Origin of the sequence: Microbacterium sp. ZW T5_45 (assembly GCF_044987415.1) — a bacterium.
Classification (GTDB): domain Bacteria; phylum Actinomycetota; class Actinomycetes; order Actinomycetales; family Microbacteriaceae; genus Microbacterium.
On record NZ_JBJDRJ010000035.1, the window covers coordinates 1 to 43,104 of the forward strand.

Genomic DNA, 43,104 nt, shown 5'->3' on the forward strand with positions numbered 1-43,104 from the left:
GGGCTCGCGGGCGGGCGTCTGGCGCAGACCCTGGGCGTCGCGGATGACGAAGGGCGTGTCGATGAGCTCGGCGGCCTCGACGTCGAGGGCAGCGGCACGGATGAAATGGAACACCGGCACCGCGCACGCCACCTGCACCGCCGTGATCGCAGCGGCAGGGATACCGGCGAGGAAGGCCGCGGCATTCACCACGGCCAGCACCGACCACATCACCGCGATCACGGCGGTCGTCGCGGCGGCGAGCTGCCCGCGCATGAGAGCCTGTGCGTGACGCACGCAGGCGAACGTCGCGCCGACCACGAATCCGGCGGCCATCATCGCCCCGGGCTCGCGGAACACCGAGAGGGCGACCGCCCCCGCGGCGCATCCCAGCACGGGAGCGATGAACGCGACGTAGGTGGTGGAATCGCGCACGGGCTGAGCGAGCAGCGTCAGCGCACCGGCGAGCAGCAGCACGGTCGCGACCGAGACGATCAACGGGGTCGGTGCGATCACCGCACAGGAGACGAGAACCGCGGTGATCGCGAGCAGCAGGGCCAGCAGCAGCGCGTTTCGCCGGGACTGCCCGGCGGAGGCCCCGCTCGCCGCAGACGCACGGGATTCGGGGCCGGATGCCGTCGCCGTGCGGTCGAACAGCCAGATCACACCACCGTCGCCGGGAGTCGCCGACACCTCGCTGTCGAGGTCGAGCGCGGCGCCCGAGGTTGTCGTGCCGACGTAGCGGCGCAGATCCACGCCGCCCACCGTGAGCAGCTCGGCGACCGTCGAATCGGCGGGGACGACGAGATCGTGTCGTCCGTTCGCATCGGCCACGGTGAGGCGAATCGTCTTCGCTGACATCTCCCGCCCCTCGATGCTCGCCGCGCGATACCGGTTCATCTCGGCACCCTGACACAATAGTAGGCGACTCGAGGAGGGCCAGTCGTGAGCATCACCAGCAATCGCCGTGCGCCGAAACCGCCGGCCGGAGGCCAACTCACCCTGCAGCAGGCTCCGGAGCTGCCCAAGCCCGAGGGGGCCTCGAACACCCTCATGATGGCACTGCCGATGGTCGGCAGCCTCGGCTCGGTGGCCGTGCTCTCGCTCACCCAGGGCGGCGACGCGACCCGCACCTACATCATGGGCGGGCTCTTCCTCTTCATGGCGCTCTCGATGGTCGGCGGGCAGATGTGGCGGCAGAAGTCGCAGCACTCGACGAACGTCGAGAACACCCGGCGCGAGTACCTCGCCTACCTCTCCGAGACGCGCGACGCGGTGCGCGAGGTCGCATCGCGACAGCGCCGCTACGAGGAGTGGATGCTGCCGGCACCCGACTCCCTCCCCTTCATCGCCGAGGAAGGATCCCGAGTGTGGGAGCGCCCCGTCGGCGACCCGCAGTTCCTCGTCACCCGGGTCGGCACCGCCACCCAGCCCCTGGCGATGACGCTCGACGAAGCTCCGATCCCGCCGCTCGCCCAGCTCGATCCGGTGAGCGCCTCGGCTGCGCACCGCTTCGTGCTCACGCACGACCAGGTGCCCGACCTCCCGCTCGGGCTCAACATCAGCACCTGCGCGCGCATCGAGGCCGTCGGCGACGTCGCGCGGGGTCGTGGCCTGGTGCGGGCGATGATCGCGCACCTCACCACCTTCACCGCGCCGGAGGACCTGCAGGTCGCCGTGGTCGCCGCAGCATCCGACCTTCCCTACTGGGAGTGGGCCAAGTGGCTGCCGCACGCCCAGTCCGACACGCGGAAGGATGCCGTCGGCGGCGCTCGCCGCATCGGCACGTCCTGGGCGGAGATCGAGCCCCTCATCGCCGACATCCGCTCGCGCGGCCCTGTGAGCGGCCGCGGCGGCGGTGCGGTGCCGCACATCATCGTCGTCCTCGATGGTGCGGAGCTGCCTCCGGGCAACCTGCTGAACGAGGAGGGCGGCGTCGACGGCGTGACCGTCATCGACATCGCGCGCGAGTGGGCCGAGCTCACCGACCCGCTCACGGTGCGCCTCATCCTCGAAGGCAAGGACGGTGAGAAGCTCACGGTCGCCCGCCGCAGCATAGGCATGGTGCCCGCGACGCCCGACTTCCTCGGCATCAGCTCCGCCGAAGCCGTCGCCCGACGGCTCACGGGCCTCGGCGAGACCGCCGAGGACGACGACGCGGGCGGCGGCACGCGCACGATCAGCGCCGAGCTCACCGACCTGCTGGGGCTGCCCGACGTGCGCGACTTCGACCCGGACGTGGCCTGGAAGCTGCGCTCCGCGCGCGATCGTCTGCGCGTGCCGATCGGTCTCACGAGCACCGGTCAGCCGATGATCCTCGACATCAAGGAGTCCGCCCAGCAGGGAATGGGCCCGCACGGAATGCTCATCGGCGCCACGGGTTCCGGAAAGTCCGAGGTGCTGCGCACCCTGGTGCTGTCGCTCGCGATGACGCACTCGTCCGAGGCGCTGAACTTCGTGCTGATCGACTTCAAGGGTGGCGCCACCTTCGCCGGCATGGCCGACATGCCGCACGTCTCGGCCGTCATCACGAACCTCGGCGACGACCTCACGCTCGTCGACCGCATGCAGGACGCGATCCAGGGTGAGATGACCCGCCGCCAGGAGCTGCTGCGCGACGCCGGGAACTTCGCCAACGTCACCGATTACGAGGCCGCGCGCAAGGGCGGTCGCACCGATCTCAAGCCGCTGCCTGCGCTGCTCATCGTGGCCGACGAGTTCTCGGAGCTGCTGGCCGCGAAGCCCGACTTCACCGAGCTGTTCGTCGCGATCGGTCGACTCGGTCGCTCGCTGCAGGTGCACCTGCTGCTCTCGACCCAGCGTCTGGAGGAGGGCAAGCTCCGCGGACTCGACTCGCACCTGTCGTACCGGATCGGTCTGAAGACGTTCTCCGGTGCCGACTCGCGTGCGGTCATCGGCGTGCCGGATGCCTTTACCCTGCCCGGCGGCGGCGGCCACGGCATCCTGAAGTCGGATGCCGAGACCCTCACGCAGTTCCGCGCCGCCTACGTCTCGGCCCCGCCGAAGACCCGTCGTCGCAAGCTCGGATCGGCGGCGGATGCCGACGGCGCCGGCCAGCCGGTGCGTGCGATCGAGGCCCGCTCGTTCACCGCTGCGCCGGTGCTCGTGCAGGAGACGCCGGACGAGGCGCCCGCGCTCGACGCGGTCCCCGGTGAGGCGCCCGAGAAGCGCGTCACCTTCGACATCGCGGTGTCGCAGATGAAGGGGCGCAGCATGCCCGCCCACCAGGTGTGGCTGCCCCCGCTCGACGTGCCTGCCACGTTCGACGAGATGCTCGGCGACCTCGTCGAGGACCCGCAGCTGGGGCTCATCTCGCCGCGCTGGCGGCAGGCCGGACCGCTCACGATCCCGCTCGGCATCGTCGACCGTCCGCTCGAGCAGCGCCGCGAGAGCCTGACCATGACGCTCACCGGCGCCGGCGGACACCTCGCGATCGTCGGCGGCGCGCGCAGCGGCAAGAGCACGCTCGCGCGCAGCGTGCTCACCGGTGTCGCCCTGACGCACACTCCGCTCGAGGCGCAGTTCTACGTCATGGACTTCGGCGGTGGAACGTTCGTGCCGTTCGCCAAGATGGCGCACGTCGCCGGTGTCGCCGGTCGCAACCAGCCCGACGTGCTGCGACGCATGTTCCAGGAGGTCGTGGGCATCGTCAACGCCCGCGAGCGCTACTTCACCGCGAACGGCATCGACTCGATCGAGACGTACCGCCGTCTGCGTGCGCAGGGCCGCGCCGACGACGGCTACGGAGACGTCTTCCTCATCATCGACGGCTGGCCGACGATCCGCGCCGAGTTCGACGAGATGGAGTTCGAGATCCAGGCGCTCGCCGGGCGGGCGCTCACCTTCGGCGTGCACATCATCGCCACGACCTCGCGGTGGATGGACTTCCGCACAGCGATCCGCGACACGTTCGGGTCGAAACTCGAGCTGCGTCTCGGCGACACGAGCGACTCGGAGATCGACCGCAAGGTCGCCGTCAACGTGCCGCTCAGCCGCCCCGGCCGCGGCCTCGCGCCCTCGAAGCATCACATGCTCACGGCGCTGCCGCGGATCGACGGCTCGGGTGATCCCGACACCCTCAGCGAGGGCGTCGAGCACCTGATCGAGCGCGTGAACGCGGCCTGGAAGGGGCCGCGCGGCCCGAAGCTGCGCCTGCTGCCCGAGATGCTCGAGCTGTCGTCGCTGCGGCAGCTCGCCGAGGGCACGCCGCTGCAGAACCGCGTGCTGCTCGGCGTCGACGAGGCGGCGCTCGCGCCGAGCGCCTTCGACGTGCGCCGCAACCCGCACCTGTACCTGTTCGGCGACAGCCAGTCGGGCAAATCGAGCTTCCTCCGCACGTTCGCGCACGAGGTCATGCGCACCTCGACGCCGAAGAACGCGCAGATCTTCGCGGTCGACTACCGCCGTGCGCTGCTGTCGGAGATCCCCGACGAGTACCTCGCCGGCTACTACACGACCGCGCAGCAGGCGACGGAGGAGCTCGGCGGGCTCGCGGAGTACCTGCGTGGACGGATGCCGGGCCCCGATGTGACCCCGCAGCAGCTGCGCGAGCGCTCCTGGTGGACCGGCGCCGACGTGTACGTGCTCGTCGACGACTACGACCTGGTCAACACGCAGTCCGGCAATCCCATCGCCGTGCTGCAGCCGCTGCTGGCGCAGGCATCCGATGTCGGTCTGCACCTGATCATCGCGCGACGTGCCGGTGGTGCGTCGCGGGCGACGTTCGAGCCGGTCATGCAGACGCTGCGCGACCTCGCCGCACCCGGCATCCTGCTCTCGGGCAGCCCCGACGAGGGGCCGCTGATCGGCAACGTCAAGGCGACGCCGGCGGTACCAGGCCGGGCCAAGGTGATCACGCGCGAGCGCGGTCTGCAGACCATGCAGCTGGCGTTCGCGCCGTCGTCGCACGCGTAGCGGGGTGTGGGGAGACCTACCCATGGGCATCCCCGCAGCATCGCCGTAAGGTGTTATCTGTCACCGAACATCGGTGGCACGGCCCTCGGGGGCTGAACAATCGGGGCGGACTCGCCCATACGACCAGGAGGTGACCGTGAGCGGAGAGATCTCTGCAGCGGACGGGGCCCTGCAGCGGGGCGCCGGAATCGTCAGCAGCTCGAAGCAGGACATCATCGGTGAGCTGAACTCGATTCAGTCCCAGCTGTCCAGCATCGGTGCGTCGTGGCAGGGCGCGGGGGCCGCCGCCTTCCAGCAGACGTTCCAGGCGTGGCAGGAGAAGTCGCGTCGCATCACGAACGCGCTCGACGAGTTCGAGCAGAACCTGCGCGACTCGCAGACCGCGTACACGCAGACCGACGACACGTCTGCGCAGTCGCAGAACAAGTTCATGGGCCGTCTCGGCTGAGACCGGAGGGATACTGATCATGAGTGGTAACGGCTACAAGATGCAGTTCGGCGCCGTCGACACGGCGGGTGCCGACCTCGTCCGCGGCGCGGGCAACATCGACAACAAGCTCTCCCAGATGGAGGACGCCCTCAAGCCCCTCCAGGCCGACTGGACCGGTTCGGCTTCCGAGGCGTACATCCAGGCGAAGGCCAAGTGGAACGCCGCACTGTCCGAGATGAAGGTGCTCCTGAGCGACATCGGTCGCCAGGTGTCGCAGGACTCGCAGGACGGTCAGGCCAACGAGAACCGGAACATGAACCGCTGGTGATCCAGCGCTGAGGTTTCGAGCCGGCTGTCACCCCTCGGGGTGGCAGCCGGCTCTCTTCGTGTTCGGGGCCCTTCGGCAGGCTCAGGGCCCGGTTCGTGTGGTCGCTGAGCTCGCCGAAGCGTCAGCGGGTGGCGTCGGCGAGGTGTCGCGCGTTGTGCCCGAGCACCTTCACCATGATGCCGTGTCGGCGAAGCTCGGCGACGGTGCGGGCGCCCTCCTCGCGATCGCGGCCGAGCGCCTCGATGGTCGCGACGACCACCACGTCACCGGTCTTCAGCGTCGAGATCAGGCGCGCGAGGCGGTCGCTCCAGCTCTCGAGGATGTCCGGAGCGGGATGCCGGAAGCCCTCGATCGGCACGCCGAACCGGGTGAGGTCGTCACGCTGCTCGACGACCGACGGCATCCCCTCGCGCGCGACGACGAGTCCCACCAGACGTGAGCCGTCGGGCCGGGCCGACCAGAAGCTGCGGTTCTCCTGCAGCTCGGTGAAGCACTTGGGGCACTCGGCCGCGGCATGCGGAAGGTGCAGAGGGCTCGTCAGGGCCTCATCGACATGTGCGGTCGCCTTCGTCGGTTCCGTCGTCTCGCTCATCGCGCACCTCCGCAGTCCATTCTGCCCTGTCGGTTCGATATTCGATGCGAAAGCTCGGTTTCCGATGCGAACAGGGGGCCGTCGGATGCGAACGGTTCAGATCAGGCCCAGTTCGCGCACGGCATCCCGTTCCTCCGCCAGTTCGGCGACCGATGCGTCGATGCGCGCCCTGGCCCAGTCGCTGATCTCGAGTCCGTCGACGATGCGCCACTCCCCGTCGACCGACTGCACGGGGAACGATGAGACGAGTCCCTCGGGTACGCCGTACTCGCCGCGCGAGACGACTCCCGCCGACGTCCACTCCTCGGTGCCGTGCACCCAGTCGCGCACATGATCGATCGCGGCGTTCGCGGCGGATGCCACCGACGACGATCCGCGCACCTCGATGATCTCGGCGCCGCGCTTCGCGACCCGCGGGATGAACGTCTGCTCGAGCCAGGTCTGCACATCGCCGACGATCCGCTCGAGCGCGGGGGCGACGGGAAGACCGGCGACCGTCGCGTGCGAGATGTCGGGGAACTGCGTCGCTGAGTGGTTGCCCCAGATCGGCACACGCCGCACGGTGTCGACGGGCACGCCGAGCGCCGCTGCCAGCTGGCCGCGGGCGCGGTTCTCATCGAGCCGGGTGAGCGCACTGAAGCGCGACGCCGGCACGCCGTCGGCGGATGCCGCGGCGATCAGCGCGTTGGTGTTCGCGGGGTTGCCGACGACCGTGACCCGCACTCCGGATGCCGCGTTCTCGGCGATCGCGCGGCCCTGGGGGCCGAAGATGCCGCCGTTCGCCGCGAGCAGGTCGCCGCGCTCCATGCCCGGACCACGCGGACGAGCGCCCACCAGCAGGGCGAGATCGCAGCCGTCGAAGCCGACCGCCGGATCATCGGTGACCTCGACGTGCTCGAGAAGTCCGAATGCGCCGTCCTGCAGTTCAAGGGCTGCGCCCTCGGCGGCACCGAGGCCCTGCGGGATCTCGAGCAGTCGCAGCCGCACCTTCTCGTCAGGGCCGAGCAGATCGCCGGCGGCGATGCGGAACAGCAGCGCGTATCCGATCTGTCCGCCGGCGCCGGTGATGGTGATCGTGGTCGTCATGACCCGAGCCTACGACCGATATCTATGGGTGGCCCGGAGTACCTTTGACGCATGACCTTCAATCCTGACGCCGACGTCTCGGGCGGCACCGCCCGCCGCCGTGGTCCCGGTCGCGGCACGGTGATCGCCGGTGCCGGTGGTGTGGGCATCCTCGGCATCCTCGCGCTGATCGCCGGCCCGCTGCTCGGCATCGATCTGTCCGGCCTGGTCGGCGGCACCGGCACGGAGTCCGGCGGGTCCGGATCGTCGGAGGGCAGCGTCATCGAGAACTGCTCCACCGGCGAAGACGCGAACGAGAACGTCGACTGCCGCGTCTCGGCCGCCCAGCTCTCGCTCGACCAGTACTGGGGCGAGCAGGTCGAGCGCTATCGGGCGCCGGGCTACATCATCGTCGATGGTTCCACGTCGACCGGCTGCGGCACGGCATCCAACGCAGTCGGCCCCTTCTACTGCCCGCCCGACGAGACGGTCTACATCGACCCGACGTTCTTCGATCTCATGCGGCAGCAGTTCGGAGCGTCCGCCGAGGAGCTCTCGCAGCTCTACATCGTCGGTCACGAGTGGGGCCACCACATCCAGAACATCACCGGCAAGATGACCGACTACCCGAACAACGGCACCGGTCCCGACAGCAACGGCGTGCGCATCGAGCTGCAGGCCGACTGCTACGCCGGAGCGTGGATCGGTGCGATGACCAAGACCGAGGACGAGAACGGTGTGCCGTATCTGCTGGCGCCGACGAACGACCAGCTGACGGATGCCGTGAACGCGGCCTACACGGTCGGCGATGACCACATCCAGGAGCAGTCGGGCTTCGTGAACCCCGAGAGCTTCACGCACGGGACGAGCGATCAGCGCAAGTACTGGTTCGCGAACGGGTACCAGAACGGTCTCGGCGAGTGCGAAGCTCCGCTCACCCTTCCCGGCGACCAGCTCTGATCACGGGTCCTCACGACCTCAGGCGCGGAGCGCCTTCAGCAGCGTCTTCACGAGACCGAGCGCACCACCGTTCGCGCGGAACCTGGTCAGGCCCTCGCTGACCTCGGCTCCGGTGCGCGCCGAGACGAACCACGGGGGCGTGGGAAGAATCGTCAGACGCCCGCCGCCGCCCCGCACAGGCAATGAGCGGGGGAACGGGCGGAACGGCCCGCGGATCACCGAGCGCTCCACATCGTCGAGCAGCAGCGCATTGTGGACGACGCCGATGCCGCTGCCCACATCCTCGAGCGTGTTGCCGGGGAACGCACCCCACGTGAGGGTCGGCGTGATGAAGCCGAAGGCCGTCCACGCGTTGATCGCGATCGAGCCGTAACGGAGGTCGGCGATCGCACGCTCGAACCCGGTGCCGAGCGACTTCTCGGTGCCCGGGTGGATCAGCAGGTTCGCGCCGAGGGTGCCCTGCAGCTCGTCGTTCGCATAGGCGACGGCCGCATCGAGGAACTGCTGCCCGGTGCCGGGCACCGCCACGACGCCCAGCACGGGCGCGAAGTACTCGGTGTGCTGCAGCGCCTCGGCATCCTGATCAGCGCCGATCTCGACCAGCATCCGATCGCCGAGGTGCAATGCGTCGGGGTAGGACTCGGTCGCCTGTTCCATGCGGTGCGACGAACCCGGATACCAGGTCGGGCGCTCGGGCGCCGACGCGTACGCGCGGCGCAGCTCGGCGCGGAACCTCTCGGCCTGCGGCCAGTCCGAGGAGAGGACGACGACCTGTCCCGCGATGCAGTTGTGTCCGCTGTTCTGCAGGCGCATGGTCGCGATGTGCTCGGCGTGATAGGTCAGGTCGGCATCGGACCACTCGCCGGGGACGACGATGATGGGGGAGACGCCGCCGAGTTCCGCGGTGATCGGCTTCGTCAGGAGCGGAGCGCCGTCGCGGGTGGTCGAAGAACCCCACACGATCGCGTTGAAGGTGGCGGCGGACCCGGTGATGTGCACGTGCACGAGATCCGGATGCGCGGTGAGATAAGCCCCGACATCCGGCCCGCCGCGGACGATCCGCACGAGACCGATCTCGATGAGCGGCGCGAAGGCGCGCTTGTAGACGGGGACGAGGGAGTCCTGCGTCGGGTTGACCTTCAACAGCGCGGTGCGGTTGTGCGCGAGCAGTTCGTAGAGCACGTCGAGCACGGGGATCGAGGTGATGTTGCCTGCGCCCAGGACGAGGCCGACGCCGCCGGATGCCGCGGGAGTGCGCTGCGCGAGGCCTGCCCCGGACCTGGCGCGGTTCGGCGTCGTGCCAGGCCGCAGCCAGACCTCGCCGGTGAATCCCGACAGCAGCGCTCGGTCGATGCCCGTCAGCGGGAAGGCGTGCACGCGCGTGCGGCCGCCGGGTGCGCGGGAGAGCCGCACGTCTTCGAGGGGGTTGCCGCCGCGGGCGAGGGTCGAGAGCGTGTCGATGTAGGCGTCGAGCGCCCCGAGAACGCTGTAGGGGCCGCTCAGCCATTCCTCTCCCCGCAGCGGATGCCGGGAGTCGAGACCCTTCGACGACGCGGCGGTGGTCGCCCAGTCCTCCGCGGTCGCGGCGACGCTCGTGCGCACGGCGCGCAGCAGCGTGGCGCGCTGGGCGAGCGTCAGCGCGCTCCAGACCGCGGCGCCCTGCTGCAGTTCGGTGATCGAGGTGTCGAGGCGCGCGCGCACGCCCTCGTCGAGACCGGATGCGGCAGGCGGGGTCGCCGAGGCGGGTCTCGCGGTCGCCTTCGTCGACGCGGATGCCTTCTTCGCGGTGGTGCTCTTCGTCGGGGTCTTCTTGGCGGAAGCCTTCTCGGTGGGGGCCTTCCTGGCGGGGGCCTTCACGGTGGAGGCGTTCTTCGCCGGCGTCGTGCGGGCAGCTCGCGAGGGGCCCTTCGCCGCGGGCGCCACCTGATCGGCGGACGGAGCGGGCGATTCGGGCTCTGCTGCAGCGGTCATCGGCGCCTCCTTCGGACGGGCTTCCAGCTTATGCCGATCGTGGCATGCAGGTCTTGGGGCATCAGGCGTCGATGTCCGTGCGACGCAGTCGGTACCGGCGGAGCGCGAGGAGGCTGAGCAGCATCACCACGGCGGGGACCGCGCTGAACGTCAGCACGATGCCGAGGATCGCGGCATCCGGTTGGGTCGTCGTCGTTCCGGCCGTCGTCGAGACGTACCCGGTCGCAGCGAGGGTGAGGGCGACGATCGTCGCACCGAGAGCGAATCCCACGGTCTCGCCGGCGGTCCACACGCCGGTGAACGTGCCGGCCTGACCCCGACCGGAGGTCCGTTCGTCGTGCGAGATGACATCGGGCAGCATCGCCATCGGGAGCGACTGCAGGCCCGCGTAGGCGATGCCCGCGACGGCGATCGAGACGTAGAGCCACGCGCCGGGCGCCCACGCGGCGACGACGATGGATGCCGCAGCGAGGGTGAAGACGGCGCTGGCGACGGCGAACGCGCGCTCCTTCCCGACGCGCCGTGCGAAAGCGGTCCACGCGGGGGTGGCCACGAGCGCCGGGCCGACGAGGGCGAGGAAGACGATGGTGACCGCGGCCTCGGAGCGCAGCACCCAGGTCGCGACGTACTGCGCGCCGGCGAGCATGGTGCCGGTCGCCAGGGCCTGCAGCACGAACGTGCCGAGCAGCGCGCGGAACGGTCCGCTGCGGCGCAGCGTGCGCACGCCCGCCGCATACTGCTCCCGGAGCGAGAGCACGGCAGGGATCGATGCGGCAGAGGACGATGCGGGAGAAGGCGATGCGACTGTTTTCGCCGTCCGAGCGGCGATCAGCATGCCGATGCCGATCACGAGTCCGGCGACGACGCCCATCAGCAGATATCCCGTGACCTGATCGGGGCCGGCACGGCGCAGCTCGGGACCGCCCGCGCCGAACAGCAGGATCGCCGCGGTGAGCACGACCACTCGCCAGCCGAGCAGCCTCGTGCGCTCGTCGTAGCGATCCGTGAGCTCGGCGGGCAGCGCCACATAGGGCACCTGGAACAGGCTGAAGGCCGTCGCTGTGCCGAGGAACGCGAGAAGCACGCAGAGGGCGCCGGCGAGGGGGCCCCACGCCGGCGGCACCGCGAAGGTCAGTGCGAAGAAGAGGGGAAGCGAGAGTGCACCGACGACCATGAAGCCGCGCCGTGATCCGGTGCGAGCGAGTTGGCGATCGGATGCCGAGCCGATGATCGGGTCGATGACAACGTCCCAGATCTTCGCCGCGGTCACGATGAGACCTGCCGCGAGGGCGGCGACGCCGAGGTTGTCGGTCAAGTAGTAGGTGAGGACCAGACCTGGCAGCGTGGCATAGCCGCCGGTGCCGACGGAACCGACCGCGTACAGCGCGACGGTGCGGGCGGACAGTCGTGTGGAGGTGCGAGCCTCGTTGCTCATCGCGCCAGTGTAGCCGCGCGCCGACCGTCGCGTTCGAGGAGCCCGTCGGCCGCTCTCAGAAGTGAGAGGTCGACCGGCGGACTACCCGCATGCGGAGGATCAGATGAGCGAGAGCTCGCGCAGCTTCGACTCGACGTCGGCGTTCGAGGGCTCGACGTGGTGCGAGGAGTCGGGGTACACGACGACCGGGATGTTCGTGCGGCCCGAGATCTCCTTCGCGACGTCCGCCGCAGCAGGGTCGGCGACGAGGTCGACGTACGTGTACTCGACGCCCAGGTCGTCGAGCTGCTTCTTCGTGCGGATGCAGTCGCGGCACCAGTCGGCGCCGAACATCGTGATCTCGGATGCGTTCGGAGTTGCCATGCTTCCAGGGTACGGGCTGGAGAGTGGGCTGGCGTCGTTGATTGCTAAGGGTAGCCTTACCTATACTGATCGCATGACCCATGCGTGCGAACACCTCGAGGATCCGGACTGGAACACCATTCACGGAGCGGTGCTCATCGCGGGCGATGCGGCCGATGCAGGCGCGATCGCGGGAATCTGCGCGCAACTGCCGTGGGATGCCGAGGGCCTGGTGCTCTTGGAGGCCGCCGCGCGCATCCAGATGCGTCACATCGACGTACCCGATGGGGTGTCGGTGCGCTGGCTGCTCCGAGGTGACGGCATCCGGCAGCACGCGAAAGGCGAGCGGCTCGCGTCCGCCGTGCACGCGTGGTGCGTCGAGTGGACGTGCACCGAGCCGCCGGAGCAATGGACCGTGTGGCTCGGTTCGCACACACCACCGCGTGTGGCGCGCATGGCGCGCAGCCTGCTCGGCGTCGGTGGCTGAGCGGACTCAGTGCCCGGCTGCGGCGACCGGCGTCGCACCTGCCGAGAGCGCATCGAGCGCTCGCCGCAGAGCGGTGCTCGAGGTGTGCGCGGTGTACGGGAAGTACACGACCTCGACCCCCACCTCGGCGAACTCGCGCTCCAGCGCGAGCCCCTTCTCCGTGCCGCGCCAGTCATCGCCCTTGAAGAAGTGCGTGAACCGGACGTCGTGCCACGAGTCCATCTTCGACGGCGTGGACTCGACGTAGACGTCGTCGACGAATGAGATGTGCCGCACGATCTCCGCACGCTCCGATGTCGGGATGACGGGCTCTATGCCCTTCACCTGACGCAGCATCTCGTCGCTGACGACGCCCGCGATCAAGACGTCGCAGTGCTGCTTGGCGTGACGAAGAAGGTTCAGGTGCCCGACGTGAAACAAGTCGAAGGCGCCGACGGCATAGCCGATGCGCGTAGCCATGATCTCCCCAGATCAGTGATTCCCCAGAGAGCGGATCCCCATCCGCCCGGCGGCTCCCACAGCCGCTGGCGTCAGCTTACCGGAAGACGCGCGCGAGCGGCAGGGCGTTCTGCGGATGATCCCGGTACGTGCCGCACAGCCGGGCGTGACACGATGGATGCGGCAGTTCTACAAGGGGGAGCAGTGGCACCACGCGTCACGGTCATCGTGCCGACGTTCAACGAGCGCGAGAACGTCGCCGAGCTCGTCGGACGCACGGCCGACGCCCTGTCGGGGATCGAAGTGGAGATCCTCTTCGTCGACGACAGCTCCGATGACACTCCGGCGGAGATCGCCAGGGTCGCCGCCGACGCGCCGATCCCCGTTCGCGTGCTGCACCGCGACGACAACGTCGGGGGTCTCGGCGGTGCCGTGGTCGAAGGACTGCGGGCTGCGGCATCCGATATCTGCATCGTCATGGACGGTGATCTGCAGCATCCGCCCGAGTTGTTGCCCGCGCTGATCGCACGCCACGACGAGGCGGATGCCGACGTCGTCGCGGCCTCGCGCTACATCGGCGGGGGCGACACCAGCGGGCTCGGCACGGCGCTGCGGTTCGGGGTGTCCCGGGTGGCGACCTGGCTGACGAGGGCGATGTTCCCGATCCGTCTCGCGCGCAGCACCGACCCCATGACCGGGTTCTTCCTCGTCGATCGCAGCCGGCTCGACCTCGAGACGCTCCGGCCGCAGGGCTTCAAGATCCTTCTCGAGATCCTCGCGCGCACCGATCTGCGCATCGCCGAGGTACCGATGGAGTTCGCCGAGCGGCGTCACGGCACGTCGAAGGCGAGCATCCGTCAGGGGACGACGTTCCTTGCGCATCTCGCCCGCCTGCGTTTCGGCAAGATGTCGCTGTTCGCCCTCATCGGGGCGCTCGGTGCGCTCGCGAACCTCGGCATCATGTGGGTGCTCACCGAGTTCGGGATGCCGTACGTCTGGGCCGCGATCATCGGCGCAGAGGTCACGATCATCGGCAACTTCCTGCTGCAGGAGAGGTTCGTCTTCGCCGACATGAAGACGGACGCCCGCGGGCTCGGCATCCGGTTCGCCGCGTCGTTCGGGTTCAACAACGTCGAGGCCGCCCTGCGCATCCCGCTGATGGCGCTGATGGTCGAGACCTGGCACATCTCCAGCGTGCTGGCGACCGGCCTGTCGCTGATCGTCGCCTTCTTCGCGCGCTTTCTGTTCCACTCGCTCGTCGTCTATGCACCGCAGCGTCGCCGCAAGCAGGACGCGGCGGCATCCGAGCCGAAGCCGGACACCGCCGCGATCCGTGTGATCAAAGCGATCGACGCCGAGGCGATGCGCCCTGGAGAGCTCTAGCGCACCTGCGCCGTGAGTCCCGACCAGTTCGCCTGAACCGGCGCGGGAGCCTTCTGCGACAGGTACCCGAGGATCCGGATGCCATCACCGGTCGGCGCCTCGCCACCGGGCTGCGCCGAGACCTGCCAGTCGGGTTCGGTCGTACCGACCTTCCAGGACTTCGCCGACACCGTGCCGTCGTGAGCGCTGAGCGACACCTTCACCGCATCGCCCGGCGCATAGCTGCCGCGCGGTGCGACAACGAGATCCTTCAGGACCTCGCTGCGGTTGCCGGTGACCTTAGCGAGAGTGAGACGGATGCTCCCCGACGACTTCAGAGTGACGGTGGCACGGTATCCGCTGCGGCCGTCTTCGCTCGAGGCGATCTGGAGCGACTGGTAGAGCACGCCGGTGCCGAGGTTCTTCGGAACCGTGAACGACACGGTTCCATCGCTGCTGCCGTTCGCGTCACCTTCGTAGGTGTGGCGGAGCTCCTGGCCGGGAGCGAGAGCGAAGGCGCCAGACTCGACGGCCGGCGCGGGAGGCACGACGACAGGCGGCTCGACGTCCGGGGTCTCGACCTCCGGTGTCTCGATGACGGGAGGGTCGACCACGGGATCCTGCTCGCCGTCCTTCGCCATGCGCCAGATCTTCAGGCTCTGCAGCGAGATCTCGCCGCCCTTCCAGCCTGCTGCCGGAAGACCGATACCGCAGTCGGGCTGTGCAGGCGCGCAGCCGATCTGCAGCGTGACTCTCGGATACCAGGTGGCTCCGGGGCGCTCGAAGATGGCATTCCAGTCGAAGCCCGGACGCACGTCCTCGGGGCCCGCATCGAGCATGACGTGGCCGTCGACGCTGATCACGATGCGGTTCGGCGTCTTCTCCATGACGTACGTGTGCACGCCGGTCGGGTCGGAGTCGGGAAGCTGCTCCCAGCGCACCGAGCCCTGCAGGCTGCGGTGCGTGGAGCCGTACTCGTTGTGGATCGTCGCCGCCGGGCGCGGGTCGGCGCCGAAGACCTCGACCAGATCGATCTCGCCGTTCGCGCTGTCGAGCGGTCGCAGCCACATCAGCGCGGGCCAGAGGCCCGAGCCGTACGGCATGGAGCCGGTGACCTCGACGCGCGAGTAATTCGGGATCACGATCCCGGTGCCCTTCGCGTCGCCGGAGGTGTACGCGGCGTTGCCGCGGTTCTCCTCAGACCCGCGCACTGTCAGCCCGGACGTGCCGAAGGACACATTGCTCGGGGTGTCGTAGGACGAGGTGTTCGCGGCCTGCCCGGTCTCGAGGGTCCACCTGCTCGAATCCGAGAGGTCGACGTCCTCCTGAAGGATCCACCCAGGGAGATCCTGTTCAGCCGCCGTGGCCGCGGGAGCCGCGCCGCCGAAGAGAGAAAGAGTGATGATCGCTGCGCCGAGCGCAGACATGGACGTCTTTCGGGTGATGCTCATGTGTGAGAGAACTCATTCCGTGGAACCCCCTCCGCGGAAAATAACGACTTCATCACAGCACGCCCCTGTCAGGAGGGTCAAATCACCAGCGTGTAAGAAGGGCGATTCCCAGGAACTGAGCAGGTTCGCCGGCCGGGCCGGACTTGGCAGATTCGCCGGTCGGGCCGGATTGGCAGATTCGCCGGTCACGACCTGACGACGCTCTCGGGAGACAACACGACCGCTCCGGCGGGAACGTCGCGATGCACGACGGCGTTCGGTCCGATCCGCGCCCCGGCGCCGACCGTCACCGCGCCGATCACGACGACGCCGACTCCGAGCTCGACTCCGTCCTCGATGACGGGGCAGTCGTCGGCGGCCCGACGGTTGCCGAGGGTGACACCGTGTCTGAGCATGACCCCCGCGCCGATCCGGCTCGCAGGATTCACGACCAGACCGACGCCGTGCCGCAGGCGCAGCCCCGGTCCGACCGTCGTGCTCACGGGAAGTTCGATGCCCATGAACCCCTCGGTCACGACCTTGTAGCTTCCGCCGACCGCAAGGAACATGAGGCGCCCGAGCGGCCCCGATGTCGCTCGCCAACGCTGCGCCGCGCGGAACCAGCGGAGCACCACGCGGCTCTTCGGATAGGCGGCGTTGGCTCTGCGATCGGCGGCCCACATCGCTCGGAACTCCTGTCGTGCGCTCGTCACCGTGCCACCACCTCCTGCTCGCCGAGCTGCCTGGTCAGCCACGCGCGTCGTTCCGAGAGCTTGCGCCGGAGCGCGCGACGAGCGGGTGGGGCGCACTTCAGCAGCGCCGCGTCGAATCGCGTCGAGAACTCCGCGACCTGTGCCGTCTTCTCGTCCGGTGCGAGCTGCGAATCGATCGACAGCGAGGTGATGCGTCGAGCGGGAGCGCCGAGGAGTCGCTCCGCCAACGCAGAGTACGCCGCCGCGATCTCGGGGTTCTCCCACGATGCTCGTCTCCACTCCGCAGAGGCGGTGACCTGCCCGGGGTGCACTCGATAGGCGAGACCAGGCAACGCCATCCGGTGCAGGCGTGCGCCGTGCATCGCCATGCGCAGCCACAGGTCGTAATCCTCGGTCGGCAGGGCACGGTAACCCCCGACCTCCGTCACGGCCGCGCGGCGGCCGAGGAACGTCGAGTGCGCGACAGGGTTCGTGAGCAGCAGATGCAGGCCGAACGCCTCCGCACCGATCGCCGAGGGCCGGGGGAGTCCCGGGCGTCCCGCACCCCACGTCACGACTGTGGTGAAGACAGCGTCCGCTCCCGCCTCGATGCGGCGCAGCTGTCGCGCGAATCGACCGGGAAGCACGATGTCGTCCGCATCCATGCGCGCGACCAGCTCGCTGTCGGTCGCATCCAGCAGGTCGTTCAGGGTCGCCGCGACGCCGCGGTTCGGGCGGGAGATGACGCGCAGGCGCGGGTCATCGACGTGGCGGGCGACCTCGGCGGTGCCGTCGGTGCTGCCGTCGTCGAGCACGACGATCTCGGCATCCTTCGGCAGCGCTCGCATCGTCGAGCGCAGGGCCGGAACGATGGTCTGCGCTGCCTGATACGCGGGAACGAGCACCGAGAGGCGAGGCATCTACATGCCTCGCCCGCGCTTGTTCAGGGCGGCGACGACCGTCTGACCCGAGACGAGTCCCATGCCGACGATCATCGCCAGATAGGCGCGCGGCTGTCGGGCGTCGTGGCCGATCGCCCTCCTCGCCCATGACCGTGCCCGGCGGCGATCTCCGAGCGCGCCGTGTGCGAAGGCGATCTGCCCCTCGATGCGCGCCTGACCGACGCCGCTGCGATCGAACTCCGGATGCTTCGCGAGCAGGTAACTGAGGCCGTCGGCGATTCCCTGCCACTTCTCGCTGAAGTATGACGTGCGGTCCCAATGGATCACGGTGTGCGGTTCGGGAACAGCCACGACCCTGCCGACCTTGGCGGCCCGCAGCAGCAGGTCGTAGTCCTCGCCGTAAGAGGCCGGCAGGTGCTCGTCGACGAGTCCGAGATCGCCGCGAAGCGCATCGGCGCGGACCACGAACGAGCTCGGATGCAGCTCCGTGATGCGCGAGCGGAGCAGGTCGTCGAGCACCACCGACGCCGGAGACGGTCTCGCGTGCGCGCCGCCGGACGAGTGGATCTCGATGCCGGTCGCGGCGAGCACGACCGAGGGGTCGTCGAAGAGGGGCAACTGGGCGGCCAGCTTGGACGGCTTCCACTCGTCGTCGTCATCGCAGAAGGCGATGAGCGGAGCGCTCGCCTCGAGGATGCCCGTGTTGCGCGCGCCCGCGAGCCCGGGCGTGCGTGCGTTGCGCAGAGCGCGCAGAGCGTGCGGGCCGCGTTCCAGGTCGATCAGCTCGTCGAGCTCGGCGATGTCGTGCTCGTCGCCGTCGTAGACGAGCACCACCTCGATCGGCTGCACGGTCTGCTGCGCGAACACGGACGCGACGGCTCTGCGCAGCAGCGTCGGACGGTTCCGTGTCGCCATGACGACACTCACGATCGGTTGCACCCTGGACTCCCCAAAGTCGTGGTAAACCCGCGCTCCCCACAAGCGCGATGCCTTGAGTCTAGCCGCTCGCTTCGGGCGGCGACAGGGGTCTGCGGGTCAGCTCGCGCATCGCGAGGGCCGCGGCCGGGAATGTGAGGATCAGTCCGTTCGGCAGCACGCCGTAGAAGAAGATCTCGACGATGATCACGAGCTGCACGGTGTGCAGGACGAGCATCGCCGTGCTCGCTCCGCGGACGGTGGCGAAGAACATCCAGACGAGTGCCCCGACGAAGCAGATCAGCGCGGGGAAGCCGTGCGAGAACATGACCATCCAGAGATGGCCCTGCGTGCCCGCAGACGGGGCGCCCTCGGTGAACGAGGGCCGTGGCGCGCCGTAGCCGAACAGCGGAGACTGCAGGGTGCGCACGAAGGTCTCCTCGTACAGATTCGCGCGATCCTCGGTGGAGGAACTCGTCTCCACCCGGTCGGTGAGCCTGCTGCCGACGTCGAGAACGATGGCTGCGATCGCCGCGACGACGCCGATCGCTCCGAGCAGGGCGACGGCCCGGAGGCGCCCCGCCAGCACGAAGCGCACGAACAGGTACGCGGCGGCGACGGCGAGGCCGATGAACATGCCCCGGTTGAGCGTGAGGAAGGCGGGGATGAGCGACAGCGGCACCGCGATCAACAGCATCCAGAACCGTCGACCGCGCGGGATCACGGTGAGATATGCGATCACCATCGGAAGGGTGAGGGAGTACACGTTCCCCCAGCCGTTCGTGTAGAGGAACGGGGCCGAAGGGCGCGGGTCGAGCGCCAGCCAGCTGTCGGGGTTGTACTGGGTGAGGCGGCGGACCACCATCTCGCCGATGAGTTCGTTCGACTGCAGTCCCTGCGGCAGCACGTAGCCGAGCGGCGTGCGGAACGAGAACTCCGGCGCGACGATCCCGGCGAAGCCGCCGAGCACCGCCCAGAGCCAGAACACCGTGAACACGCCCAGCATGTAGCGCAGGGTGAGGGTCTCTCTGGCGTTGTAGACGTAGACGAAGACGACCGTGATCGCCCCGTACAGCAGGGCCCGGTAGACGAACCCGATGAGCCTTCCCGAGGTGTCGATGCCGATCACCGACGCGCACATCAGGACGATGAACAGCAGCCAGATCGTGAACCCGCGGGGGACGCGGATGCCGCCGCGGCGGATCATCAGCACGGCCATGCACGCCGCGAGGGGGATCCACGCCATCTCCGCGAAGCCGAGGACCCACCACAGCGGGAACCACGCCAGCATCGCTGTGAAGGGCCAGCGGGGGAGCGACGCGCGCGCCGAGACCGATGCGGCCGTGCGCGGACCGCGAGTGCGTGCGGTGCTCCCGTCCACCCGTCCTCCCTCTTCCCCCAGGCTTCCGCCCTAGGATAGGCGCACAGGCCGCGAGCATGGCGGGAAGAACTGGGGACGACTCGCCAGCGGCCGTGTGCAAAGCGAGGGGAATCGCTCTTGGATACTGACGAGCAGTCGGGTGCCGCCACACTGGGTTTCGACCACTATGTGTTCGTTCTGCGACGGCAATGGCGGGTTGTGATCGCCGGAGCCGTGCTGGGTGCCATAGCCGCAGCGGGATATCTCGTGCTCGCGCCGCAGACCGTGACCGCGACGACGACGATCAACCTCAACGTGATCACGACCGAGCCGTTCAGCGCGCAGCGTGCGGCATCCGGTCTGCTCGACGACGCCACTGAGACCGCGATCGCCCGTTCGCACGTGGTCGCGTCCCGGGCATCCGATCTTCTCGACGGTGCGGTCTCGGCGAGCGAGATCCGCAGTGCATCGACCGTGACGACCTCGTCCGGAGCCGCCGTCGTCACCGTCGACTACGACGCCGCGACCGCTGCCGCTGCAGTGAAGGGGGCGGATGCCGTCGCCTCGGCGTACCTGACCTTCCGCAGTGAGCAGGCTCAGGAGCGCATCTCCGTGATGGTGACGAGCCTCACCGAGCGGATCGACGCGTTGAATTCGACACTCGGCGACGTGAATTCGCAGCTCGCATCGGCTGACCCCAACAGCGTCGCCTTCGCGCAGGCGACCACTCAGCAACAGCAGATCCTCACCGAGCTCGACGGTCTGCTCTCGCAGCGCAACGGATTGCAGAGCGTCGACACCACGGGTGGCATCGTGCTCTCGGCTGCCGAGGACAACGAGCTCGGTTACGCCCCGGGCCGGACGACCACGCTCTTGACGGGGCTCGCGGCAGGGCTCGTCCTCGGCATCATCGCCGCGTTCGTGCGCAATCCCTTCGACCGCCGACTGCGCAGCGCCGCGGAGACCTCGCGGGCTCTCGGAACCCCGGTGTTCGCGACCCTGGATGCGCGTCGCGAGGATGTGCCGGCTCGCGGAGCATCCGCCGACGCTCTGCGGGTGACCCGGGAGCGCCTGCTCGTGGATGTCTATCTCGGCACGGCCGTGCTGGTGATCGATGCGACCCACGAGGACGAGACATCGCCGACGGCCGTGAACCTCGCGGTCGTGACCGCGCAGGTCGGGCACGATGTGCAACTGATCGTTCCAGCCGGCAGCGGGGAGTTCCGCGAACATCTCACGACGGCACTGGCCCTCGATAAGCGCGAGGACGGTTACGCGGCGTCGGGCACGGTTCCGACACTGGGGGTGTTCACCGCGACCGACGCCGGTGACGAGCGGCAGGGCGACCTGTTGCTCACCGAGCAGACGCATGCGGCGATCGCCGGCGCCGACGGCGAGACGCTCACATTCATCGTGCTGCCGGTGACGGCTCACCCGGCGAGCATCCTCGCCGGTCTGCGGGTCGCGCAGTCGGTCGTGGTGGTCGCGAAGGAGCACCGCACCACCCTCACCGAGATCCGTTGGTTGAAGGATGAAGCCGAGGCGATCGACACCCCCGTGCTGGGTGCGGTCGTCGAGCGCGGGTCCCGTCGAGCCGGGCGCGGTGGCGAGTCGGGTATCGTGTGGCCGCTCGCCGGGCGTTCGGAGCGCGCCTCCGCGCGGGAAGCCGGGGGCAGCGGCCACGTGGCCGACAGCGACAGCGTCAGCGTCTAAGCGCGGCGACGCGCGCGGCGAGGTTGCGGTGCGGCGTGCCTGCGCGGTGCCTGCGCGGGCGGTGTCGGCGGGCGTGCCTGCGCGGGCGGTGCCGGCGCGTGTGCCAGCGCGGGCGGTGCGGGCACTCGAGGACCGGCCCGGCCACGCACCCACGCGCGGGCGCCCGGCCGCAGGCGCCCGCGCGGACCCCGGTCAGCGGGCGGTGAGCTTGCGGTACTTGCGACGCATCGATGCCGCAGTGTGCACGAGGTTGACGGCGAACAGCGCCGCGTAGACGACGGCGAACACCGGAGGGACGACCCACAACGCGAAGCTCCAGCAGAGCACTCCGGTGTCGGTCGGGAGCAGCATGAGCGACTTTCGGATGCCGGTCGCCTCGGTAGCCTCACCGCCACTGTTGCGGACCAGCTGCTCGGCCAGGATCTGGCTCATGAACTGACCGACGCTCATCACCGCGAAGATCAGCGCCACGACGGCGAGCCAACCGAGATCGGGTCGATGGATCACGACGGCCACCGCGACCACCAGGTGCATCGTCGGTGTGCGGATCGCGTCGATCACATGGTCGAGCCATTCTCCGGCCGCACTCGAGGTGCCCGTGAGACGCGCGACCTGCCCGTCGGCGGAGTCGAACACGTAGCCTGCGGCGAGCAGAGCGGCCGTGATCAGTGCAGACCACCAGGAGGGGCCGGCGACGACCATGATTGCGAGTCCGATCGCCGACAGCATCGCGCTGATCATCGACACCGCATTCGGGCTCAGCCCGAGGGCCGCGGCGCTCGCCGCGACCCCTCGGGCCAGCCGTCGGTTGATCCAGCGGGTGTACGCCGGCACCCCGGCTCCGCTCTTCTGCGCGCGGTTCAGGTCGGAGAGATACGCCCCGAATCCCGGACGGACCTGTGCGGCAGCATCCGTCACGATGTCACAGCCGACAGCTCGAAGCTGTGACTCGGCGTCGAACGGTAGTTGGAGTGGACCTCGACCGCGATGACGTTCGCTCCCACCTGGAACGCCGAGGCCGGGACGTCGAACACGAACGGGGTGCTCGCCGCCGTCGTCGCCGAGACCGCCGCGTTCGCATACGTGTTCTGTGTCACTGCACCGGGACTCATGTTCTGCCGGGCCACCTCGACACCGTTGACGTAGACGACGATGCCGTCGTCCGCCCGCGTCGTCACGGTCATCTTCGTGAAGTCCACGGCCGCGAGCGAGATCGGCTGCCGGTAGTAGCTCGTGATCGGGCGCGGAGACAGCGCGGTGTCGAGCGGGGTCGCGAGCGAAGCGTGGCCCCATCCGAATGCTCCGGCGCCGGTCGCCCACGATGACGAGTCGAAGCCGGTCGTCGCCCAGTCCGCCGGCGTCGCATCGCCGGTGAACCGGTACGCCCACGTCGACCCCGCGGCGATCACGGTGGTGGTCGCCGGCTGCGGGTCAGGTTGCGGCTGTGGGTCCGGCTGTGGCTGCGGGTCGGGTTGCGGCTGCGGCTGCGGGTCGGGTTGCGGCTGTGGGTCCGGCTGCGGCGCCGGCGGCGCGGGCTGAGTACCGATCGTCGCCACCGCCTGGAGCTCGAAGCTGTGGCTCGGCGTCGAGCGGTAGTTGGAGTGCACCGAGGCGGAGATCACGTTGGTGCCCGTGGTGAACAGGTTCCCGGGAACGGTGATCGTCACCGGATTCGCGAGCGCGGAGGCCGCGCTCACCGCGGCGTTCGCGTAGGTGCCGACACCCGCCGCTCCCGCATTCACGTTCTGCCTGACAACCTCCGTGCCGTTCACATAGAGCACGATGCCGTCGTCTGCGCGGGTGGTGATCTTCACCGACTCGAGCACCGATGCGTCGGCCACCTGGAAGGTCTGCCGATAGAACGAGGCCAGCGGCTTGGGCGTGACGGCGGTGCTCAGGGTCGTCCCGAGGGTCGCCTGCCCCCATCCCAGCGGAGCGGCGCCGGTCTGCCACGTCGTCGCGTCGTACCCCGGAGTCGTCCACGCACCGGTCGGACCGGTCGCGTCGTACACGTACGACCACGTCGAGCCGGCGGGGATGAGAGTCGCCGTCGCCGGTTGTGCGGGCGGTGCGACGGCCTTGACCCCTGCGGTGGACGCCGAGGCGTTGCCGCGCGCATCCACCGCGCGCACGAAGTAGAGGGTGTCGGCGGGTGCTGCGGGCAGAGTCGCGGTGGTACCCGTGACCGTCGCCACGACTCGATCGTGCCGCAGCACCTGATATCCGGTCACCGCGCGATCATCGGTCGAGCCCGCCCACGTCAGAGCGACTCCATCGGCGGTCGTGTTCACGACGAGGTTGCTCGGTGTCGTCGGAGCCGAGGTGTCGCGCTGCGCGTGCCGCACGAATCCGCCCGACCACTGCCGCACGTAACCCGCCTGCGTGGAGTAGCTCCAGTCGCCGCCCTGCCAGAGCGTGCCCTTCGAATCGACGAACAGCGCCCAGGATCCGGCGCCGGCGCGCGTGTCGAAGTCGCCGTTGAAGCTCGGGATTCGTGCACCGGTCGAGGCGCTCCACGCACCCGATCCGTACACGGCATCCGCTGCGGTCCAGGTAGTTCCCACCGGGTTCCACGTCGTCGCACCCTGGTACTGGGTCTGGAAGCAATGGCAGCCGCCGTACACCGCGCGACCATCCGTGGCGATCGCCTGGAAGTCGCCTCCGGCATTGCCGACGGACGAGCTCATCAGCGTGAGACCGTCACGGGAGTAGCTGAACAGCGAATGCTCGGCGCCGCCGAGCCAGACCCGGTCGCCGACTTCCAGCACCGCCTGCTGGTAGCCGGAGCGGCCGCTGTTGCGGTTCGAGAACACCACGGCCCAGGGGAAGAGATCCGTGCTGGTCGCCGACATCGCCGCCGCCTTATCGGCCGGACGGGACTTCGACTGCGTGAAGAATCCCGCGAAGTACACCCGATCACCGTGTGCCGAGGCGTCGACGCTCATCACGGTGCCGTTGAACTCGGGGTTCCAGGTGCCGTCGGGCGTTCCGTTGGTCAGCGAGAACCGAGCCGCTCCACGGGTGTAGTTCTGAGTCGACGACGTGCCTCCGGTCGAGTGCGTGAACACACCGGCGACGTACAGCCAGCCGTCCTGCACGTCGAGCGTGCGCACGACCGGAACGCCGCCGCTCAACGCGTTCGTGAGCTTGCCTGTGAAGCCGGGGTCGATCTCACCCGTCGTCGCGTTGAGGACGACGAGTCCCGCGACGTTCTGACCATTGACCTGGGTGAAGAAGCCGCCGACCGCGATGCGTCCTCCCGGCAGTGCGGCGATCGCCTTGATCTGATTGTTGAACGTCGGCCTGAACGTCGGGATGAACTCCGCCGTGTCGCGTTGGAACGCGGCGAGATACGACTGCGCCTGCGAACTTCCGCCCGAGGCGTTCTTCTGCACGGAGGTGAAGTTGCCGCCGACGAACACGGTGCCGTCGACCTCGGCGAAGGCCGAGACCTCGTTGCTGCCCTCGGTCGTCGACGGACCGGCGCCCAGGCCGGACACACCCCAGTTCTGCTTCTCCGCGAAACTGTCGACGACCGCCTCATTGGCGATCGCGGCGGTACCCGCCTGCGGGACCGCGGTGAAGGAGCTCGTCGAGATCTGCGGGCGGATGAACACCTGCGTGAACGGCCGCGCGTAGCCGGTACTCGTGTCTTTCGACCAGAGGTAGCTCGTCGCGCTGGGATTGCCTCGGATGTTGCTGCCGAAACCGAAGCCCATCGCCCATCCTTCGGTCGCACCGGTGATGGTGCGCACGCGGACGTAGTTGTTGTCGTTGCCGAAGTTCGACGTCTGCCCACCGCTGCGCGTCGTGCCGTTCACCTTGTACTGCGCGACGCGCTGCTCGTTGTTGAACATCCAGGTCCACTTGTCGCGTGGACTCGAAAAGGTGAACGTGAGGTCCTGCCAGGTGGTGCCCGTCTGGTTGGTCGCGCGCACCAGGCGGATGCCGTCGGTGAGGTTCTTGATCGGCTGATTGTCGTTGAGCTGATCGATCAGCTCGCCTGACAGCTGACGCGGCGTGAAGGCCGCGGTGCCGGTGATGTCGGTTCGCACCTGTGCGGGCGAACCGGAACCGTTGGTCGAAGTCGACCAGGCTTCGCGCCCGCGCCCGATGAGCAGCCAGCCGCCCCCGTTGGAGGTCTGATCGCAGTAGAACTGATCGGCAGCGACCATCGCGGAGGTCTTCAACCAGTACACACCGGATGCTGCCTGGGGGGCTCGCTGTTTGATCTCCCAGCACGACGCTGCCGCGGTGGCCTCCGAGAGGCCGTCCGCCGTCGGCAGCGGTGTCTCGGCTGCGCTCGCCGCGGTGACCGGGGTGAACAGGGCGGCGATCGTCAGCGCCGCGGTCGCCGCAGCGACCGCGAAGCGGCCCCTGCGGCGAGTGATGGTGGTGGTCATGTCCAGGCGCCTTTCATCAGCGGCGGGGTTCAGCATGTCGGGTCGTTCGGAAAACTGTGGGCGGCGATCCGCCAGATGTCGTCGGAGCCCTGCACCAGGGTGAACAGGTGCAGCGCGCGCGGCGTCTTGGCCGAGTCGTCGCCGATCGGTGCGCCCGCCGCATCGAGCATCTCCACCGCGGAGGAGTCGATGCAGGCGGTCACCTGAGCCGTCGGCGGATCGGTGTCGGCGGTCAGTGAGGTCACGCTGCTCGAGACGAGGACCGGGGTCCCCGTGATGCTCCAGCCCTGCGAGGCCAGCTCCTGCCATTGGGCTTCGAGTTCTTCGGCGTAGGCATCCACCGCGACGTCTTTGAGCAGAGCATCGAGATCGGCCGATGTGCCCGCCGTGCTGATCGGTGCGGCGAGCGCCGTCTCGATCGTCGCCAGCGCCTCATCGTCGTCGATCGTCCCGACCGCCGTCGCGGGTCCCGCGGGCGCTGGCGTGGCGGTGACCGTCGGCGTCGGAGAGGCCGGAGTCGCAGACGTTGGTGACCCGGCAGACGGGTCTGCACTCGATGAGCCGGCGTCGGACGGAACCGCCACCGCGATCGCGACGGCGGTGCCGATCGCGATCAGCGCTGCGGCTGCAGAAGTGATCCATAGCGCCCTGCGACGAACGGTCGCGGGCGACGAAAAAGTGTCCCCAGACATCCCCAATATTCCCCAGATTGTGATCGCCCGTCCCACCGAGCGGCTTCCGGTCCGAAGACGGAAGGCTTTCCCCGAGCGCAGAATATCACGCGGTCGGTTGCTGCACCATACCTCATTCCTTCGACATCGACGGGCGGCGGCGAAGCTCGTCGAGATGCAGCCGGCCCCGGTCGAGTCGGCACCAGATGAGGAACACGGCGCCGCCCACGAGACCGGCCGAGATCAGCCCCACCCAGCTCTCGCCGAGGAACCGGTTCGCCAGGAGTGCGGGCAGTCCGAAAGAGACGGCGGCGACGAAGAGCGGGTACAGCCCGGGCAGCGGTGAGACGCGGAGTCCGAGCACCGTCCGCACCTGCACCGCAGCCAGCGCGGCGTCGAGTGCGCAGGCGACGGCCCAGGCGACGGCGGCTCCCGTGATGCCCCACAGCGGCACCAGCAGGTACAGCAGACCCACGTTGGTGGCGACCGCGATGGCCTTGTTCAGCGCCGCCAGTCCGCTGCGTCCACTCATCAGCAGCACGGAGTGGATGTTCCCGGCGAGAAACGTGACGATCGATCCGATCGACATGATGATCAGCACGGGGCGGCCGTCGGCAAAGGAGTCTCCGAGCAGCGACAGCGCGACGGCCGCGAAAGCGGAGAGCAGCACGTAGACGGGCGTGCTGAAGAGGACGAGCCAGATCGTCGCGGTGCGGTAGACGGATTCCAGCGCCGGCGCGTCCTCGCGATGCAGCATCCGGCTGAACATGGGGGAGACGACGACTCGGAGCGCGGTGTCGATGATCAGTCCGGCCGCGACAAACCTGCTCGCCGAACCGTAGACGCCCGCGGCGGCCGGTCCGGCGATCGCTCCGACGATGATCACGGCGAGCCAGATCAGCAGCTGCTCGAGACCGGATGAGAGGACACGCGGCACCGCGTATCCGAGCATGCGTCTCGGGACGCTCGAGCGGAGGAATCCCGGTTCCGCGCTCGAGCCCAGCCGCCTCAATTGCCACATCAGGATGACGACCGCGGCCAGGGCGGCGGGAGCCAATGGCAGCGCCCAGGCGAACGCCGCTCCGACGGCACCGGCACCGATGCCGACCGCAGCGGCGATCGCGACCGGACGCAGCGTCGGCAGTAGCACGCTGCCGACGAGTACATAGGAGTGGATCCTGCCCAAGGCTCTCGTCGCGGACAGCGCCGTGAGCATGACCGATGCGATGGGGAGGAACCACAGGATCGGGCGCAGCGCCGCGGCGACCGGGTCTCCGGGTGAGCGCACCTCGATCAGCGCGACCACGAGGAACAGCACTCCCGCGCACGCCAGCCCGGCGATCGCGCTCACGGCGACGAGGAACACTCCCGTCGGCCGGAGCTGCTCCGGAGCGTCTTCGAGCTGACGGGGCAGGATCCAGATCGCAGCGGAGTCCATGCCGAATCGGGCGACGCCGAGCGCGATGGTGAATGCGCCGACCGCCTGCAGCACCACGCCGGAACCGGCATCGCCGAGCGTGCGCCCCAACACGACGATGAGGATGAGGCCCATCGCCGCGCTGACCGCCGAACCGACGAAACTCAGCGAACCGCCTCGGGCGAGCTCGCCCCGCTCTGTCGCCACACGGGTCATCACAGGACTCCGCTCGGGGTCCGGCGCGGCGTCTCGTGACGACGCTGCCTCAGCACTGCCGCGATGAACGCCGGGTTGCCCACGATGTACCGTCGCGCGAGGCGTCGTGGCTCGATCATGAGGCGCCACAGCCATTCCAGACCGCTCGTGATCATCCACGCCGGCGCCCGTCGGTTCGACCCGCTGAGCCAGTCGAACAGCCCGCCGCAGGTCAGTACCGCCGCCGGCAGTCGATCCCGGTGGTTCTCCACCCAGTACTGCTGAGCAGGGTCGCCCATGCCGACGAACAGGATGCGGGTTCCGTGCGCGGCGATCTCGTCGAGCACCAGTGAGACGTCGCCTTCGCTGATGTAGCCGTGATGCGTTCGCAGGCGGAGGCCGGGGATACGGTCGCGGAGGAGTTCCGCTGCGCGCTCGGCCACGCCCTCGGCGGCCCCGAGGAAGTACACCGGCAGTCCTTCGGCTGCGGCGGCCCGCAGAATCGGCTCGGCGATATCGGTGGTGGCGAGTCTCTCCGGCAGGTGTCCGCCGAGAAGCCGCGCGGCCCACACGACGGACTGCCCGTCGGCATAGGTCGTGCTCGTCGAGAGCGCCTCCCGGAGTCGCGCGTCCGTGCGCGCGAGGTTGCACACGTGAGCGTTCACACCGACGGCGACGCGGGTGGAATCACCTCGCGCCATCGTGAGGACGCGGTCGACGAACGAATCCCGGGTGAAGGATCCGACCCGTACACCCGCGACCACGACCGATGCGTCGTCGTCACCCTTCATGCGTTCAGTACGCTCCACTCGGCCGGACCATGACCTTCGCCGTGCGCCACATGATCTGCAGATCGTTCATGACCGACCAGTTCTCGACGTAGCGCAGATCGAGTCGGACGCTCTCCTCCCAGGAGAGGTCGCTGCGACCGGAGACCTGCCAGAGCCCGGTGATGCCCGGTTTGATGTAGAGCCTGCGGTAGATCGTGCCGTCGTATGCGGTGACCTCGCTCGGCAGCGGCGGCCGCGGACCGACGACGCTCATGTCTCCGACCAGCACGTTCCAGAACTGCGGCAGCTCATCGAGCGACAGCTTGCGAAGCACTCTGCCCACACGTGTCACGCGCGGGTCGTCCTTCATCTTGAACAGCAGACCCGCCCCCTCGTTCTGCGCCTTCAATGCGGCCAGCTGCTGCTCGGCATCCGTTCTCATCGAGCGGAACTTGACCATCCGGAATCGCCGGCCGTCGCGCCCGACGCGCTCCTGGAAGAAGAAGACGGGGCCGGGCGAGTCGATCTTGACCAGGAGGGCCAGCGCCGGCGTGAGCACGGCGATAGGGATCAGCGCTGCGACCGCCACCAGGATGTCGAGCGCACGCTTGAGCACGTGCAGTCCGCCCTCGTAGGTCGGGATCTTCACCTGGATCAGCGGAAGGCCGTCGACCTGCCGCAGTGAGACCCGGGGGCCGGCGACGTCGGTGAGCCGGCTCGACAGGATGAGCTCCGCCGCCGTTCCCTCGAGCTCCCACGACAGGTGCTTGACGAAGTCGGGATCCCCCTCGGGGCGGCTCGCCACGATGATGGCGTCCGCCCCGAGGTCCGCCGCTCCCACAGCGACGGACTGGATATCGCCCACGACCGGATAGGTGCACTCTCCGATCGTGAGCGTGCCGACCGCGTGATCGAACAGCGTCGTCCCCACGACGTTGTACCCGTTCTCTCCCCCCTTCTGGAGAGCGCCGATCACGTACTCGACATCTTCTGCGTCGCCGACGACCAACGTGCGCGACGCGTAGCGTCCGCTCAGGCGCTGTCGCTGGAGCCAACGACGCCACAGCCACCGGGAGTACAGCAGCCCGAGCATTCCCACCGGCAGCGCGATGAAGAACAGTGGCTGCAGGCCCTGCCACTCGAGGAGCACGGCGGCGATCGCCGTGGCTCCGAATGCCAGGGCACCGGCGTTCGCGACGCGGCGGTACTCGGTCGCCCCCGAGCCCAGAATCGCCTGGGCGCGCGAGTTGACGGCGGACAGCGCCGTGAACCACACGACCGCGAGCAGCAGGCCGTCGCGGATCGGCTCGACGCCGGTCTGCCCCGTGAATCGCTCGATGACGGCGGTGAGGCCCACCGCGAGCATGATGACGACGGCGTCCGTGAGCTGCAGGCGCATCCGGTATCGGCGCTCCCACAGGCGGCGTCGTTCGAGCGCTGCCGACGCGCGAGGCGAGACGGCGTGCGGCTGTGCCGCGCGCGACTCCGCCTCGGCTCGATGACGATCGGATCCGGTGAATACCGGACGTGCCCGAATCGCTTCGATGGCCCCGCCGAGCGCGGTCATCCCCGCGCTCCGCGAGCGATGACTGTACGCCGAATTCCCCAGTGCGACATGAACGTCCCCAGTGTGTTTCCCCAAGACCGTGAACCCCACGTTCACGGTGAACGTCCGCATACCGACCCCTCGGTCCTGCTGCATCCTCACGACCCCACGTCGTGAACCTCTTCTCCGTCCCACAGGAGAAGCAGCAGGCAATGCGAACGGATTCACTGTAGCCCAAGCCATGCGGCGGCGAAAGGTTGTCCACAGACATCGGGTGCACGAATTTCGACCCCTGCCATACCGCCGCGCCGATCCTCGCCGCTACGATGACGCGGTGACCGACACCACCGCACCGCGCTTCCGCCTCAGCCGCATGGTTCCGCGCGACCCCGCGCAGCCGCATCGCGTGGCCAGCAGCCTCGAGCTCTTCTTCGACCTCGTCTTCGTGGTCGCCGTGAGCGCGACGGCGGGCCAGCTGCATCACGCCCTCTCGCACGGCGAGTTCGCGCACGGCATCATCTCGTTCTCGATGCTGTTCTTCGCGATCTGGTGGGCGTGGATGAACTTCACCTGGTTCGCCACCTCGTTCGACACCGACGACTGGCTCTACCGGGTCACGACGATCGTGCAGATGGGCGGAGTGCTCGTGCTGGCGGCGGGCGTCCAGCAGGCGTTCGAGGGGGACTTCACCCTTCCCGTCATCGGCTACATCGTGATGCGCTTCGCGATGATCTTCCAGTGGCTGCGTGCGACACGGTCGGCGGGAGATCCGGTCCGCAAGGCGACGATCCGCTACGCGATCGGCATCGGCTTCGCGCAGGTGCTCTGGATCCTGTTCCTCCTCATCCCGGAGGGGCCGCTGCAACTCGTCGCCTTCGTGGCGTTCGCGATCGTCGAGGTGCTCGTCCCGGTATTCGCCGAGCTCCGCCAGCAGACGCCGTGGCATGCGCACCACATCACCGAGCGCTACAGCCTGTTCACCCTGATCGTGCTCGGCGAGAGCCTTCTCGCCTCCGCGAACGCGATCATCGGCGCGCTCGGCGACGCCGATCACGGGGAGGCCGGGAGCATCGCCCCGCTCATCCTCATGGCCGTGCTCGCGCTCGTCGTGACCGCCGCACTGTGGTGGATCTACTTCTGGCCGCCGCACCACCGCGCGATCACCACATTCGGCAGGTCGCTGCGCTACGGCTACACGCACTACTTCATCTTCGCGGCGGCTGCGGCGTTCTCGGCCGGCGTCGAGGTGGAGATCGATCTGATCACGCACGAGAGTCACATCTCCCAGATCCAGGCCTCGCTGACCGTCTCGATCCCGATCGCGTTGTTCCTTCTCGGCATCTGGTTCGTGGCGATCCGCGAGAACGCCGATCGGGTGGTGAACGCGGTCGTTCCGCTCGGTGCGCTGATCGTGCTGGTCGACGCATTCATCCCGCTGTCGGTCGTGATCACGGCATCCGTCATGGTCCTGATCGTCGTCGTGCTGGTGCTCCGACCCCCGGTGCAGCGCTCATAGAAAGCGCATAGCAGGGGCAAAGAGTCCTGATCGGATGCTCCGTGACCATGGTGTGAACGCACACCAGCGGTTCACACGAGAGGAGCACGATCATGAGCCGTATCCCCGAACCCGACATCACCCCCGACGGACCCGCCTACGAAGGCCGACTCCTCGTCCACCCCGACGAGGAGGTCGTCGACCAAGGTGCGTCGTTCGACATCGGCACCCTGATCAGCAGACGCGGAGTCCTGAGTCTTGCCGGCCTCGGAGTGGGAGCCGTCGTTCTCGCGGCCTGCGCCCCCACGGCATCCGGTTCGTCCGACGGGTCGACATCGACGGCGGGATCGACGGGGTCGACCGGATCCGACAGCGGCGCGACCACGGCCTCGACGGGCGAGATCCCCGACGAGACGGCGGGCCCCTACCCGGGTGACGGATCGAACGGCCCTGACGTTCTCGAGGAGTCCGGCATCATCCGCCAGGACATCACCACCTCGATCGACGGATCGGCGACCGCCGAAGGCGTGCCGCTCACGTTCGAGTTCCAGGTGCTCGACATGGTGAACGGCGACGCCCCGTTCGCGAACGTCGCCGTCTACGCGTGGCACTGCACGGCCCAGGGCGAGTACTCGATGTACTCCGAGGGGCTCGAGGACGTCACCTACCTGCGCGGAGTCCAGGTGGCGGATGCTGACGGCAAGGTGTCGTTCACCTCGATCTACCCCGGCTGCTACTCGGGCCGCTGGCCGCACATCCACTTCGAGGTCTATCCCGATGCCGAGTCGATCAGCGACTCCGCGAACGCGATCGCGACCTCCCAGATGGCCATGCCCGAGGCCGAGAGCGCGGCGGTCTACGAGACATCGACCTACGACGGGTCCGCACAGAACCTGGCCAAGGTCACTCTCGCCAGCAACGTGTTCGGCGACGACTCCGGCGCCTCGCAGCTGCCGACCATCAGCGGCAATGTCACCGACGGCTACACCGCGACGCTGGTCGTGCTCATCGACACCTCCACGACCCCGTCCGCAGGATCGGCGCCGTCCGGCGGAAGTGCTGGCGGCGGCCAGGGTGGCCCTGGCGGCGGCAGCCAGCCGCCGACGAACTGACGACCGAGAACCCCGAAAGGACCAGAGCAATGTTCCAGAACCTCACAGGGTGGCATGCCCTGATCATCCTCGCGATCGTCGTCCTCGTGTTCGGCGCCGCGAAGCTCCCCGCCCTCGCCCGGAGCGTCGGACAGTCGCTGCGCATCCTCCGTTCGGAGTCCGCGGAGCAGGATGCCGGCACGTCTTCGGCATCGGCTTCGCAGGCATCCGCCGAGTCGGTCGCGTCATCGCCGCTCGTCGCCGAGACGTCGCGGCCCGCTGTCAGGGTCGCGGAGTAGCCCGATGACGTCGCTCGCCCCCGCCGTGGACGAGCAGCAGACCCCGGCCAGGATGCCGTTGTCGTCGCATCTGCGGGAGGCGCGCACCCGCGCCGCCCGCGCGGCGATCGCGCTCCTGGCCGGTGTCGTGCTCGGCTATCTGTTGTCGGACGCGATCCTCGAGGTGCTGCGGGCGCCGATCACCGCGCTCGCGGAGTCGAGGGACGCGAGCTTCAACTACGACAGCCTCACCGGAGCCTTCGACCTCAAGCTCAAGATCGCGCTGTTCGCCGGGATCGCGGTGGCGAGTCCGGTCTGGATGTACGAGCTGTTCGCCTTCCTCACGCCGGGCCTGAACCGGCGGGAGCGCAAGTACACCTTCGGATTCCTCGGCGCCGCTGTGCCGCTCTTCGCGGCAGGTTGTGCCTCGGGGTTCCTGCTGTTCCCGCGCATGGTCGAGCTGCTGGCGAGCTTCGCGTCGACCGACGACAGCACCCTGCTGCAGGCTTCGTACTACGTCGACTTCGTGCTCAAGATCGTCCTCGCGACGGGCATCGCCTTCGTGCTGCCGGTGTTCCTCGTGCTGCTCAATCTGATCGGCATCCTGTCCGCGCGCGCGATCGCGGTGAGTTGGCGCACGGTGGTCGTGCTCATCGTGCTCTTCAGCGCGATGGTGACGCCGGCTGCTGACGTGCTGTCCATGTTCCTGATCGCGGTGCCGATGGCGATGTTGTTCGGTGCGGCGCTCCTCATCGCCTGGCTGCACGACCGGGCGCAGTCGCGGAGGGAGGTCTGAGGCATGTTCGGCCTGACGTTCGAGAAGCTGTTCCTGGTCGCGCTGCTGGCCGCCGTCATCGTCGGTCCGCGTCGGCTGCCCGACTACGTGGGGCGAGCGGCCATGCTGCTGCGGCGCGCCACTGCGTTCGTCGCCGATGCTCGGCACCGCGCCGAGGAGGAGACCGGAGTCGCGGTGCTGCGCGAGGACTGGCGCGCGCTCGATCCGCGTCAGTACGATCCGCGGCGGATCATCCGCGAGGCATGGGCGGATGCTGAGGCCGGAGCGGTTCCGTGGGGTTCGGAGGCCGACGAGGCAGGTGCGTCGGATGCCGAGACGGATGCTCGAGGAGGAATGTCGGACGTCCTCGATACGGTGACGTCGACGCACTCGTTCGAAGAGGGATCCGCCATCGAGCGGGCGGTCGTCATGACGGAGGAGGATGATGTGTCAGAACGTGGGGGAGTGGCGAAGTCCGGAGCCCGGGAAGGGCGCTGGATCGTCTCGGGAACGTCAGCTCATCCGCGGCGTGTGTGGGTGCCGGCCGAGGAGTGACTCGGGTCCGAGAGGTGACGTCTGCTAGGCTGTTACTGCAACGTGTGCGTTTCGCCCCTGTCGGGCCGCCATGTCGCCACTGATCAGGGCCATCCACGGACCACGTGCATCGACGCGCGCGGCATCCGCCCTCGATCCCGAGAAATTCGCGGAGCGCTCACGCGCGCCCGCCCCACAGCGATGAGCATCACCATGAGTACGACCACCTTTCCTCCCTACGATCCCTTGACCTGGAAGCAGGCCGACGTCGACGTCCACGTCGCCACCCGCGACGGCGAGTACGCCGGTTTCGTCGAGTTCGACGGCTCCGCGCACCTCGTCCGCGATGAGCGCGGAGCCGACCTCGGTTCCTTCGACGACCTCGACGACGCCTTCCGCGCGCTCGAGCAGGCGCGCGAATCGGAGCGTCACGGCTTCCTGCAGTCCTTGCCGCGTATGCTGCGGCGCCGCCCGCGGCGCGCTCGCGCCTGAACCGCGCCGCAGGACTTTGCGCCGCGTGCCGCCGAAGTTCTGCGGTGATTGTGACGTTCTGCGGCTCGCTTGGCTGATCGTGGCCGCGGAAGTTGCGAATGGCCGCGGACCTTGTCGGCTCGTGCGACGAAGTTCTACGGCCGATCTGAACTTCTGCGGCCATTTCTGGGATTCCTGGCCGCAGAACGTGACTTTGGCCGCCGCACGTGCGGACGCCGCTGCGCCCGACTCAGTCGTCGGGCCATTCGACAGGAACTCCGCCGTCGAGTCCGACGGGCGCGATGCCCTGGAACGGGGTGAGCACCTGCCATCCCTCGGCGTCATCGCGCAGGAAGAGCACGATGTCCTGTCCGTCGTCGTAGCGCTCGAACGAGTCCGCGTCGTCCCCACAACTTCGGGGGAGCGAGGTGACGGTGATGTCCGCAGGCCCGGTGCCGTCGAGCCACGAATCCACGTCGATCGACCAGCGGTTCGCGGTCATCCCCATGTAGGAGGTGGGTTCCGCCACTCCGGTGACATGCCCGATCACGACGGCATCCGCGTCGGCAGCAGCATCCGTCGGCGTGTCGAACCATACCCAGTCGATGCACGTCGTGGACGAGGCCGGGACTCCGGAGCAGGCGGCGAGCGGCAGCACCAGCGTCGCCAGCGCACCCGTCGTCCACCATCGACCCATGACGGGATCATTCCACGTATGCCGCGCGGTGCATACGGCCCCGTCTAGCCTGAGACCAGCGATAGGCATCCGCCTTCGGCTTCCGCAGCTCACGGGCTCCCACCGTCAGGAGAGCACCATCTCCCTCTCACAGGTCGCACCAGCCGCCACACTCGGACCGATCCGCCAGACTTACGCCGGAAACGCCGAGATACCGCCCATGGCGGCCGCCTACCGGGAGGTGTCGCAGGTCGTCCGCGAGACCGGGCTCATGCAGCGCACTCCCGTCTTCTACTCGCTCGTCGGCGCGGCAGTGCTGCTCGCCCTCGGCGGTTGCGTGACCGGGTTCATCCTGCTCGGCGACAGCTGGTTCCAGCTACTCATCGCCGCTGCTCTGGGCATCGTGTTCACGCAGGTCGCGTTCCTCGCGCACGAGGCCGCGCATCGCCAGATCCTGTCGTCGGGGCCGGCGAACTTCCGCCTCGCCCGTGCGCTCGCCGGAGTCGTCGGCATGAGCTACCACTGGTGGGACTCGAAGCACACCCGTCACCACGGCAACCCGAACCAGGTCGGCAAGGATCCGGACATCGAGGTCGATACGATCTCCTTCCTCGAAGAGGACGCCGCGAAGTCGCGGGGCTTCATCCGTCTGATCACACGCAAGCAGGGCTGGCTGTTCTTCCCGCTGCTGACGCTCGAGGGCATCAACCTCCACTACCTGGGCATCAAGCACCTCGTGACTCGGCGCAAGGTCAAGGGCCGCTGGATCGAGTTGAGCCTCATCGCCGCCCGTCTCGCCCTCGTCATCGTCCCGGTGTTCCTGATGCTGCCGCTCGGAATGGCGTTCGCCTTCATGGGCGTGCAGCTGGCCGTCTTCGGCGTCTACATGGGGGCATCGTTCGCCCCGAACCACAAAGGCATGGCGATCATCGCTCCGGACGCCCGCCTCGACTTCTTCTCGAAGCAGGTCCGCACCTCGCGCAACATCAAGGGCGGATGGTGGGCCACCGTGCTCATGGGCGGACTCAACCACCAGGTCGAGCACCACCTCTTCCCGAACATGTCCCGCCTGCACCTGTCGAAGGCTCGCGGGATCGTGCGCGATTACTGCTCCGCGAACGATGTGCCCTACACCGAGACCTCTCTCGGTCGCTCGTACGCGATCGTGATCGACTACCTCAACCGCGTCGGCCTCGCAGCGCGCGACCCGTTCGACTGCCCCATGGCGGCAGAGCTCCGCCGGGCGTAGCAGCGGGTCTGCGGACGGGCGCGAGGCTGCGACAGTCGCGCGGTTCGCGCCTACCCTCCGCCGTGAAGGACCGGCCGCGTACGCGAGTCCGACAGGAGCCCCGAACGCCGTGATGCGTTCGGGGCTCCCGTCGGCGTGCGAAACGTCGGAGTCTCGGGGCGACACGCCGTGGTGGGATGCCCTGCGGCGGCGTGTCGTGCGAGATCTTCGACCTTTCGCACCGCGGGTGTGTACGAGGGTGACCCCGAGCGCGACGCGAGGGAGCACCACCCCAGAAACGTCGGAAGGGCCTGAAGCGCACGCGCTCAGGCCCCTCCGACGTTCAGTGTCAGCGCGGCGTGTTCTCGTCGGCCTCGACGACGTCGATCGTGATCTTGCCGTCGATCGTGGCTGCGTCCTCGTCGATGAGCTCGTCCTCGAGCACCTCGTCGCCGAGGAACACGTCGGACGGCTCGGGCTCGATGACCTCGGACTCGAAGGTCTCCGCCTCGATCTCCTCGTCCGTCTCGTCAGCGTCAGCGGCATCCGCCGCGTCCGCGGCGAAGGCCGAAGCCGCCGGAACCACAGGGGTAGGAGCCGCAGAGCCGGTCTGAGCAGCAGCCTCCTCGTCGCTGAACACGCCGTCGGGGCGGATCAGCTCGCGCACCTCGGCCATGAAGCTGGCGAGCTGCTGCTGCTGCCACCGCAGCTGACGCGCGTGGTCCTCGGCGTCGCGCAGCACCGTCGAGGTGTGCGTGGTGACCGAGTCGACGATCTTCTGCGACTTCTGACGTGCGCGCTCGAGCGTCTCACGAGCTCGTACCTGAGCATCCGCTTCGATGGCCGCGGCCTGCGTGCGCATCAGGCGCTCGTAGTCGTCGGCCTTCGCCGAGATGCGCTGGGCGTGCTCGAGCGATGCGGTGACCTGCTCATTGGCGTCGGTCGTGATGCGCTCGGCGTGCGAGACGGCCTGGTTGTGCAGTACGAGGAACTCCTGCTGCGCGTCGTCCTGACGGCGGGTCAGCGTCTCCTCGAACTCGAGCACTCGTGAGTTCATCTCGCGGACCTCGCGCTCGGCATCCGCCCGCAGCTGCGTGGTCTCGCGAGTGACGAGCGAGCGCAGAGCGGCCGCGCCCTTCTCCGCCTCGGTGCGGATCGCCGTCGCCTCCTGCGTGGCCTGGTGCACCTTCTCGGCGGCGTGCGCGGCCTCGCGCTCGAGGGTGGCCTGGTGAGCCGTGTACTCGGTGTCGATCTTCAGACGGACCTGATCGGCGTCGTGCTGCGCCTGGGAGATGATGCGTGCGACGTCGGCGTCGGCCTCGGCGCGCTGCGCGGTCACCTCTTCGCGTGCCGCGGCCATGAGACGGTCGGCCTGCACGGCGGCGTTCTGGATCAGCACGTTCGCCTGCTCCTCAGCGACCCGCAGGATCGCCTCGAACTGCTCGCGCGACGGCGCGTCCTTACCCTCAGGTCGGGGGAGGTCGACGAGCTCATTGGTGAGAGTCGTGACGCGCTCCTCTGCGTCGGCGATCTGAGCCTTCGCCGCGGCGAGGTCGGCTTCGGCCGCCTCGCGAGCGGTGCGCTCCTCGGCACGGATGCTCTCGACGGTGTCCTCGTGACGCGCCTCGGCGTCGGCGAGTTCGGCCTTCGCCTGCTGCAGCTGGTTGCGCAGCGCGCTGAGGGCGGAGTCGACCTCGGCCTTGTCATAACCGCGGAACGCTGCGGTGAACGATCCGGTCTGCGGGGACGATGGCGACTGCTCGCGAGGCACGTCCTCGATGAGCTTGTCGAAGAAGTCGTTGTCGGCGGGTGTTTCGCTCATGTTCGGCCTTTCTGGCGTGGCCGTGACGCAGACCGCTGCTCGCGACGCGCAGGCCGAAGGGGGAGGGCGGACGGGCCACGGCTGGGGGTGTGGCGCTGCGAACAGCCTAGCCGCGGAGCCTGTGTGTTGTGGAGGGCTGGCGTACCTTGCGCATGCGCTGCTGCTCCTTTAGAAAGAGATCGATGCGATCGAGTAATGAAACGCGCTCTTCCGCGTCTCATCAGTGGGCAGTCGTGCGGCCCCAACCGCACACCCACTTTCCGTGACGGGGAGGCTACGGATGACTCATAAGCGCGCGCCCTTTCGGCGCCTGATCGCAACGCTCGCAACAGTGGCACTGTCGACCGCTGGACTGTGGGGCGTCGCCGCCCCTGCCGGCGCCGACGAGCCGCCGGAGCCTGTCGCCGAGTTCTCGGCGCAGGAGTGCGAGGGAACGACCTTCTTAGATCCGACGAACGCCGAAGGCGTGGTCGGCGACCTCACCCGCGTCTTCGGTCAGCGCCTCGCCGAGTACAACGCCGGTCACGCGGTCATCCTGTACGACGCGTTCGGTGACAACAACAACAATGCGTATCCGCCCGTGTGCGCCGAGCGACACGTCGACGGTGTGGGAGCGGTGTCGGAGTGGATGTTCTGCACGGACTACTACTCGCACGTCTGCAGCGGTGTCGACGCCGACGGCAACCTGCTCGATGGCGACGGAAACCCGATTCCCGGCCTCGACACTCTCGAGGGGCGCAACGAGAAGTTGACCGCCGACCAGGAGAAGGTCATCGCATATCTGGTGCAGCACGGCAGTGAGACCTACGACGGCGTCGGATACTTCTCGTTCTCCGATGCGGATCGTGCGGTCTCCAATGGGGACTCCTGGGAGCGAGCGGCGCTGCAGGTTCTCGTCTGGTGCATCAGCGATCCGGTGACGAATGCGACGAACCCGACCGAGGTCGAACGCCAGCAGACCTGCGAGGCGAACATGGGGTCCGAGCGGCAGGCTGAGATTCTGGCGGGCATTCCCGACGATCCTTCTCTCGACGTGACCGGCCCTGTCGCGGCTCTGCAGCCCGGCGAGACCGCGGAGTTCTCCGTCACCACCAACGTGTCCGAGCCGGCACTGACGGTCGCGGTCGACGGCGTTGCGGGTACTCTCGCGGTCGTGAGCGGGCCAGGGGTGCTCGCGGACGGCCGGCTCCAAGTGACGACCGATGGCGATCCCGTGACGGTCGTGCTCGGCTACACCGCGGATGACGAGGGGGCGGTAGACCTCGAGGTGACGGCTGCGCCGACGGCCACCGCCCACATCGGGTGGAACCAGTCGCCGGGCGTGAGCGACGACGGCCGCCCGTGCCAGGTCTTCGCGACCTTCCATGTCGACGACCAGGTGATCCTCTCGGGAGCGGCGGTGGCGACATTCGCGATCGACGATGAAGGTGCGGATGCCGATGTCGACGGCGGCGCGGACGGGGCTGGCGCGGATGCCGGCAGCGACGGTGAAGCTGAAGCCGGCGGCGCAGACTCCGGCGGCGAGGATGCCGGCGCCAACGCGAGCGGTGCGGACGGTGCCGGAGCCGTCGGGTCCGCAGCAACCGCGGCTTCGACCTCGGCAGGTGGAGAGTCTGGCGGCGGGGCGTCCGGTGGTACGTCGACCGAGCTTGCGTCGACGGGTGCCGACTCCGTGTCGCCGATCGTTCTGCTTGCTGCGCTTGCTGCGGTGGTCGGAGGTGCGGTCATCGCCTTCCGACGACGCTCATCGATCACTCAGAAGGACGCAGCACCATGATCAGCAGCAGCACCGGCAGGCATCCGATGGTCGTGAGGAAGACGGTGTCGCGCGACAGCGGTTCGGCGACGCCGTAGCGCTGGGAGTAGTTGAAGACGTTCTGGGCGGTGGGAAGAGCCGCGAGGACCGTGACGATGAGCGTCTCCTGCGCAGAGAGACCGAAGAGCTGCGCGGCCGCCCACGCGGCGACCGGCATGACGGCGAGCTTGAGGATGCTGGCCAGCACGATGTCGCGTCGGTGCCCGCGGCTGCCCAGCACGCGCTGGCCGTAGAGCGACATGCCGTAGCTGATCAGGAGTACCGGCACGGCGGCATCCGCGATGAGCTGCGCCGGCTGGAGGACGATGTCGGGCAGGCGGATGTCGAAGACCGAGACCAGGGTGCCGAGCAGCGAGCCGATGATGATCGGATTCGTCGCGGTGCGCACGAGGGTGCGCCGCAGGGAGACGGCGTCACTGGTCACCGCGTCGAGGATCGTGAGGGTGATCGGCGTGAACACGAGCAGCTGCATGAGCACGACGGGAGCCGGGTAGGCGGCGCTGCCGAGCAGATACAGCGATAGCGGGATGCCGATGTTGTTCGAGTTGACCTGGCCGGCGGACAGCGCGCCGATCACGGTGTCGGCGATCGGTCGGCGCCAAACGAGGCGCGCGATGAGCGCATAGACGATGATCACGACGATGGCGGCGATCGCGGAGACCGGCAGCAGCGACGAGAAGAGGAGCTTCGCGTCGGCGTGCGCGAGTACGGTGAACAACAGGAAAGGCGAGAGCACGAAGAATACGAGGCGTCCGAGCACGTGCCGGGCGTGCTCGCCGAGCAGGTCGATCCGCGCGATGACGTAGCCGACGACGATCGCGACACCCACGACGGCGAACCCGGTGAGCGTATCGATCATGATTCGAGGGTATCGAGGCCGGGGAGCGGGGCGGTCCGGCGCCGTCATCGCTCGACTTCTGCGAGCGGGCGCACGCTGTTCGGAGGATCGCACCGAGGCCGGATGCCGACGGCGAGATCGTCCGAAGAGGATGCTGTCATCCGAAGAACGCGCAGGGGCCGAGCGTCCGCAGGGCAAAGCAAAACCCCCGCCATGTAGAAGCTAGGCGAGGGTTTCTGGGCTGATTGTAATGATCAGCCTTGTGGCTCCGACGGGCGTCGATCCCGTGACCTCACGATTTTCAGTCGTGCGCTCTACCAACTGAGCTACAGAGCCGTGCGACCGGCGAACCTGTCGCATCTAGACGAAAGGGCCTTCTCGAAAGAAGGCCCGTCGCTTAGAGCGACCCTGACGGGACTTGAACCCGCGACCTCCGCCGTGACAGGGCGGCACGCTAACCAACTGCGCTACAGGGCCATACTAGTTTTCAATTGTATCGGAAAGTGTGACCCCAACGGGATTCGAACCCGTGCTACCGCCGTGAAAGGGCGGCGTCCTAGGCCGCTAAACGATGGGGCCGAGTCTGTCCCGGAGGACTTCCTTGCCGACGCTCAAGCATAAGCGATGTTCGACGCAAATCGCGAATCGAGGGCGAGTCTTCTTCCGCCCGGGCGTGTTCAGGAGGACGATAGGGGTGGTTCGTCATGCCCGCCGACCGTCCACTGACCCTGGTGTGGATGTGAAAGTTGTTGTTACTGTGGCATGAGTGAAACCGGCGGAAGGGGCCGTGTGAACGACAAACGAGCGATCTCGGAGGCGCCTGAGGCGACGGCCGAGGACTGTGGGTGCGCCCCCACGCCTGCCGAGAGCAGAGCCTTCTGGAAGCAGGGCTCCCTCTCCCGCCGTCACCTTCTCGGTCTCGGAGCCCTCAGCGCGGTCGCGCTGAGCTCCTTCGGCATCGGCTCCGGCGTCTCCGCCGCCTATGCCGCCGCCTACCCGAGCTGGGACGACGTGCAGAGGGCCATGGCGAACGAGGCGTCCAAGGCCGCGGAAGTCACCCGCATCCAGGGCCTCATCGACTCCCTGACTCAGAAGGTCGCCGAGACGCAGACCGCGGCTGAGGCCGCAGGCCAGGCGTTCTTCGAGGCTCAGCAGGCGTACTTCGACGCCGCGGCCAAGGCCGATGAGCTGCAGTCCAAGGCCGATGTGCAGGCGGCGACCGCTGACGAGGCCGAGCGCAAGGCGGCCCAGGTCGCGACCCAGCTCTACCGCGACGGCGGCGACGACACTTCTCTCGAGCTGTTCTTCTCGGGCTCGGCCGCGAACGCCGACGAGCTGCTGAACAAGCTCGGCACGATGGACAAGGTCTACGGCTACACCCAGTCGGTGTACGACACGGCCACCTCGGCGCGCGATGCCGCGCAGCTGCTCAGCGACAAGGCGGCCGTCGCGGCCACCGAGCGCGACCGCCTGCAGCAGGTGGCCGAGCAGAAGATGATCGAGGCGCAGGCCGCAGCGGATGCCGCACAGGCGGCGCTCGACGAGCAGACCGCGAACCTCGCGACGATGGAAGCTCAGCTCGCGGCCCTCAAGGACGCGACCGCAACCACCGTCGCCGGCTACCAGGCCGGTGTCGAGGCTGAGCGCAAGCGCAAGGAAGAGGAAGCCGCGGCAGCTGCCGCGGCTGCTGCCGCTGCGGCAGCCGCCAACAACAACAACGGCGGTGGCGGAGGCGGCGGAGG

At 68.5% G+C, this 43,104-nt stretch carries 37 protein-coding genes and 3 tRNA genes; 16 read left to right on the forward strand and 24 right to left on the reverse strand.

Going from position 1 to position 43,104, the window contains the following annotated elements; all coding sequences use genetic code 11:
* A partial coding sequence (locus tag ACI3KS_RS15560; protein ID WP_404919451.1) for a hypothetical protein occupies positions 1–840 on the reverse strand: 840 nt, incomplete at its 3' end.
* A gap of 84 nt (positions 841–924) precedes the next feature.
* On the opposite strand from ACI3KS_RS15560, the gene eccCa reads away from it, so the two are divergent.
* From eccCa to ACI3KS_RS15575, 3 genes are all read left to right on the forward strand, one after another.
* The gene (gene eccCa, locus ACI3KS_RS15565; RefSeq protein WP_404919452.1) at positions 925–4,914 is read left to right on the forward strand and encodes a type VII secretion protein EccCa; all 3,990 of its coding nucleotides are present in this window, start codon (positions 925–927) and stop codon (positions 4,912–4,914) included.
* 136 nt (positions 4,915–5,050) lie between these two features.
* Entirely contained in the window at positions 5,051–5,362 is a 312-nt protein-coding gene (locus tag ACI3KS_RS15570) for a WXG100 family type VII secretion target (RefSeq protein ID WP_404919453.1), read from the forward strand.
* A gap of 19 nt (positions 5,363–5,381) precedes the next feature.
* Positions 5,382–5,672: a WXG100 family type VII secretion target gene (locus ACI3KS_RS15575; protein ID WP_404919454.1), complete on the forward strand. Its 291-nt coding sequence runs from the start codon at positions 5,382–5,384 to the stop codon at positions 5,670–5,672.
* A 121-nt stretch (positions 5,673–5,793) separates the two neighbouring features.
* Here the strand turns inward: ACI3KS_RS15575 and ACI3KS_RS15580 are convergent, their stop codons facing one another.
* Positions 5,794–6,264: a recombinase family protein gene (locus ACI3KS_RS15580; RefSeq protein ID WP_404919455.1), complete on the reverse strand. Its 471-nt coding sequence runs from the start codon at positions 6,262–6,264 to the stop codon at positions 5,794–5,796.
* Between the two features lie 96 nt (positions 6,265–6,360).
* On the reverse strand, positions 6,361–7,350 hold the full coding sequence (locus ACI3KS_RS15585; RefSeq protein ID WP_404919456.1) for a malate dehydrogenase: 990 nt from the start codon (positions 7,348–7,350) through the stop codon (positions 6,361–6,363).
* 51 nt (positions 7,351–7,401) lie between these two features.
* On the opposite strand from ACI3KS_RS15585, the gene ACI3KS_RS15590 reads away from it, so the two are divergent.
* Complete coding sequence (locus ACI3KS_RS15590; RefSeq protein ID WP_404919457.1) at positions 7,402–8,289, forward strand: neutral zinc metallopeptidase; 888 nt, start codon at positions 7,402–7,404, stop codon at positions 8,287–8,289.
* Positions 8,290–8,307: 18 nt separating this feature from the next.
* Here the strand turns inward: ACI3KS_RS15590 and ACI3KS_RS15595 are convergent, their stop codons facing one another.
* The 3 genes from ACI3KS_RS15595 to ACI3KS_RS15605 all read right to left on the reverse strand — a co-directional run bounded on the left by ACI3KS_RS15595 (position 8,308) and on the right by ACI3KS_RS15605 (position 12,058).
* Positions 8,308–10,260 (reverse strand): aldehyde dehydrogenase family protein, encoded by a 1,953-nt coding sequence (locus ACI3KS_RS15595; RefSeq protein WP_404919458.1) that lies wholly within the window; start codon positions 10,258–10,260, stop codon positions 8,308–8,310.
* Between the two features lie 61 nt (positions 10,261–10,321).
* Complete coding sequence (locus ACI3KS_RS15600; protein ID WP_404919459.1) at positions 10,322–11,695, reverse strand: MFS transporter; 1,374 nt, start codon at positions 11,693–11,695, stop codon at positions 10,322–10,324.
* A gap of 99 nt (positions 11,696–11,794) precedes the next feature.
* Complete coding sequence (locus tag ACI3KS_RS15605; protein ID WP_404919460.1) at positions 11,795–12,058, reverse strand: glutaredoxin family protein; 264 nt, start codon at positions 12,056–12,058, stop codon at positions 11,795–11,797.
* A 73-nt stretch (positions 12,059–12,131) separates the two neighbouring features.
* Here ACI3KS_RS15605 and ACI3KS_RS15610 point away from each other — a divergent pair, with 73 nt between their 5' ends.
* Positions 12,132–12,524 carry an SIP domain-containing protein gene (locus ACI3KS_RS15610; RefSeq protein WP_404919461.1) on the forward strand — a complete coding sequence of 131 codons (393 nt, stop codon included), beginning with the start codon at positions 12,132–12,134 and terminating at the stop codon, positions 12,522–12,524.
* 6 nt (positions 12,525–12,530) lie between these two features.
* Here ACI3KS_RS15610 and ACI3KS_RS15615 read toward each other — a convergent pair whose 3' ends face one another.
* Entirely contained in the window at positions 12,531–12,983 is a 453-nt protein-coding gene (locus ACI3KS_RS15615) for an adenylyltransferase/cytidyltransferase family protein (protein ID WP_404919462.1), read from the reverse strand.
* Positions 12,984–13,136: 153 nt separating this feature from the next.
* Here ACI3KS_RS15615 and ACI3KS_RS15620 point away from each other — a divergent pair, with 153 nt between their 5' ends.
* Entirely contained in the window at positions 13,137–14,345 is a 1,209-nt protein-coding gene (locus ACI3KS_RS15620) for a glycosyltransferase (protein ID WP_404919463.1), read from the forward strand.
* On the opposite strand, the gene ACI3KS_RS15625 is transcribed toward ACI3KS_RS15620, so the two are convergent.
* The 5 genes from ACI3KS_RS15625 to ACI3KS_RS15645 form a co-directional block, all read right to left on the reverse strand.
* Positions 14,342–15,775 (reverse strand): family 16 glycosylhydrolase, encoded by a 1,434-nt coding sequence (locus ACI3KS_RS15625; protein ID WP_404919464.1) that lies wholly within the window; start codon positions 15,773–15,775, stop codon positions 14,342–14,344. The two genes, ACI3KS_RS15620 and ACI3KS_RS15625, sit on opposite strands and share 4 nt — an antisense overlap.
* Positions 15,776–15,960: 185 nt before the next feature.
* Entirely contained in the window at positions 15,961–16,467 is a 507-nt protein-coding gene (locus ACI3KS_RS15630) for a hypothetical protein (RefSeq protein ID WP_404919465.1), read from the reverse strand.
* A complete protein-coding gene (locus ACI3KS_RS15635; RefSeq protein WP_404919466.1) occupies positions 16,464–17,366 on the reverse strand; it encodes a glycosyltransferase family 2 protein in 903 nt (300 codons plus the stop codon). The genes ACI3KS_RS15630 and ACI3KS_RS15635 overlap by 4 nt, the downstream gene beginning before the upstream one ends.
* Entirely contained in the window at positions 17,367–18,287 is a 921-nt protein-coding gene (locus ACI3KS_RS15640; protein ID WP_404919467.1) for a glycosyltransferase family 2 protein, read from the reverse strand.
* Positions 18,288–18,345: 58 nt separating this feature from the next.
* Positions 18,346–19,644: an O-antigen ligase family protein gene (locus ACI3KS_RS15645; RefSeq protein WP_404919468.1), complete on the reverse strand. Its 1,299-nt coding sequence runs from the start codon at positions 19,642–19,644 to the stop codon at positions 18,346–18,348.
* Positions 19,645–19,761: 117 nt separating this feature from the next.
* On the opposite strand from ACI3KS_RS15645, the gene ACI3KS_RS15650 reads away from it, so the two are divergent.
* On the forward strand, positions 19,762–21,336 hold the full coding sequence (locus tag ACI3KS_RS15650) for a hypothetical protein (RefSeq protein ID WP_404919469.1): 1,575 nt from the start codon (positions 19,762–19,764) through the stop codon (positions 21,334–21,336).
* Positions 21,337–21,528: 192 nt separating this feature from the next.
* Here the strand turns inward: ACI3KS_RS15650 and ACI3KS_RS15655 are convergent, their stop codons facing one another.
* From ACI3KS_RS15655 to ACI3KS_RS15680, 6 genes are all read right to left on the reverse strand, one after another.
* Positions 21,529–22,254 (reverse strand): CDP-alcohol phosphatidyltransferase family protein, encoded by a 726-nt coding sequence (locus ACI3KS_RS15655; protein WP_404919470.1) that lies wholly within the window; start codon positions 22,252–22,254, stop codon positions 21,529–21,531.
* Entirely contained in the window at positions 22,251–25,739 is a 3,489-nt protein-coding gene (locus ACI3KS_RS15660) for a fibrinogen-like YCDxxxxGGGW domain-containing protein (RefSeq protein ID WP_404919471.1), read from the reverse strand. Before ACI3KS_RS15660 ends, ACI3KS_RS15655 begins: the two co-directional genes overlap by 4 nt.
* A gap of 29 nt (positions 25,740–25,768) precedes the next feature.
* Positions 25,769–26,431: a hypothetical protein gene (locus tag ACI3KS_RS15665; RefSeq protein ID WP_404919472.1), complete on the reverse strand. Its 663-nt coding sequence runs from the start codon at positions 26,429–26,431 to the stop codon at positions 25,769–25,771.
* Between the two features lie 112 nt (positions 26,432–26,543).
* Positions 26,544–28,043 carry an oligosaccharide flippase family protein gene (locus tag ACI3KS_RS15670; RefSeq protein ID WP_404919473.1) on the reverse strand — a complete coding sequence of 500 codons (1,500 nt, stop codon included), beginning with the start codon at positions 28,041–28,043 and terminating at the stop codon, positions 26,544–26,546.
* On the reverse strand, positions 28,043–28,813 hold the full coding sequence (locus ACI3KS_RS15675; RefSeq protein ID WP_404919474.1) for a WecB/TagA/CpsF family glycosyltransferase: 771 nt from the start codon (positions 28,811–28,813) through the stop codon (positions 28,043–28,045). Before ACI3KS_RS15675 ends, ACI3KS_RS15670 begins: the two co-directional genes overlap by 1 nt.
* Positions 28,814–28,817: 4 nt before the next feature.
* Positions 28,818–30,359, reverse strand: coding sequence for a sugar transferase (locus ACI3KS_RS15680; protein WP_404919475.1), 1,542 nt, complete (start codon positions 30,357–30,359; stop codon positions 28,818–28,820).
* 352 nt (positions 30,360–30,711) lie between these two features.
* Between ACI3KS_RS15680 and ACI3KS_RS15685 the strand changes: the two genes are divergently transcribed.
* The 6 genes from ACI3KS_RS15685 to ACI3KS_RS15710 all read left to right on the forward strand — a co-directional run bounded on the left by ACI3KS_RS15685 (position 30,712) and on the right by ACI3KS_RS15710 (position 35,003).
* Entirely contained in the window at positions 30,712–31,854 is a 1,143-nt protein-coding gene (locus tag ACI3KS_RS15685; protein ID WP_404919486.1) for a low temperature requirement protein A, read from the forward strand.
* A gap of 92 nt (positions 31,855–31,946) precedes the next feature.
* Positions 31,947–32,945, forward strand: a complete 999-nt coding sequence (locus tag ACI3KS_RS15690) for an intradiol ring-cleavage dioxygenase (protein ID WP_404919476.1) — start codon at positions 31,947–31,949, stop codon at positions 32,943–32,945.
* Between the two features lie 29 nt (positions 32,946–32,974).
* The gene (locus tag ACI3KS_RS15695) at positions 32,975–33,223 is read left to right on the forward strand and encodes a twin-arginine translocase TatA/TatE family subunit (protein WP_404919477.1); all 249 of its coding nucleotides are present in this window, start codon (positions 32,975–32,977) and stop codon (positions 33,221–33,223) included.
* A 4-nt stretch (positions 33,224–33,227) separates the two neighbouring features.
* The gene (tatC, locus tag ACI3KS_RS15700; RefSeq protein ID WP_404919478.1) at positions 33,228–33,998 is read left to right on the forward strand and encodes a twin-arginine translocase subunit TatC; all 771 of its coding nucleotides are present in this window, start codon (positions 33,228–33,230) and stop codon (positions 33,996–33,998) included.
* Positions 33,999–34,001: 3 nt separating this feature from the next.
* Positions 34,002–34,532: a twin-arginine translocase TatA/TatE family subunit gene (locus tag ACI3KS_RS15705; RefSeq protein WP_404919479.1), complete on the forward strand. Its 531-nt coding sequence runs from the start codon at positions 34,002–34,004 to the stop codon at positions 34,530–34,532.
* 192 nt (positions 34,533–34,724) lie between these two features.
* The gene (locus ACI3KS_RS15710; RefSeq protein WP_404919480.1) at positions 34,725–35,003 is read left to right on the forward strand and encodes a hypothetical protein; all 279 of its coding nucleotides are present in this window, start codon (positions 34,725–34,727) and stop codon (positions 35,001–35,003) included.
* A 229-nt stretch (positions 35,004–35,232) separates the two neighbouring features.
* Here ACI3KS_RS15710 and ACI3KS_RS15715 read toward each other — a convergent pair whose 3' ends face one another.
* The gene (locus ACI3KS_RS15715; protein WP_404919481.1) at positions 35,233–35,679 is read right to left on the reverse strand and encodes a hypothetical protein; all 447 of its coding nucleotides are present in this window, start codon (positions 35,677–35,679) and stop codon (positions 35,233–35,235) included.
* A 118-nt stretch (positions 35,680–35,797) separates the two neighbouring features.
* Between ACI3KS_RS15715 and ACI3KS_RS15720 the strand changes: the two genes are divergently transcribed.
* A complete protein-coding gene (locus tag ACI3KS_RS15720) occupies positions 35,798–36,907 on the forward strand; it encodes a fatty acid desaturase family protein (protein WP_404919487.1) in 1,110 nt (369 codons plus the stop codon).
* Between the two features lie 328 nt (positions 36,908–37,235).
* Here ACI3KS_RS15720 and ACI3KS_RS15725 read toward each other — a convergent pair whose 3' ends face one another.
* A complete protein-coding gene (locus ACI3KS_RS15725; RefSeq protein WP_404919482.1) occupies positions 37,236–38,708 on the reverse strand; it encodes a cell division initiation protein in 1,473 nt (490 codons plus the stop codon).
* A gap of 331 nt (positions 38,709–39,039) precedes the next feature.
* Here ACI3KS_RS15725 and ACI3KS_RS15730 point away from each other — a divergent pair, with 331 nt between their 5' ends.
* Positions 39,040–40,485, forward strand: a complete 1,446-nt coding sequence (locus ACI3KS_RS15730; protein WP_404919483.1) for an LPXTG cell wall anchor domain-containing protein — start codon at positions 39,040–39,042, stop codon at positions 40,483–40,485.
* Here the strand turns inward: ACI3KS_RS15730 and ACI3KS_RS15735 are convergent.
* From ACI3KS_RS15735 to ACI3KS_RS15750, 4 genes are all read right to left on the reverse strand, one after another.
* Positions 40,460–41,383 carry an AEC family transporter gene (locus ACI3KS_RS15735; RefSeq protein ID WP_404919484.1) on the reverse strand — a complete coding sequence of 308 codons (924 nt, stop codon included), beginning with the start codon at positions 41,381–41,383 and terminating at the stop codon, positions 40,460–40,462. The two genes, ACI3KS_RS15730 and ACI3KS_RS15735, sit on opposite strands and share 26 nt — an antisense overlap.
* Before the next feature lie 242 nt (positions 41,384–41,625).
* A tRNA-Phe gene (locus ACI3KS_RS15740) sits at positions 41,626–41,698 on the reverse strand.
* 67 nt (positions 41,699–41,765) lie between these two features.
* Positions 41,766–41,839 (reverse strand) — tRNA-Asp (locus ACI3KS_RS15745).
* Positions 41,840–41,868: 29 nt separating this feature from the next.
* Positions 41,869–41,941 (reverse strand) — tRNA-Glu (locus ACI3KS_RS15750).
* A 210-nt stretch (positions 41,942–42,151) separates the two neighbouring features.
* On the opposite strand from ACI3KS_RS15750, the gene ACI3KS_RS15755 reads away from it, so the two are divergent.
* Positions 42,152–43,104: M23 family peptidase (locus tag ACI3KS_RS15755; RefSeq protein WP_404919485.1), on the forward strand; the 953-nt coding region annotated here is incomplete at its 3' end.

What these genes read in the sequence shown, in the direction of transcription:
- ACI3KS_RS15685 (WP_404919486.1), top strand. Translation starts at nt 30,712, where the DNA reads ATGGTTCCGCGCGACCCCGCGCAGCCGCATCGCGTGGCCAGCAGCCTC.
- ACI3KS_RS15605 (WP_404919460.1), bottom strand. Translation starts at nt 12,058, where the DNA reads ATGGCAACTCCGAACGCATCCGAGATCACGATGTTCGGCGCCGACTGG.
- ACI3KS_RS15590 (WP_404919457.1), top strand. Translation starts at nt 7,402, where the DNA reads ATGACCTTCAATCCTGACGCCGACGTCTCGGGCGGCACCGCCCGCCGC.
- ACI3KS_RS15595 (WP_404919458.1), bottom strand. Translation starts at nt 10,260, where the DNA reads ATGACCGCTGCAGCAGAGCCCGAATCGCCCGCTCCGTCCGCCGATCAG.
- ACI3KS_RS15725 (WP_404919482.1), bottom strand. Translation starts at nt 38,708, where the DNA reads ATGAGCGAAACACCCGCCGACAACGACTTCTTCGACAAGCTCATCGAG.
- ACI3KS_RS15735 (WP_404919484.1), bottom strand. Translation starts at nt 41,383, where the DNA reads ATGATCGATACGCTCACCGGGTTCGCCGTCGTGGGTGTCGCGATCGTC.
- ACI3KS_RS15705 (WP_404919479.1), top strand. Translation starts at nt 34,002, where the DNA reads ATGTTCGGCCTGACGTTCGAGAAGCTGTTCCTGGTCGCGCTGCTGGCC.
- ACI3KS_RS15600 (WP_404919459.1), bottom strand. Translation starts at nt 11,695, where the DNA reads ATGAGCAACGAGGCTCGCACCTCCACACGACTGTCCGCCCGCACCGTC.
- ACI3KS_RS15580 (WP_404919455.1), bottom strand. Translation starts at nt 6,264, where the DNA reads ATGAGCGAGACGACGGAACCGACGAAGGCGACCGCACATGTCGATGAG.
- ACI3KS_RS15585 (WP_404919456.1), bottom strand. Translation starts at nt 7,350, where the DNA reads ATGACGACCACGATCACCATCACCGGCGCCGGCGGACAGATCGGATAC.
- ACI3KS_RS15660 (WP_404919471.1), bottom strand. Translation starts at nt 25,739, where the DNA reads ATGACCACCACCATCACTCGCCGCAGGGGCCGCTTCGCGGTCGCTGCG.
- ACI3KS_RS15620 (WP_404919463.1), top strand. Translation starts at nt 13,137, where the DNA reads ATGGATGCGGCAGTTCTACAAGGGGGAGCAGTGGCACCACGCGTCACG.
- tatC (WP_404919478.1), top strand. Translation starts at nt 33,228, where the DNA reads ATGACGTCGCTCGCCCCCGCCGTGGACGAGCAGCAGACCCCGGCCAGG.
- ACI3KS_RS15710 (WP_404919480.1), top strand. Translation starts at nt 34,725, where the DNA reads ATGAGTACGACCACCTTTCCTCCCTACGATCCCTTGACCTGGAAGCAG.
- ACI3KS_RS15670 (WP_404919473.1), bottom strand. Translation starts at nt 28,043, where the DNA reads ATGACCCGTGTGGCGACAGAGCGGGGCGAGCTCGCCCGAGGCGGTTCG.
- ACI3KS_RS15695 (WP_404919477.1), top strand. Translation starts at nt 32,975, where the DNA reads ATGTTCCAGAACCTCACAGGGTGGCATGCCCTGATCATCCTCGCGATC.
- ACI3KS_RS15615 (WP_404919462.1), bottom strand. Translation starts at nt 12,983, where the DNA reads ATGGCTACGCGCATCGGCTATGCCGTCGGCGCCTTCGACTTGTTTCAC.
- ACI3KS_RS15690 (WP_404919476.1), top strand. Translation starts at nt 31,947, where the DNA reads ATGAGCCGTATCCCCGAACCCGACATCACCCCCGACGGACCCGCCTAC.
- ACI3KS_RS15665 (WP_404919472.1), bottom strand. Translation starts at nt 26,431, where the DNA reads ATGTCTGGGGACACTTTTTCGTCGCCCGCGACCGTTCGTCGCAGGGCG.
- ACI3KS_RS15715 (WP_404919481.1), bottom strand. Translation starts at nt 35,679, where the DNA reads ATGGGTCGATGGTGGACGACGGGTGCGCTGGCGACGCTGGTGCTGCCG.
- ACI3KS_RS15625 (WP_404919464.1), bottom strand. Translation starts at nt 15,775, where the DNA reads ATGAGCATCACCCGAAAGACGTCCATGTCTGCGCTCGGCGCAGCGATC.
- ACI3KS_RS15575 (WP_404919454.1), top strand. Translation starts at nt 5,382, where the DNA reads ATGAGTGGTAACGGCTACAAGATGCAGTTCGGCGCCGTCGACACGGCG.
- ACI3KS_RS15610 (WP_404919461.1), top strand. Translation starts at nt 12,132, where the DNA reads ATGACCCATGCGTGCGAACACCTCGAGGATCCGGACTGGAACACCATT.
- ACI3KS_RS15635 (WP_404919466.1), bottom strand. Translation starts at nt 17,366, where the DNA reads ATGCCTCGCCTCTCGGTGCTCGTTCCCGCGTATCAGGCAGCGCAGACC.
- ACI3KS_RS15675 (WP_404919474.1), bottom strand. Translation starts at nt 28,813, where the DNA reads ATGAAGGGTGACGACGACGCATCGGTCGTGGTCGCGGGTGTACGGGTC.
- ACI3KS_RS15680 (WP_404919475.1), bottom strand. Translation starts at nt 30,359, where the DNA reads ATGACCGCGCTCGGCGGGGCCATCGAAGCGATTCGGGCACGTCCGGTA.